At 73.8% G+C, this 46,881-nt stretch carries 34 protein-coding genes, 5 tRNA genes and 1 riboswitch (1 of these 40 cut by a window edge); of the genes, 17 read left to right on the forward strand and 22 right to left on the reverse strand.

Going from position 1 to position 46,881, the window contains the following annotated elements; all coding sequences use genetic code 11:
* Both purF and purM read left to right on the forward strand, forming a co-directional pair.
* A protein-coding gene (purF, locus tag B073_RS0117685; RefSeq protein ID WP_018539419.1) for an amidophosphoribosyltransferase crosses the window boundary here: on the forward strand, positions 1-567 show its 3' end. It extends 993 nt beyond the left edge of the window; the window shows 567 of its 1,560 coding nt (coding positions 994-1,560); its start codon lies off the left edge, out of view; its stop codon occupies positions 565-567.
* Positions 568-600: 33 nt separating this feature from the next.
* Positions 601-1,671, forward strand: a complete 1,071-nt coding sequence (gene purM, locus B073_RS0117690; protein ID WP_018539420.1) for a phosphoribosylformylglycinamidine cyclo-ligase — start codon at positions 601-603, stop codon at positions 1,669-1,671.
* 116 nt (positions 1,672-1,787) lie between these two features.
* Here the strand turns inward: purM and B073_RS0117695 are convergent, their stop codons facing one another.
* Both B073_RS0117695 and B073_RS0117700 read right to left on the reverse strand, forming a co-directional pair.
* Positions 1,788-2,033, reverse strand: coding sequence for a DUF3073 domain-containing protein (locus B073_RS0117695; RefSeq protein ID WP_018539421.1), 246 nt, complete (start codon positions 2,031-2,033; stop codon positions 1,788-1,790).
* 313 nt (positions 2,034-2,346) lie between these two features.
* Positions 2,347-3,450 carry a Glu/Leu/Phe/Val dehydrogenase dimerization domain-containing protein gene (locus B073_RS0117700; protein WP_026247491.1) on the reverse strand — a complete coding sequence of 368 codons (1,104 nt, stop codon included), beginning with the start codon at positions 3,448-3,450 and terminating at the stop codon, positions 2,347-2,349.
* A 206-nt stretch (positions 3,451-3,656) separates the two neighbouring features.
* On the opposite strand from B073_RS0117700, the gene B073_RS0117705 reads away from it, so the two are divergent.
* Positions 3,657-4,493: a hypothetical protein gene (locus tag B073_RS0117705; protein WP_018539423.1), complete on the forward strand. Its 837-nt coding sequence runs from the start codon at positions 3,657-3,659 to the stop codon at positions 4,491-4,493.
* A gap of 500 nt (positions 4,494-4,993) precedes the next feature.
* Positions 4,994-5,200 (forward strand): developmental transcriptional regulator BldC, encoded by a 207-nt coding sequence (bldC, locus tag B073_RS0117710; protein WP_003980577.1) that lies wholly within the window; start codon positions 4,994-4,996, stop codon positions 5,198-5,200.
* A 533-nt stretch (positions 5,201-5,733) separates the two neighbouring features.
* Here bldC and B073_RS0117715 read toward each other — a convergent pair.
* From B073_RS0117715 to hrpA, 3 genes are all read right to left on the reverse strand, one after another.
* A complete protein-coding gene (locus B073_RS0117715; protein ID WP_018539424.1) occupies positions 5,734-5,970 on the reverse strand; it encodes a DUF6274 family protein in 237 nt (78 codons plus the stop codon).
* Positions 5,971-6,188: 218 nt separating this feature from the next.
* Positions 6,189-6,263 (reverse strand) — tRNA-Asp (locus B073_RS0117720).
* Between the two features lie 107 nt (positions 6,264-6,370).
* The gene (gene hrpA, locus B073_RS0117725) at positions 6,371-10,465 is read right to left on the reverse strand and encodes an ATP-dependent RNA helicase HrpA (RefSeq protein WP_018539425.1); all 4,095 of its coding nucleotides are present in this window, start codon (positions 10,463-10,465) and stop codon (positions 6,371-6,373) included.
* A 133-nt stretch (positions 10,466-10,598) separates the two neighbouring features.
* Here hrpA and B073_RS0117730 point away from each other — a divergent pair, with 133 nt between their 5' ends.
* Positions 10,599-11,678, forward strand: coding sequence for a hypothetical protein (locus B073_RS0117730; RefSeq protein ID WP_018539426.1), 1,080 nt, complete (start codon positions 10,599-10,601; stop codon positions 11,676-11,678).
* Between the two features lie 221 nt (positions 11,679-11,899).
* Here B073_RS0117730 and B073_RS0117735 read toward each other — a convergent pair.
* From B073_RS0117735 to B073_RS0117755, 5 genes are all read right to left on the reverse strand, one after another.
* Positions 11,900-11,973 (reverse strand) — tRNA-Phe (locus tag B073_RS0117735).
* A 4-nt stretch (positions 11,974-11,977) separates the two neighbouring features.
* Positions 11,978-12,052 (reverse strand) — tRNA-Asp (locus B073_RS0117740).
* A gap of 46 nt (positions 12,053-12,098) precedes the next feature.
* Positions 12,099-12,171, reverse strand: a tRNA-Glu gene (locus B073_RS0117745).
* A gap of 83 nt (positions 12,172-12,254) precedes the next feature.
* A complete protein-coding gene (locus B073_RS0117750) occupies positions 12,255-13,922 on the reverse strand; it encodes a metallophosphoesterase (RefSeq protein WP_018539427.1) in 1,668 nt (555 codons plus the stop codon).
* 111 nt (positions 13,923-14,033) lie between these two features.
* Positions 14,034-14,384 carry a metallopeptidase family protein gene (locus B073_RS0117755; protein WP_018539428.1) on the reverse strand — a complete coding sequence of 117 codons (351 nt, stop codon included), beginning with the start codon at positions 14,382-14,384 and terminating at the stop codon, positions 14,034-14,036.
* A 518-nt stretch (positions 14,385-14,902) separates the two neighbouring features.
* Here B073_RS0117755 and B073_RS40270 point away from each other — a divergent pair.
* The 3 genes from B073_RS40270 (at position 14,903) to B073_RS0117770 (ending at position 18,466) form a co-directional block, all read left to right on the forward strand.
* On the forward strand, positions 14,903-15,562 hold the full coding sequence (locus B073_RS40270; protein ID WP_199788164.1) for a hypothetical protein: 660 nt from the start codon (positions 14,903-14,905) through the stop codon (positions 15,560-15,562).
* A gap of 221 nt (positions 15,563-15,783) precedes the next feature.
* A complete protein-coding gene (locus B073_RS0117765; protein ID WP_018539430.1) occupies positions 15,784-18,063 on the forward strand; it encodes a DEAD/DEAH box helicase in 2,280 nt (759 codons plus the stop codon).
* Positions 18,064-18,393: 330 nt separating this feature from the next.
* Positions 18,394-18,466: transfer RNA gene (locus tag B073_RS0117770), tRNA-Lys, on the forward strand.
* Positions 18,467-18,580: 114 nt separating this feature from the next.
* Here B073_RS0117770 and B073_RS0117775 read toward each other — a convergent pair.
* The 3 genes from B073_RS0117775 to B073_RS44135 form a co-directional block, all read right to left on the reverse strand.
* Complete coding sequence (locus B073_RS0117775) at positions 18,581-19,117, reverse strand: DUF4232 domain-containing protein (RefSeq protein ID WP_018539431.1); 537 nt, start codon at positions 19,115-19,117, stop codon at positions 18,581-18,583.
* A gap of 265 nt (positions 19,118-19,382) precedes the next feature.
* Positions 19,383-19,541 carry a hypothetical protein gene (locus B073_RS46455; RefSeq protein ID WP_018539432.1) on the reverse strand — a complete coding sequence of 53 codons (159 nt, stop codon included), beginning with the start codon at positions 19,539-19,541 and terminating at the stop codon, positions 19,383-19,385.
* Entirely contained in the window at positions 19,522-19,770 is a 249-nt protein-coding gene (locus B073_RS44135) for a DUF4436 family protein (protein ID WP_078508057.1), read from the reverse strand. The genes B073_RS46455 and B073_RS44135 overlap by 20 nt, the downstream gene beginning before the upstream one ends.
* Positions 19,771-20,023: 253 nt before the next feature.
* Between B073_RS44135 and B073_RS0117790 the strand changes: the two genes are divergently transcribed.
* The 3 genes from B073_RS0117790 (at position 20,024) to B073_RS0117800 (ending at position 24,047) form a co-directional block, all read left to right on the forward strand.
* The gene (locus B073_RS0117790; protein ID WP_018539434.1) at positions 20,024-21,544 is read left to right on the forward strand and encodes an MFS transporter; all 1,521 of its coding nucleotides are present in this window, start codon (positions 20,024-20,026) and stop codon (positions 21,542-21,544) included.
* 235 nt (positions 21,545-21,779) lie between these two features.
* Positions 21,780-22,700 (forward strand): LysR family transcriptional regulator, encoded by a 921-nt coding sequence (locus tag B073_RS40275; RefSeq protein WP_018539435.1) that lies wholly within the window; start codon positions 21,780-21,782, stop codon positions 22,698-22,700.
* A gap of 207 nt (positions 22,701-22,907) precedes the next feature.
* On the forward strand, positions 22,908-24,047 hold the full coding sequence (locus B073_RS0117800) for a PP2C family protein-serine/threonine phosphatase (RefSeq protein WP_018539436.1): 1,140 nt from the start codon (positions 22,908-22,910) through the stop codon (positions 24,045-24,047).
* A 41-nt stretch (positions 24,048-24,088) separates the two neighbouring features.
* On the opposite strand, the gene B073_RS0117805 is transcribed toward B073_RS0117800, so the two are convergent.
* Complete coding sequence (locus tag B073_RS0117805; protein WP_018539437.1) at positions 24,089-25,249, reverse strand: DUF2332 domain-containing protein; 1,161 nt, start codon at positions 25,247-25,249, stop codon at positions 24,089-24,091.
* 422 nt (positions 25,250-25,671) lie between these two features.
* Positions 25,672-25,818: riboswitch (cyclic di-AMP (ydaO/yuaA leader) on the forward strand.
* Between the two features lie 11 nt (positions 25,819-25,829).
* On the opposite strand from B073_RS0117805, the gene B073_RS0117810 reads away from it, so the two are divergent.
* Positions 25,830-27,107, forward strand: a complete 1,278-nt coding sequence (locus tag B073_RS0117810) for a M23 family metallopeptidase (RefSeq protein ID WP_018539438.1) — start codon at positions 25,830-25,832, stop codon at positions 27,105-27,107.
* 121 nt (positions 27,108-27,228) lie between these two features.
* Positions 27,229-28,194 (forward strand): aldo/keto reductase, encoded by a 966-nt coding sequence (locus B073_RS0117815; protein WP_018539439.1) that lies wholly within the window; start codon positions 27,229-27,231, stop codon positions 28,192-28,194.
* A gap of 124 nt (positions 28,195-28,318) precedes the next feature.
* Here B073_RS0117815 and B073_RS0117820 read toward each other — a convergent pair whose 3' ends face one another.
* The 5 genes from B073_RS0117820 to B073_RS0117840 form a co-directional block, all read right to left on the reverse strand.
* Positions 28,319-28,621 (reverse strand): hypothetical protein, encoded by a 303-nt coding sequence (locus B073_RS0117820; RefSeq protein WP_026247493.1) that lies wholly within the window; start codon positions 28,619-28,621, stop codon positions 28,319-28,321.
* 81 nt (positions 28,622-28,702) lie between these two features.
* Positions 28,703-30,004: a PrsW family intramembrane metalloprotease gene (locus B073_RS0117825; RefSeq protein ID WP_018539440.1), complete on the reverse strand. Its 1,302-nt coding sequence runs from the start codon at positions 30,002-30,004 to the stop codon at positions 28,703-28,705.
* Between the two features lie 95 nt (positions 30,005-30,099).
* Positions 30,100-30,954, reverse strand: a complete 855-nt coding sequence (gene trmB / locus B073_RS0117830) for a tRNA (guanosine(46)-N7)-methyltransferase TrmB (protein WP_018539441.1) — start codon at positions 30,952-30,954, stop codon at positions 30,100-30,102.
* 189 nt (positions 30,955-31,143) lie between these two features.
* A complete protein-coding gene (gene lhgO / locus B073_RS0117835) occupies positions 31,144-32,391 on the reverse strand; it encodes an L-2-hydroxyglutarate oxidase (protein ID WP_018539442.1) in 1,248 nt (415 codons plus the stop codon).
* A gap of 216 nt (positions 32,392-32,607) precedes the next feature.
* Entirely contained in the window at positions 32,608-34,056 is a 1,449-nt protein-coding gene (locus B073_RS0117840; protein ID WP_018539443.1) for a hypothetical protein, read from the reverse strand.
* 689 nt (positions 34,057-34,745) lie between these two features.
* Here B073_RS0117840 and B073_RS0117845 point away from each other — a divergent pair.
* Positions 34,746-36,818, forward strand: a complete 2,073-nt coding sequence (locus B073_RS0117845; RefSeq protein WP_018539444.1) for an asparagine synthase-related protein — start codon at positions 34,746-34,748, stop codon at positions 36,816-36,818.
* A 600-nt stretch (positions 36,819-37,418) separates the two neighbouring features.
* Here B073_RS0117845 and B073_RS0117850 read toward each other — a convergent pair.
* Positions 37,419-39,368 (reverse strand): sigma-70 family RNA polymerase sigma factor, encoded by a 1,950-nt coding sequence (locus tag B073_RS0117850; protein ID WP_018539445.1) that lies wholly within the window; start codon positions 39,366-39,368, stop codon positions 37,419-37,421.
* Between the two features lie 266 nt (positions 39,369-39,634).
* Complete coding sequence (locus B073_RS0117855; protein WP_026247495.1) at positions 39,635-40,435, reverse strand: TetR/AcrR family transcriptional regulator; 801 nt, start codon at positions 40,433-40,435, stop codon at positions 39,635-39,637.
* A 436-nt stretch (positions 40,436-40,871) separates the two neighbouring features.
* On the opposite strand from B073_RS0117855, the gene B073_RS0117860 reads away from it, so the two are divergent.
* Together B073_RS0117860 and B073_RS0117865 are read left to right on the forward strand one after the other, a co-directional pair.
* The gene (locus B073_RS0117860; protein WP_018539447.1) at positions 40,872-42,269 is read left to right on the forward strand and encodes an NAD(P)/FAD-dependent oxidoreductase; all 1,398 of its coding nucleotides are present in this window, start codon (positions 40,872-40,874) and stop codon (positions 42,267-42,269) included.
* Between the two features lie 295 nt (positions 42,270-42,564).
* Complete coding sequence (locus B073_RS0117865; RefSeq protein ID WP_018539448.1) at positions 42,565-44,322, forward strand: SpoIIE family protein phosphatase; 1,758 nt, start codon at positions 42,565-42,567, stop codon at positions 44,320-44,322.
* A gap of 118 nt (positions 44,323-44,440) precedes the next feature.
* Here the strand turns inward: B073_RS0117865 and B073_RS0117870 are convergent, their stop codons facing one another.
* Positions 44,441-45,730: an MFS transporter gene (locus B073_RS0117870; RefSeq protein ID WP_018539449.1), complete on the reverse strand. Its 1,290-nt coding sequence runs from the start codon at positions 45,728-45,730 to the stop codon at positions 44,441-44,443.
* Positions 45,731-45,924: 194 nt separating this feature from the next.
* Here B073_RS0117870 and B073_RS0117875 point away from each other — a divergent pair, with 194 nt between their 5' ends.
* On the forward strand, positions 45,925-46,485 hold the full coding sequence (locus tag B073_RS0117875) for a MarR family winged helix-turn-helix transcriptional regulator (protein ID WP_018539450.1): 561 nt from the start codon (positions 45,925-45,927) through the stop codon (positions 46,483-46,485).
* Positions 46,486-46,881 lie beyond the last annotated feature (396 nt).

Here is a 46,881-nt window from a genome sequence, read left to right on the forward strand (position 1 = left end):
GGCTCCGGCCTGGTCAAGAACTCCTACGTCGGCCGGACCTTCATCCAGCCCTCGCAGACCATCCGCCAGCTCGGCATCCGCCTCAAGCTCAACCCGCTCAAGGAAGTCATCCGCGGCAAGCGGCTGGTGGTCGTCGACGACTCGATCGTCCGCGGCAACACCCAGCGCGCCCTGGTCCGGATGCTGCGCGAGGCCGGCGCCGCCGAGGTCCACATCCGGATCTCCTCGCCGCCGATCAAGTGGCCGTGCTTCTTCGGCATCGACTTCGCCACCCGCGCGGAGCTGATCGCCAACGGGCTGAGCGTCGAGGAGATCGGCAAGTCGCTGGGCGCCGACTCGCTGGCGTACATCTCCATCGACGGCATGATCGAGGCGACCACGATCGCCAAGCCGAACCTCTGCCGCGCCTGCTTCGACGGCGAGTACCCGATGGAGCTGCCGGACCCGGAGCTGCTCGGCAAGCACCTCCTGGAGTCCGAGACCAAGGCCCCGGCCGCCTCGGACGTGGACGGCGTCCGGACGCTCACCGCGGGGATCGGCGGCGCCGACGCGCTGCGTCGCCCGTAGAGCTCGTACCCACCCAAACGAAAGTTCTCAGCCATGTCCGCTGAATCAACCGGTGCCAGCTACGCGAGCGCGGGTGTCGACATCGAGGCCGGCGACCGTGCCGTGGACCTCATGAAGAAGTGGGTGGCCAAGGCCACCCGTCCCGAGGTCGTCGGTGGGCTCGGCGGCTTCGCCGGCCTCTTCGACGCCTCCGCGCTCAAGCGCTACGAGCGTCCCCTGCTGGCCTCGGCCACCGACGGCGTCGGCACCAAGGTCGACATCGCCCGCAAGATGGGCGTCTACGACACCATCGGCCACGACCTGGTCGCCATGGTCGTCGACGACCTGGTCGTCTGCGGCGCCGAGCCGCTGTTCATGACCGACTACATCTGCGTGGGCAAGGTCCACCCGGAGCGGGTCGCCGCGATCGTCAAGGGCATCGCCGAGGGCTGTGTGCTGGCCGGCTGCGCGCTGGTCGGCGGAGAGACCGCCGAGCACCCGGGCCTGCTGGGCGAGGACGAGTTCGACGTCGCCGGCGCCGGCACCGGCGTGGTCGAGGCCGACCGGGTGCTGGGCGCGGATCGTATCCGTACGGGCGACGCGGTGATCGCGATGGCGTCCTCCGGACTTCACTCGAACGGGTACTCCCTCGTCCGCCACGTCCTCTTCGACCGGGCCGGCCTCTCCCTGGACCAGGAGGTCCCGGAGCTCGGCCGCACCCTCGGCGAGGAGCTGCTGGAGCCCACCAAGATCTACTCGCTGGACTGCCTGGCCCTGGCCCGCACCTGCGACGTGCACGCCTTCTCGCACATCACCGGCGGCGGCCTGGCCAACAACCTGGCCCGGGTGATCCCGGACGGCCTGCACGCCACCGTGGACCGCACCACCTGGGCGCCGGGCGCGATCTTCGACCTGGTCGGCCGCGCCGGCTCGGTGGAGCGCTTGGAGCTGGAGAAGACCCTGAACATGGGCGTCGGCATGATCGCCGTCGTCCCGCAGGAGTCGGTGGACGTCGCCCTGACCACCCTCGCCGACCGCGGCGTGGACGCCTGGGTCGCCGGCGAGATCGTCGAGCGCGGCGCGCATGCCGAGGCAGTGACCCTCACCGGTGACTACGCGGGCTGACACCGCCGCCCCGCGGGGCCGCCGGCCGGGCGGCTCCGCGCAGCAGAGAACCCGGTCCGGGGGTTCCCTGGACCGGGTCCGTGATGGTGTTGTGAGCCCCGCGAGCGCGCAGAGTGTCAGGCGCGACGACGCTGGTGCGAGGTGTGGCCCTCGTCCTCGTCGTCCTCGCCGTTGTAGCGTTCTGCGTACCGCGCGTACGGGTCGTCGTCCTCGTCATCCTCGAACGGCTCGCGGTTCGGAGGTTGCTGGTTCGACTGCGATGCAAGCTCGTCGGCCAGTCGCGAGAGATCCGTCCCACCGCTGCTGTACTTCAGCTGGCGGGCGACCTTTGTCTGCTTGGCCTTGGCCCGGCCGCGCCCCATGGGTCGACCCCCTCAGTGACGGGGCTCGTCGGCCCCAGAGTCTTGACACGCGTTCATGATTCAGAGCGGACTCTCAAGAGAGAGACCGGCCCCTAGAGCTTTAACGGTACCTGCTTCCGCGGCCATACGGTACGTCGCCCGCATCACCCACCGCTCGGCATGACCGGCACGGCGCCCCGTCCACGCTGGTCAACTGCGATTTTAACCTGTCCTGTACGGCGACCCGCCGACGGGTGGTGAGGGATGTCTCCCCGACCACCCGCCAGGGGTCGCACAAGGGTGTGTTTCCGGCCACACCCGCCGGGCGTTCTGCTCAGGGGCGGCGCGCCTCCGCCATGCGCGCCTCCGCGATCCGGTCGGCCGCGGCGGCCGGCGGGATGCCGTCGGCCTTCGCACGAGCGAATATCGACAGCGTGGTGTCGAAGATCTTCGCCGCCTTGGCCTTGCACCGGTCGAAGTCGAAGCCGTGCAGCTCGTCGGCGACCTGGATCACGCCGCCGGCGTTCACGACGTAGTCGGGGGCGTAGAGGATGCCGCGGTCCGACAGGTCCTTCTCCACCCCGGGGTGTGCGAGCTGGTTGTTGGCCGCGCCGCACACCACCTTCGCGGTCAGCGCCGGCACCGAGGCGTCGTTGAGCGCGCCGCCCAGCGCGCACGGTGCGTAGACGTCCAGGCCCTCGGTGCGGATCAGCGCGTCGGTGTCGGCGACGGCGGCCACCTGGGGGTGCCGGGCGAGGACCCGGTCCACCGACTCGGCGCGGACGTCGGTGATCACGACCTCGGCGCCGTCCTTGAGCAGGTGCTCGACGAGGTGGTGGCCCACCTTGCCGACGCCCGCGATGCCGACCCTGCGGCCGCGCAGCGTGGGGTCGCCCCACAGGTGCTGGGCGGCGGCCCGCATGCCCTGGAAGACGCCGTAGGCGGTCAGCACGGAGGAGTCGCCGGCGCCGCCGTTCTCGGGCGAACGGCCGGTGGTCCAGCGGTTCGTCCGGGCGATCACGTCCATGTCGGCGACATAGGTGCCGACATCGCAGGCGGTGACGTAGCGGCCGCCGAGGGAGGCCACGAACCGGCCGTAGGCGAGCAGCAGTTCCTCGGTCTTGATCAGCTCGGGGTCGCCGATGATCACCGCCTTGCCGCCGCCGTGGTCCAGCCCGGCCAGGGCGTTCTTGTACGACATGCCGCGCGAGAGGTTCAGGGCGTCCAGCACGGCCTCGTCCTCGGAGGCGTAGGGGTGGAAGCGCGTACCGCCCAGGGCGGGGCCCAGGGCGGTGCTGTGGAGGGCGATCACGGCCTTGAGGCCGCTGGCCCGGTCCTGGCAGAGAACGACTTGCTCGTGGCCGCCCTGCTCCGTGCGGAACAGGGTCTGCAGCACGCCGCCGGAGGCGTCTGCAGGGGCAGGACGTACGTCGGTCACTGTGGTGACTCCCATAGTCGCGGAGGACGCCCTCCTAAAGGGTGGGGAGGGCCGGTTGGGACGAGCGTAAGACCTGGAGGCGGGTTGATCGGTCAGGTCGGGAGGATCACCCCCTCCCGGGGGACGGGCGTGGCACGATCTGCCGTGACCGGACCGGGCGGGGGCAGGCAACTCCGGGCGGTGGACTTTCCTTTGGAGGAGCGGGCGTGGCCTTGGCGTCGTCGGTGCGGGTCCCGTATGTGGCGTATCTGCGGGTCTACGAGCCGCTGGCAGCGTTCCCCGAGCCGGAGCGCTCCTACTGGGCGCGCTACGCCGCCCGCGAGGACACCCCCACGGCCGTTGACGAGCAGCGCCGGGCGCTGGCCGACCTGCTGCCGACCCCGCCGGTGCCGGTGCCGGTCCACGAGAGCGGTGACGCCTTCGTCGCCGTCGTGGACGAGGTGACCTGCGTCTGCCCCTGGCGGACCCGGCTGCGCGGCTGGCAGGCGCTGCAGGGCCTGGAGGAGCTGCTGCCGGCGTCGGTGCTGGACGCCGCGCTGCCCCCGGTGGTGCGCCGGCAGGCGGCCACCGACTACGAGCGCTGGCGCGAGCGCAACCCCGACGCCCGGCCGTGGATCCGCGCGGCCACCTGGCACGTCCCGGTGCGCTGGTTCGTCCTCTTCGACGATGCCGAGCGGGAGTACACCAAGGGTGACCCGGCGGCTCTGTTGCGTTATCGCACGCCGATGGCGCAGGCGCGCCGCAGGGTTGCGCGCGGACTGCGTACGCTTCGGGATGCCCTGGAAGAGGGACCGCTGATCGACGGCCTGGTAGATGTGGGGCGCTGGCTCGAGGAATTCCACCCGCGTTCGCTCGTGGAGCTGGACTACGGAGGGCTGGTGCACGCGGTGCCCGAGGGGCAGCTCGCCGAGGACCGTTCCGTCGCGGACGTGGCGGAGGGCCTGACGGCGCTGCGCGCGGGGGACGGCGAGCGGGCCGGCGCCGCGTACGAGAAGCTTTCCCGGCGGTGGCGCGGAGTGCGCGAACGCCAGTTCTCCAGCTGAACCCCAAAGGCCCGGGGCGGAGTTGCCGGCAGGAGCGTCCGCTGACGGGACGTACGGGACGTAGGTCCCGATCCGGGCTATTGCCCCAAGCGTGACCTAAAGCACTGACTTCGGGTCTTGCTCCCAAGGTGCACCCTCGTGCCAAAATAGGACAAGGAGCCTGTCTTGGGCTCCTTCCGTCCAACTAAGGGCGGATAGATCGGTATTGCGCTCCTTGAGGGGTCTCGTGGCGGCTGGACACGTTGTGACTGATCGTCACGGGTGCGTGACTGTCCGCTATGGCACGGTCCATCGGCTTCCGCCGAGGTTGAACACCTGAGAGGGCAATTCCATCGGTTTGGCCGACGTGGCTGGACAGATGGTGTAGTTGTAGTGCCGAGGACAAGCCGTTCGTCCTATAACCGACTCGGCCCGCGTCTGCCATTTCGGGCAACGTGGGTCAAGGTGCAGAATTTAGAGGAAAGAACCGTGATGGTTCGGTTCTCCCGAGGAGGCCGCTCATGACCGCTCGCACCCCTGACGCCGAGCCGCTGCTTACCCCCGCTGAGGTCGCCACGATGTTCCGTGTGGACCCGAAGACGGTGACCCGCTGGGCCAAGGCAGGCAAGCTCACGTCCATCCGCACGCTCGGAGGGCACCGGCGTTACCGCGAGGCTGAGGTCCGCGCACTGCTCGCGGGTATTCCGCAGCAGCGCAGCGAGTCCTGAATAACCGCATAACCAGGCTGTTTTCGGGCCCCCCAACCCGGAAACGCCCGTTTTTGCGCCACAGCTCCACCTGCTTCACCACGCTCCAACAGAGCTCATACGACGCGGTGCCTGCCCCAACAGGCCCCACATCCGCTCCACCGGGTACGTCGTCGATCGCGCTGGACTCCGCCGGGTCCGGCGCGATCTCTTTTTTGTGTGCGGCCGCTCCCGGGCCGCTCGCGGCGCTCGGGCCGCCCCGGCGCCTGCCGACCCCGGGAGGCGCGCCAGGACCCCTTCAGGGGCTTTGAGGAGGCCCGTCAGACCGGACCTGGCGGTTTCGTTCGGGAGAGCTGGGACGGTAGTGCAATTGCACATATTAAATTGACGGGGTGTAGGGGGGTGGGAAGTTCCCCATCCCGCGAAACATGTTCGGTGACTCCCGTCACGTCGCGGGCTTCTTGAACGGCGCACGGCGCTGGGGTATAGCGCCTTCCCGTCGTTCCGCTGTCAACAGCCTCCCACCACGCGGACGGTGGCGCAGGCGTCGTTGGTCACCGGCCGGCGGGACTTTCGTCCTCCGCCGGTGGCTCGGAGGCGGCCTGGGAGGGGGCCGGGGTGGCCGGAGGGGCGTCGGGCCCCGAACGGGCGCCGTGCGGCTCCATGGCGAGCCGCAGCAACTGGTGGCAGACGGGGCACTGCCGGGTGCGGTGGCGGTAGCCGTAGCGCAGGGCCGCCGACAGGTGGGCGCGCAGCAGCGCCCTCGTCTCGTGCCGTACCGCGGTCGTCATCGCACGCCACCTCCCGGCCCCACGCCTTCTGATGAGTTGAGTACCGGCGGCAGGTGCCGCCGTCAAGATGGCCGCCCGCTTCCGTCCGCGCCTTCGGGCCGCCGTCCGCGGGTGCGTGCCCCGTCCCGGACAGCGCGACGGCCCGCACCGGGGAAGACCTGGTGCGGGCCGGAAGAACAGAACGGCCCGCACCGGAGAACGGTGCGGGCCGTGAGAGGCGGTCCTGACGGGATTTGAACCCGCGGCCTCCACCTTGACAGGGTGGCGAGCACTCCAAACTGCTCCACAGGACCTTGCGTTTCGCTTTCCGCTTGCGGCGGGCTGCGAAGCAAGACTGTACAGCAGGTCAGGGGGTGCGGTCGAACTCGGTCCCGGCCGCCGCTCCCGCGCTCGGGCCGCCCTACGGCGCCGCGGCGTCCACCGCCTTCATGATCCGCTTGTCGGAGACCGGGTAGGCCGTTCCCAGGGCGTGCGCGAAGTAGCTCACCCGGAGCTCCTCGATCATCCAGCGGACCTCCCGGGCCGCGGCCGGCACCGGCTGCCCCTGGGGGAACTGCTCCAGCAGCCAGGCGTATTCGTCCTGCATCTCCTTGATCTTCGCCATCCGGCTGCGGTCCCGTTCGGCGTTGGCGGGCAGCTGCGTCAGGCGGCGGTCGGCGGCCACGAGATAGCGCATCAGGTCCGGCAGCCGCCGGGCGCCGTGCGCGGTGACGAAGCCGGGCCTGATCAGCTCCGCCAGCTGCTCCTTGACGTCCGCCAGCGACGGCAGCAGCGACGGGAAGGCGGTCGCCTTCAGCCGGCGCTCGCACGCCTGCCAGGCCGCCAGCACCTCCTGCACCTGCTGGATGGTCTTCAGCGTCGCGTCGACGAGGTCGGCCCGCACCGCGTCGAACAGCTTGCGGAAGGACTCCTCGTCCCACACCGGGCCGCCCCGGGCCGCGATCAGCCGGTCCGCGGCGGCCGTCACACAGTCCTCGAAGAGCGCCGCGATGGAGCCGTGCGGATTGCGGGAGAGCGCCAGCTTCTGCTGGTTGCTCAGCTTGTCCTGGGCGAACTTGGCGGGGTTGGCGGGGACGTTGAGCAGGATCAGGCGGCGGGTGCCGGCCCACATGGCGGCCTGCTGCTCGGCCTCGGTGTCGAAGAGCCGCACCGCGACGGTGCTGCCCTCGTCGACCAGCGCCGGGTACGCCTTCACCGGCTGGCCGCCGCGGCGGGTCTCGAAGGTGCGCGGCAGCGTGCCGACCGTCCAGGACGTCAGGCCGGTGCGCTGCTCCGGGCCGGCCGGTGCGGCCTCGCCTCCGCCGCCCCTGCGGTCCTTGCCGGGCCGCTTCTCGGCCTGCTCGAAGGCGCGGGAGATGGCGGCCCGGGTCTTCGGCTTGAGCTGGAGCCGGAGCGCCTCCAGGTCCTTGGCCTCGGCGAGCTTGCGGCGGCCCGCGGCGGAGCCGTTGCCGGACGCAGCGTCGAACACCCGGAAGGTGATCTTCAGGTGGTCGGGGACCTTGGCGAGGTCGAAGTCCGCGGCCTCCACCGGCACCCCCACCATCCGCTGCAGGCCGGCGGCCAGCGAGGCCGTCAGCGCGCCCTGGAGGGGCACGGCGGTGTCCAGGAAGCGGGCGGCGAAGTTCGGCGCCGGGACGTAGTTGCGGCGGATCGGCTTGGGCAGCGAGCGGATCAGCTCGGTCACCAACTGCTCGCGCAGGCCCGGGATCTGCCAGTCGAAGCCCTCGGACGAGACCTGGTTGAGGACCTGCAGCGGGATGTGGACGGTCACGCCGTCCGCGTCCGCGCCCGGCTCGAACTGGTAGGTGACCTTGAACTTCAGCTTCCCCTGCCGCCAGGAGTCCGGGTAGTCGTCCTTGGTGACGGCCTCGGCGGACTCGTTGATCAGCATCGAGTGCTCGAAGTTGAGCAGGTCCGGCTCGTCCCGGTGCTTCTGCTTCCACCAGGAGTCGAAGTGCGCCCCGGAGACCACGTGCGCCGGGATCCGCTGGTCGTAGAAGTCGAAGAGCGTCTCGTCGTCGACGAGGATGTCGCGGCGCCGGGCGCGGTGCTCCAACTCCTCGACCTCGCCGAGGAGTTTGCGGTTGTCATGGAAGAACTGGTGGTGGGTGCGCCAGTCGCCCTCCACCAGGGCGTTCCGGATGAACAGGTCGCGGGAGACCTCGGGGTCGATCCGGCCGTAGTTGACCTTGCGCTGGGCGACGATCGGGACGCCGTAGAGCGTCACCCGCTCGTGCGCCATCACCGCGGCCATCTTCTGTTCCCAGTGCGGCTCGCTGTAGGTCCGCTTCACCAAGTGCTGGGCCAGCGGTTCGATCCACTCGGGCTCGATCCGGGCGTTCACCCGCGCCCACAGCCGGGAGGTCTCGACCAGCTCGGCGGACATCACCCAGCGCGGCGGCTTCTTGAAGAGCGCGGAGCCGGGGAAGACCGCGAACTTCGCGCTGCGGGCGCCGAGGTACTCGTTCTTGGCCTCGGTGTCCTTGAGTCCGATGTGCGAAAGCAAACCGGAGAGCAATGACGTGTGGATGTGCTCGGGCGCTGCGTCCGTCTCGTTCAGGTGGACGCCCATGCCCTTGGCGACCGTGCGCAGCTGGGAGTAGATGTCCTGCCACTCGCGTATCCGCAGATAGTTCAGGAACTCCGTACGGCACATCCGGCGGAACGCGGACGAGGACAGCGCCTTCTGCTGTTCGCGCACGTACTGCCAGAGGTTGAGGTACGCCAGGAAGTCCGACGTCTCGTCCTTGAAGCGGGCGTGCTGCTGGTCGGCCTGCTGCTGCTTGTCCGACGGGCGCTCCCGCGGGTCCTGGATGGACAGCGCCGCGGCGATCACCATGACCTCGCGGACGCAGCCGTTGCGGTCCGCCTCCAGCACCATCCGCGCCAGCCGGGGGTCCACCGGCAGCTGGGAGAGCTTGCGGCCCAGCGGGGTCAGCCGCTTGCGGGCGTCCTTCTGCGTGGTGTCCAGCGCGCCCAGCTCGCGCAGCAGGTCGACGCCGTCCTTGATGTTGCGGCGGTCCGGCGGGTCGATGAACGGGAACTTCTCGATGTCGCCGAGGCCGGCCGCGGTCATCTGCAGGATGACGGAGGCGAGGTTGGTGCGCAGGATCTCCGCGTCGGTGAACTCCGGGCGGGAGAGGAAGTCCTCCTCGGAGTACAGCCGGATGCAGATGCCGTCGCTGGTCCGGCCGCAACGGCCCTTGCGCTGGTTGGCGCTGGCCTGCGACACCGGCTCGATGGGCAGCCGCTGCACCTTCGTGCGGAAGCTGTAGCGGGAGACCCGGGCCATGCCCGGGTCGATCACGTACTTGATGCCGGGGACGGTCAGCGACGTCTCGGCCACGTTGGTGGCCAGCACGATCCGCCGGCCCGTATGGCGCTGGAAGACCCGGTGCTGCTCGGCGTGCGACAGCCGGGCGTACAGCGGCAGGACCTCGGTGGCGGGGAGGTTCTTCTTGTTGAGCGCGTCCGCGGTGTCGCGGATCTCCCGTTCACCGGAGAGGAAGACGAGGATGTCGCCGGGGCCCTCGGCCCGCAGCTCGTCCACCGCGTCGCAGATCGCGGTGATCTGGTCGCGGTCGCTGTCCTGGCCGCCCTCCTCCAGGAGGGGGCGGTAGCGCACCTCCACCGGATACGTCCGGCCGGAGACCTCGACGATCGGCGCACTCGGCCGCTCGCCGGCGCCGTTCCCGTCCTGCTCGCCGTCCCCGCTGACCGCTCGCCCGCCGACGGCGGCGAAGTCCCCGAAGTGCCGGGCGAACCGCTCCGGGTCGATCGTCGCGGAGGTGATGACCACCTTGAGGTCGGGGCGCCTGGGCAGCAGCTGGGCGAGATAGCCCAGGATGAAGTCGATGTTGAGGCTGCGCTCGTGTGCCTCGTCGATGATGAGCGTGTCGTACTGGCGCAGCTCGCGGTCCGTCTGGATCTCGGCCAGCAGGATGCCGTCCGTCATCAGCTTGACGAGGGTGTCGTCGCCGACCTGGTCGGTGAAGCGGACCTTCCAGCCGACCGCCTCGCCCAGCGGGGTCTTCAGCTCCTCGGCCACCCGCTCGGCGACCGTGCGGGCGGCGATCCGCCGCGGCTGGGTGTGTCCGATCAGCCCGCGGACGCCGCGCCCCAGCTCCAGGCAGATCTTGGGGATCTGGGTGGTCTTGCCGGAGCCGGTCTCGCCCGCGACGATCACCACCTGGTGGTCGCGGATGGCTGCCAGGATGTCGTCCTTCTTCTGGCTGACCGGGAGCTCTTGCGGATACGTCACCTCCGGCACCGCGGCGCGCCGCTGCGCCACGCGCAGCTCCGCCTCGTCGAGGCCGTCGGCGATCTCGGCGAGCACCGCCGCCCGGGCCTCGGGCTTGCGGATCCGGCGCGCGCCGTCGAGGCGGCGCCCCAGCCGCTGCTGGTCGCGCAGCATCAGCTCGGGAAGTCGCTTCAGCAGGGAGGGCAGCGTGGGGGCGGCGCCGTCGGACGGGGCGGAGGCAGGCTGACTGGACATACGCTCCCCAGGATCTCACCTCGCGGAAAAGACTGGCGAACCATTTCCCGGCGGCCCCCCGCGCCGGGCCCCGGCGGCCGGGACCGAAGACCCCGGGCGGTATGTCCGACATCAGTGCCTTAGCGTGTTTGTCATGCATGATCATGAAGGCGACACCGTCCCGCACGGCGCACACGGCCGGCCCCGGACCTGGCCCGAACACTGGGCGGCCTTCAAGAGATCGCCGTTCCTCCCGGCCGTCGTCCTGATGTTCATCCTCGCCGCGGCGGCCGGCCTCTTCGCCGGCTCCTACACCTACGCCATGGCCAACCCGGCCCCCCGGCACATCCCCACCGCCGTGGTCACCACCCCCGCCGCCCCCGAGCAGAAGGCGTTCGTCGTCGGCATGGAGAAGGCCCTCGACGCCTCCCTCCGGCTCACCGGGTACGCCACCTACGACGCCGCCCGCAACGCCGTCGACGACCAGCGCGAGTACGCGGTGCTGCGCGCCCGCGGCGCCGGCGTCGAACTGGACGTCGCCGGCGCCTCGGGCGCGTCCGTCGCCCAGCTGCTCTCCGAGGCCGCCGCCAAGGTCGGCCCGGCCACCGGCGTGCACGTCACCGTCCGCGACATCAAGCCGCTGCAGCAGGGCGACCCGCGCGGTCTGGCGCTCTTCTACATCTCCCTGGCGGCCGTGATCATCGGCTTCGTCGGCGCGATCCAGCTCAGCGTGCACGCCCGCGGCCTCAACCCGCCCGAGCGGATCGCGTTCATCCTCGCCTACGCCCTGCTCGGCGGCTTCGCCATCGCCGCGGTGGCCGACTGGTGGCTGGGCGCGCTCCGGCTGCCGTTCGTCGAGTCCTGGATGATCCTCGCGCTGACGATGTTCACGTCCGGCATGGTCTTCACGATGTTCAACACCCTGATGGGCCGCTGGGCGATGATCCCCACCTGGGGCCTGATGGTCCTCCTGGGCAACCCCTCGTCCGGCGGCGCGGTCTCCTGGCCGCTGCTCCCGTCCGTCCTCGGCGCCATCGGCCGCTGGCTGCCGCCCGGCGCCTCGGTCAACGCCCAGCACACCGCGGTCTACTTCGGCGGCCACCAGCACGCCTTCCCGTTCCTGGTGCTGGCCGGCTGGTCGGCGGTCTCCTGCACGGTCTTCTGGGTCTGGCGGCACCGCCACCCGGGCGGCCGCGAGCCGTCCCCCGCGCCCGCGCACGCCGCCGACGCCTGACCCGGCGGGCCCCGCGCGGGCCCGCCCCCGGCGAAAGCCCCGGCAGCGGCACCCGATCGGAGGACGTCCGGACGACTCGGAGACGTCCGGACGACGAACCCGGGCGGCGAAGCCGGCCAGTGAATCCGGGCGGTGAATCCGGGCGGTGATCCCGGGCGATGAATCCGGGCAACGAAGAAGGTCCCGGTTCGAAGTGAACCGGGACCTTCTCCCAATGGGTGTGGCTGGGGCCGGGGTCGAACCGGCGACCTTCCGCTTTTCAGGCGGACGCTCGTACCAACTGAGCTACCCAGCCGCAGCGGTCCTGACGGGATTTGAACCCGCGGCCTCCACCTTGACAGGGTGGCGAGCACTCCAAACTGCTCCACAGGACCTTGCATTGTGCGAGTGGCGTGAACCAGTCTCGCACACGGTGGTGCGTGCCCCCAACGGGATTCGAACCCGTGCTACCGCCTTGAAAGGGCGGCGTCCTGGGCCACTAGACGATGAGGGCTGATGGCCCGCCTTGGCGCCGTTACCGGCCCCGTCGGGGACGTGAGAAGCATATGGGATGGGAGGACCGTTCGCCAAAACGGTTTACCCGGACCGGCCGGAGGGCGTCGCCGACGGGCTCGGGGAGGGGGGCGCGCCCGGTGTCCCGGGCTGGTTCTCGCGGGCCAGATGGCGGCTGACCTCGGCACGGGTCAGCCCCAGACCGCCCAGCGTGATCTCGTCCCACGCCTGGAGCCGCTTGGTGGTGCGGTCCAGGTAGAGCACCGACGCCTCGACGGGCGCGGGCTTCTGGTCCTGGACCGCGCGCAGCCCGCCGCCGCCCGTGGTGCCCTCGACCATCAGCCGGGTGCCCCGGGAAAGGGTGCTGATCTCGCGCTGATGGAGGTGGCCCGCCAGGGCCAGCGGTACCAGGCCGTCCGTCTGTGCCGCCGCGACCGGGTTGTGAGCCAGCGCGATGTCCACCGGGGTGCCCGCCAGCCGCTGGGTGCGCAGCGCGTCGGCGAGCCGGCCGCCGGCGGTGCGCTCGGCCGCGTCGCCGGCGGGTGCCACCGAACGGTCCGGGGTGAACTGCGGGTCGCCGACGCCCGCGATCCGCAGCCCCGCCACCTGGGTGACCCGGCCGTCGTCGAGGACCGTGACGTGCCGGCGGCCGGCCAGATAGCGCTGGGTGGTGCGCGAGTCGTGGTTGCCGCGGACCCAGACGTACGGGGCGCCGAGGGTGGCGACCGGGTCCAGGAAGTGGTTCTCGGCGGCCGAGCCGTGGTCCATGGTGTCGCCGGTGTCGATGATCACGTCGATCCGGTACTGCTTCACCAGGGAGGCGATGAGGTGCCAGCCGGCCGGGTTGAGGTGGATGTCGGAGACGTGCAGGACGCGGAGGGTGGTCGGGTCCGGCCGGTAGGCGGGCAGCGTCGAGGCGGCGTCGTAGAGCTTGCTGACGTTGGTGACCAGGCGCGCCAACTCCTTTTGGTAGACGTCGAATTCGCTGACGATGCTGCGTGCCGTGCCGACCACGGACGGGGCGGAGGAGAGCAGCCCGGAGAACCGCGGCTCCAGGACGGACCTGGGGTTCCAGGTGGCGTACGCGGCGGCTCCGGAGGCGGTCAGCAGGGCCAGGGCGAGGCCGCCGGCGGCCAGCGCGCGGCGCGGCCGGCGGTAGACGACCAGGCCCAGTGCGGTGGCGCCGCCGGCCACCGCGGCGCAGGAGGTCACCACCAGGCCGGCGGCGCCGTGCAGCACGTCGCGGGTGACCTCTCGCTGGAGCCCGGCGAACCGCTCCGGGTGGTCGACCAGCGCGGCGGAGCGGACCGGGTCCAGCCGGTCGACGGCGACGTCGAGGCGGACCGGCCCGGCGTGGCTGTCCAGCTCCAGGTCGCCCAGGGGCGGGACGGTGATCCGGGTGCCGCCGGTCAGCGCGGGACGCAGCGCCATGCTGGTGTCCATCGGGCCGACCGGCGCCCGGACGCCGCCGAGCAGCAGCAGCCCCAGCCAGGCACCGAGCAGGCTGATCGCCACCAGCCCGAGGGCCCGGGTGTACGGGCGCGCGGGCGGCGCGAGCCAGGTGCCCGGGGCCGTGCGGCGGGGCGGGCGGGACCGGCGGCGGAGGGCGGTGAGCAGTTTCCCCGGCGCGCCGGACCGGGCGCGGGCGGCGGGACGGCGGCGGTGGCCGGGGCGGCGGGGGCCCGGCAGGCGGAAACGGTGGCGGCCTGGCGGGTCGGGTCGTGGTGTACGGGAGCGCGCGACGCGGGCCATTGGCCCCGTATGCCCGCCGTGCCCGTCCGTCATGCGGGACGGAGCGGCTCCGCTTCGGCGGCGGACGGGGCCCGCGGACGGCCGCCGGGAACCGCCGGGGCCCCGGCCGGATCAGCCCCAGCCCAGCTCATGGAGGCGGGCGTCCTCGATTCCGAAGTGGTGGGCCACCTCGTGGATCACGGTCACGGTGACCTCGTGCACCACGTCCTCCGGCGTCGCGCAGTACCGCAGCGTGGGGCCCATGTAGAGCGTCACGCGGTCCGGCAGGACCGCCGCGTACCACTCGCCGCGCTCCGTGAGGGGGGTGCCCTCGTACAGGCCCAGGAGTTCCGGGTCGGCCGGATCCGGTTCGTCCTCCACGAACACGGCCACGTTGTCCATCAGCCGCGTCAGCTCCGGCGGAATCCGGTCCAGCGCGTCGCTGACCAGACCTTCGAACTCCTCGCGCGTCATCTCCAGCACGGGGCCATTGTCCGGCAACGTCTGGTTTCCTGTCGCGCATGGCGGAGCCCCGCTGACACGCCTGTGTGCGGTGCGCGGACGGGGTCGGGGCGGGAACGGGGCAGCTTCCTCGATTTCCTCGGTGAGCTGCGTGACAACCTCGCCCGCCGAGCGGCGAGTTGGCCTCCCGTTCGGGGGCCGAGGTTTTCACGCTCCCGCCATCCGTGCGTGTTCGGCAGCGAACTCGACAGCAAAAAGGGCCGGCACCTCGGCATCGCCGGCGCGTGGTTGCGTGCGCTCGGCTGCGGCCGAGGAGTGGCGGGCCGCGGTGTACGGGAGCCCCGGCGGGCGGATGCGGTGCGGGTGTCCGGCGCCGCGTGTCCTCAAGTGGGGGGCGGGAGTTGGGCAGGGCGTCCGACGCCGTCCCTGCGCCCCGGATCCCGGAGGTCCCGCCCGTGTGCCCGATGCCCCCTCGCCCGTCGTCCGCCGCCGACCCGTCCACCGCCAGGGTGCCCGCGCGGTGGCCGGGCGCGCGCTCGATGGCACGGGTCGCGGCCGCGGCGGTGACCGTCTCCGCGTGCGCCGCCGCGCTGGCCGGCTGCATGAGCGTCAGCGATCCCGGGCACCCCGCGCCGTCGGGCAGCGCCGCCCGGCCCGGCGACGGGAAGGCGGGGGCGCCCGGCCACGGTGGGCCGGCCACCGACGGGCGGGGCGACGGGCACCGGCGGACGGGCCACGGCCCCGGCCGTCCGGCGGGCGGCGACGCCGTGAAGGGCCGCGAGGACGACGCCGGGGCGTCGCCGAGCGCGGTGCCGTCCGCCTCGCCGGCGGTGCCGGCCACGCCCGCCCGCCCGGCCCGGCCGTCCGGCCCGGAGCCGGGCCCCGGGCACGGCGCGACCCCCGGCCCGGGCGGCTCCTCGGGACCCGCGCGGCCCTCGCCGTCCCGCCCCGGCCCGCCGCCCTCGCCCAGCGCGCCGGCCCCCGGCTCGCCGAGCGCGCCGCCCAGCCGGCCGTCGGGCGGTTCCGCGTCGCCGGGCGGTGGCGCCCAGGCGTCCGGGCCGTCGCCCCTCGCCCCGAAGTACTCCCCGAAGTCGTCGGCCGCCGCGTCCGCCTCGGCCCCTGCGCGCGGGTCCGAGCCGGGCGGCGGCATGGCCTCGCTGTCCTCGCCGATGTCGCCCCAGATGGAGTGGGACGCCTGAGGAACGGGGGAGGAACGCGGCCGGACAAGGCCATTTGCATTGTGGGGGCCTGGGTGCGTATGGTGGTAGATCGTTTGATCCCATTTGCCCGGCGCCTTGAAAAGAGCGCGCCGTGTGGCGCGTTCTCTCCCTTACCGTGGCTGACCGCATAGAGGCGGTCTTGGTGAAATCACACGGAGTTGTGGGCGCGTGCCGAGACTCCGGAAGGTTTCGCATTTCGCATGTCCGTTTCCATTGATCAGTCCGTCCTGCCCGCGCACGACGAGCAGCCCGAGCAGCCGGCGTCCGAGACGGTCGAGGCCACCGCGCCCGAGCCCGTCGAGACCGTAGAGACCGCCGAGCCCGTCGTGGCCGAGGACGCCGCCGGTGCCACCGAGGACGGCGACACCGACACCGTGACCTTCGCCGACCTCGGCCTGCCCGAGGGCGTCGTCCGCAAGCTCGCCCAGAACGGCGTCACCACCCCCTTCCCGATCCAGGCCGCGACCATCCCGGACGCGCTGGCCGGGAAGGACATCCTGGGCCGCGGCCGCACCGGCTCCGGCAAGACGCTCTCCTTCGGTCTGCCGACCCTGGCCCGCCTGGCCGACGGCCGCACCGAGAAGAAGAAGCCGCGCGCGGTCATCCTCACCCCGACCCGCGAGCTCGCGATGCAGGTCGCGGACGCCCTCCAGCCCTACGGCGACGTGCTCGGCCTGAAGATGAAGGTCGTCTGCGGCGGTACGTCCATGGGCAACCAGATCTACGCCCTGGAGCGCGGTGTCGACATCCTCGTCGCCACCCCGGGCCGGCTGCGCGACATCATCAACCGCGGCGCCTGCTCCCTGGAGGACGTCCAGGTAGCCGTCCTCGACGAGGCCGACCAGATGTCCGACCTGGGCTTCCTGCCCGAGGTCACCGAACTGCTGGACCAGGTGCCCGACGGCGGCCAGCGGATGCTGTTCTCGGCCACGATGGAGAACGAGATCTCCACCCTGGTCAAGCGCTACCTGACCAACCCGGTCAGCCACGAGGTCGACAGCGCCCAGGGCAACGTCACGACCATGACCCACCACGTCCTCGTCGTGAAGCCGAAGGACAAGGCGCCGGTCACCGCCGCGATCGCCGCCCGCAAGGGCCGCACCATCATCTTCGTCCGCACCCAGCTGGGCGCCGAGCGCGTCGCCGAGCAGCTGATCGAGGCGGGCGTGACGGCGGACGCGCTGCACGGCGGCATGACGCAGGGCGCCCGTACCCGGGTGCTCGCGGACTTCAAGGACGGCTACCTCAACGCGCTGGTCGCCACCGACGTCGCCGCCCGCGGCATCCACGTCGACGGCATCGACCTGGTCCTCAACGTCGACCCGGCCGGTGACCACAAGGACTACCTGCACCGCTCGGGCCGTACCGCCCGCGCCGGCCAGTCCGGCACCGTCGTCTCCCTCTCCCTCCCGCACCAGCGCCGGCAGATCTTCCGCCTGATGGAGGACGCGGGCGTGGACGCCTCGCGGCACATCGTCGGCGGCGCCGGTGCCTTCGACGAGGACCTGGCCCGGATCACCGGTGCGCGCTCGCTCACCGAGGTCCAGGCCGAGTCGGCGAACAACACCGCCAAGCAGGCGGAGCGCGAGGTCGGCGTCCTCACCAAGGAGCTGGAGCGGGTCCAGCGCCGCGCCACCGAGCTGCGCGAGGAGGCCGACCGGCTGACCGCGCGGGCCGCCCGCGAGCGCGGCGAGGACCCGGCGGAGGCGCTGGCGGAGTCCGCCAAGGCCGCCGCGGAGACGGTGGCCGAGGCCGCCGCGGCCTCCGTGCCGGCCCAGCCGGGCCCGGGCGACCGCCGGCCGTACGAGCGCCGGGACGACCGCCGGGACGAGCGGCGCGGTGAGCGTCGGGACGAGCGGGGCGGCTTCGGCCGGGACCGTGACCGGGATCGTCGGGACGACCGTGGTGGGCGTTCCTTCGAGCGTCGCGACGACCGGCGTGACGAGCGTCGGGACGAGCGCGGTGGCTTCGGCCGGGACCGTCGGGACGACCGCGGTGCACGTTCCTTCGACCGCCGTGACGACCGCCGGGACGAGCGGGGCGGCTTCGGCCGGGACCGTGACCGGGATCGTCGGGACGACCGTGGTGGGCGTTCCTTCGAGCGTCGCGACGACCGGCGTGACGAGCGTCGGGACGAGCGCGGTGGCTTCGGCCGGGACCGTCGGGACGACCGCGGTGCGCGTTCCTTCGACCGCCGTGACGACCGGCGCGACGACCGCGGCGGCTTCCACCGCGACCGCGGCGAGCGCCCGGCCCGTTCGTTCGGCCGCGACGACCGCGGCAGCCGCCCCTCCGGTGGCTACCGCTCCGGCGGCGACCGCCCGTTCAACCGTGACGACCGCTCCGGCGGCCGGCCGACCTCCGGCTACCGTTCCGGCGGCGACCGCCCGTACGGCCGGCGGGACGACCACCGCGGCTCCGGCAGCGCGTCCGGCTTCGGCCGCCGCGAGGACAAGCCGCGCTGGAAGCGCAACGGCTGACCCGGCCTCTGCCGGCCGCCCGGCTGATGGCCGGTGCCGGTAGCCTTCACGGCTCTCCAGGGCCCGTACCGCACGGAAGTGCCGTACGGGCCCTGTGTGTTGAGGCGCCGCGGGGGACGTGGAGCCGGGCCGGTGGCATACGAGTTGGCGCGTTGCGGGGCGCGTGCCGTACCGGGTGCGCGGTGCTGCGGGGCGCCTTCCGGGAGCGCGGCGTACGGCCCGTAGCTGCGGAATCGCGGGCGGCGGGACGTGGCCACGGCACGCCGGGGATCGGCCAGATCCACCATGCCTTCGGGCTGCGGCGCGTCCTCGGGCTATGCTGCTCGGTGCGGGCCATTAGCTCAATTGGCAGAGCAGTGGACTTTTAATCCATTGGTTCAGGGTTCGAGCCCCTGATGGCCCACCGAACCACTCGCAGGGCAGGCCGCCTGACCTGCGGTTCAGCGCCTCGACCGGTAATCACCGGCCGGGGCGCTTCGCATTTCCCGGCTACCGGCACTGCGGGGGACCGGTGGTTTCACGGTTTGAGGGGGCTGCCGAGGGCGCCGACGTAGTTGCCGGGATGCGTCGCGCCTTCTTGTCGGGTGACCGGTCCCCATGGCCAGTCGAGACTGGTCGAACGGCTGTTGCCGGGCAGGGTGATGTCGACCCTGTTGGGCTTGATGGCCTGTGCGGGTTCGTTGAGTTCGCTGAGGAAGACGAGGGTGAACGTCGTGTGGGTGCCCGGCGCGATGGTGACCGTCCGGGGCTTGGTCCTGGGGGTGTGCCGCAGGGTCTCGGTGTCGTGTGCCGCCTTGGCTTTGAGGGTGACGTTCGGATAGCCGTGGAGCGTGCACGACTTGTCGCCCTTGTTGTGCACGCGGACGATGGCGGTGTCCTGGTTGCCGGTACCGCCGTGCTTCGCAGTGCCGCCGGCCCAGGACAGGGCCAGCTGCTGAACGGAGCAGGTGTGCGGTGCGGCAGCCGGGGTTCCGGCGGGCGCCGTGCCGGCCACGGGCAGGGTGAGTACCGCCGCGAGGGTCACGGCACCGAGGTGACGGGGTTGGCAGAGCATGGCTCACCTCCGATGGCCGGCCTGCCGCCCGCCCGGGCCCGGGCAGTTACGAACCCGGGGACGCGAATGCGGGGAGGCGCACAAGGACGGCCTGCGGGCCTTCGATGGATGCGCGAAAGGGGATATCGGGATGTCCACCAGGGAGCCTTTCCTGGAGGTCCCGGCGGGCGGCTCCGGCGCAACTCCGGTGCCTCACGGGCGAACCGTACGGCCTTCCCCCAGCCTCCCCCGATCCCCGCGACTTCGCATCCCGGCCGGCGCGCGGTCACTTCGCGCCGGTCCCCGGGCCCCGGCGCTCCACACGGACGTCCAGGGTGACCGGCACCTGGTGGCCGCCGGCCGCCGCACTGCGGGCCCCGGTCTCCGCGCTGGACTCGATGTAGGGGGCGTAGTGGTCGAGCGCCCTAGTCGGCGATGTTGCCACCGGCCAGGTCGAAGGAGACCTCCTGGAGCGCGATGGGCACCCCCGCCTCGTGATGCAGCACACCGGTGTGGCGTGTCGAGGTGTAGAGGTCGAGGTCGTCCTTCGGCACCAGTCCCGATTCGTCCTCCGCCAGGGACCCCAGCGGGGACGGCAGCACGTCGAGGGTGATCTCGCCGGATGCGGGATCGATCCTGTGCAGGGTGACGTCGAGGCCGATGCGGTCGCGCAGCTCGGCTCACCAGCTCACCTGCACCGTGGATTCATGTGCCGGGTGAATGAGTCGGACGGGGCGGCTATTTGTCCGGGCGGGCTGCCCTGCCTAGCGTCGTCGGGGAAAGACGGGGGAGTGGGGTGGACATTGTCCGCCGGTCCGAGGGTGGGAAATCGTGGCGACCGAGTGCGTGAATTCTGCTGAGTGTGCGAGGGACGGGGATGAGGACGGGGGCGGATGGGATTCGCGGCCGGCCGGTAAAAGGGGCGGGGTGGCCCGAAGGTGGCGGGCGTTCGCCGGGCTGAGCGTCATCAGTTTCCTCGGATGTATCGATCTCACCATCGTCAATACCGCGGCGCCGGCCATTCAGCGGGACATGGGGGCCACGGTCACCGAACTCCAGCTGATCGTCAACATCTTCATCGTCGCGCTGTCGATGTTCATGGTGACGATGGGGCGGCTCGCGGACCACCATGGCCGGCGGCGGGTCCTGTACACCGGGACCGCGGTGTTCGGCGTCGCCTCGTTGGCGGCCGGGTTCGCCGGGGACGTACGGGTGCTGATCCTCTGCCGCTTCGTCCAGGGGGCGGCCTGTGCCGTGCTCTACACCAGTACCGGCGCCCTGGTCTCCGACACCTTCCCGCCGGAGCAGCGCGGCCGGGCCATCGGGGCGCTCTACGGCGTCAACGGCCTCGGTCTGGCGATCGGGCCGATGCTGGGCGGGTTCGTGGTCGGCTGGCTGGACTGGCGGTGGGTGTTCTGGCTGAACGTGCCGCTGACCGCCGTCGGGCTGGCGGTGTGCCTTTCCGCGGTACGGGAATCGCGGGGACGGAATGCGGAGGCCGGAAAGCCGGACTGGCCGGGGCTGATGCTGATCAGCCTCGCCCTGCCCGCAGTTGTCCTCGCTCTCACGCTCGGCGATTCGTGGGGATGGGCGTCCGGCCGCATTCTCGGTCTGCTGGCCCTGGGAATCGCCGGTGTCGCGGCGTTCTGCGTCGTGGAGCGGAAAGTCGCGGCGCCGATTATCGATTTCCGACTGTTCGCGAACCGTACTTTCCTCGGTGCGCTCACCGCCGATTTCTCCCTGGCGTTCTTCTATTGCCTGGCGTTCTTTCTGATGCCGCTGTACCTGGTGTCCGTACGCCACTACGGGGGCACCGCGAGCGGTCTGATGCTGCTGCCGTGCACGGCGGTGATGGCGGTGCTGTCGCCCCTGGTGGGGCGGCTGGTGGACCGCTGCCCGCCGCGGCTGCTGCTCTGCGGGGGGTTCGTGGCGTTCGCACTGTCGGCGGCGCTGCAGACGCGGTTCGACCGGGACAGCGGGGTCGCACTCGTGGTGGTCGCGTTCGCGTTGATGGGCGTCGGCTGGGCCCTCGTCCTCGGGCCGGCCACCGTGGCCGCGCTGTCGGCCGTACCGGAGCGGCTGGCCGGGACGGCGGTCGGCTCGTCGTGGACCTTCCACAACCTGGGCGGGGCGATCGGGCTGGCGGTGGGGATGGCCGTCTACCGCTGGTCGGCGCGGGACGCGCTGGACGCCGCGCTCGCCGCGCACCATCTGCCGGGCGGGGCGTGGACGGCGCGGGCGGTCGCCGATCCCGGTGCGGGCGCGGGGCTGTTGCGGGCCCACACCGGGTGGGACGGGCGTGCTGTGGAGGCGCTCGCCGGCGACCTCTTCCTCCGGGGCAACCAGGCGGCGATGTGGCTGTTGTGCGGGGTGGCCGGGGCGGCGTTCCTGGTGATCGGGGTGGGGATGCGGGCGCGGCGGGGGACGGCCGGGGGGCAGGGGCGCTGAACGGCGGGAGCGTGGGAGCGCGGGGAAGCGGGAGCGCGGGGGAGGTGAACGGCGGTGTCGCTGAACGGCGATGGCGCGGGGACGGTGAACGACGGTGACGCGGCGGCCGGTTGAGACGCGGAGGCGGGGCGTGACGGCCCGGGAAGGGGGCGTAGGCGCCCTGCCCGGCGCGTCGGGCGCCCGGGTTCATCCGGCCCCCGCCCGGGCCGTCACGCGGCCGCCTAGGATTTCGGTCATGGCGATACCGGGGATCGAGCTGCACCACCTCCGCTGCTACCTGGCCCTCGCCGAGGAGCGCCACTTCACCCGCGCCGCCGACCGCCTGGGCCTGTCGCAGCCGACGGTGAGCCGCACCATCCGCCGCCTGGAGGAGCTGCTCGGCCGGCGCCTGCTGGAGCGCACCACCCGCCAGGTCACGCTCACCGCGGCCGGCGAGCGGCTGTACGGCGAACTCCGCGAGCTGCTGCCCCGTTTGGAGGCGGCGCTCCTCCCGGACCTGGATGCGCCCCTCTTCCGTATCGGCTTCGCCTGGGGATTTCCGGCCACTTGGCCGCAGGCGGCCATCGAGCGGTTCGAGGCGGAGACCGGGGTCGGGGCGCGGGTCTACCGGCGCGACGCGGCCCTGGCCGGAGTGGACCGCGGCGACGTCGATGTCGCGATCCTGCGCGGGGACATCGCCGTACCGGGCCTGGCCGCCGAGACGCTGCTGCACGAGCGGCGGATCGCGGCGGTCTCGGTGCGCTCCCCGCTCGCGGCGCGGGACGAGGTCGGCTGGCGGGAGCTGGCCCGTATGCCGCTGGTGCTGAACGAGGCCGGCGGGACGACGGAGGCGTCGGAGTGGCCGCCCGGCGAGCAGCCGGAAATCGCCGTCCGCTGCGGGAACTTCGACGAGTGGCTGGAAGCGGTCGCCGGGAACCGGGGCGTCGGGGTCGTCCCGGAGTCGATCGGGCGGCAGCGGGTGCACCCGTTCGTCTCCTTCGTGCCGATCCCCGACGCGCCCCTGATGCCGCTGCAGATCGTCTTCCCGCGGCACAACGGGCACCCGCTGACCCGGCGTTTCCTCGCCCATGCGCGCGCCACGGTCCGTCAGTGCGAAGGCGGGGCCGGGGGCGGGGCGGTGGACGGGAGCGGGGCGGTCCCGGTCCGTAAGGGGTGAGGGGGGCGGGCCCGTAGGGGGTGGGGTGGCCCCAGCCTGTTGCTACCCCGTTCGGCGCAGGAGGACTCGCCGGGTGGTGCGGCGTTGGCAAGGCTTGGAGCGGCACGGTCCGTGGAAAGGCCGTACGGCGGCGGCGACCGGCAGCGGCGCGCGGCGGTGCCGGGACCGCGCGGGCGTCACCGGGCGGCGGAGTGGAGGCCGGTGCGGATGCTTCGAGGCGGCGGGAACCGCACGGGCGCGGTGGAGCGGCGGGTGCGCCGCGACCGGACGGCCCCGCTCGGCCGACGGCTCACACTCCGGCTCCCCGTCGCCCTGATCGTCATCGGTCTGGTCTTCGACCTCGCCACGCCGGCCCGGTACACCGCGGCCCCGTTCTTCGCGGCCGCCCCCTTGGTCGCGGCCCCGCTGTACTCCCTGTGGGCCACCGCCGGCACGGCCCTGGCCGCCGTCGTCAGCGACCTCCTGCTCGCCGTCTACCACGGCGTCGAGGACTACCAGCAGTCGGCGACCGAGGTCAGCACCGTCGTCGTGGTGGCCTTGCTCGCGCTCGTCATCAACCGGGTCGTCCGGACCGGCGAGGCCCGGCTGGCCTCCGAACGGGACGTCTCGGAGGCCGCCCAACGGGCCGTCCTGCCCGCGCCGCCCGCCCGTCTGGCCGGTCTCGCGATCGCCGCGCGCTACGTCGGCGCCCGGGCCGGCGCCCGTATCGGCGGCGATCTGTACGCGGTCCAGGACACCCCGCACGGCGTGCGGATGCTCGTCGGCGACGTCCGGGGCAAGGGCCTGGAGGCGGTGGAGGCCGCGGTGGTCGTGGTCGGCGCCTTCCGGGAGGCGGCGGAGCAGGAGGCCACCCTGGAGGCGGTCGCGTACCGGCTGGAACGGGCCCTCCAACGGGAGGGCGGGCGCCGCGCCGGCCTCGAAGAGCAGGAGGGCTTCGCCACGGCCGTACTGGCGGAGATCCCCGCCGGCGACCGGTCCCTGCTCCGCGTCCTCAACCGCGGCCACCCGCCCCCGCTGCTGCTCACCCCCGAAGGCGGCCTGCGGGAGCTGGTCCCATCCACCGCCGCGCTGCCGCTCGGCCTGGGCGACCTGGGCGGCCGGCCGGACCGTTCGGACGAGACGTTCCTCCCGGCCGGGGCGCTGCTGTTCCTGTTCACCGACGGGGTGACCGAGGCCCGCGACCGGGACGGCCGGTTCTACGACCCGTGCGCCCGGTTGCGCGGCAGCTGGTTCAGCGGGCCCGACGACCTGCTGGACGTGGTGGTCGAGGACGTCGCCCGGCACACCCGCGGGGGCCCCGCCGACGACATGGCCCTGGTGGCGGTCCAGCGGCCCCTGGGAACCTAGGTCGGCCGTTGCGGGCGGCGAGCCCGGCGGCGCCCGGGCGGCTACGGCAGTGCGGGGCCGAGCCAGCGCACGTGCTGACCGTGCGGGCCCGTCAGGGCGACCGGGCGCTCGTCCAGGGCGAGGGTCAGCAGCAGGGCGTCGTCCGGCTCCGGGGAGCGGTGCTCCGGCGCGCTGATCCACGGGAGCACGCTGTGGTGCTCCTGGGAGATCCAGTGGCCCCCGCCGTCCCGTTCGGCGAGCAGCGACCGCACGAGGCGGGCGAACTCCTCGCGCCGGGCGGGCGGAAGGTAGTTCAGCACCGAGCTGTGGAACACCACGAGGGTCGCCTCGGGCGGCGCCTGAGCGGCCAGCGCCGGCAGCTCGTCGATCAGGTCGCCGCGCACGAGGACCGGGCGCGGCGCGCCCCGCACCGCCTCGACGGCCGCCGAGAGCCGCGCCGTACGGGCCTCGTCACCGGGCCAGACGAGGGCGCGCAGCCAGCGCAGGTCGTCCGGCTCGCCGACCGGGTCGAGCGGGTCCAAGTCGATGCCGCCGCGCCAGACGATCTCGGGCAGCGCGCCGGGCAGTGCCGCCGCGCCACCGTCGCTGCCGGGCGCGGGGCCGCTGGTCCGGCAGGTGAAGGTGACCGGGCTGTCCGGGGCACCGCCCGTGAGGACCGTGCCGCCTTCCCCGCCGTCGCTCCCGTAAGGGCCGTACTCCCCGGGCCGCCCCTCCTGGACGTAGCGGTAGCGATAGCGGTCCGGGTGCAGGCACAACCCCGCCGAGGTGCCGACCTCCAGGAGGGCCAGCGGCTGCGGCAGACGGGCCAGCAGGGGCAGCAGTGTGGCGCAGCGGGCCGGTTCGTTGGTCTGGGTGGCGCGGCTCATGATCACCGCGCGGACCTCGTCCCAGTGCCGGATGGTCCACTCGCGCCAGCGCCCGTATGCCGACTCCCCGCGCGGCCCCGACTCCGCGTGCGGGCCGTCGAGATGGCGCACCGCGGCGAGCAGGAGGTTGGGCTGCTGCTTGTTGCCGGCCGGCAGCGACGCCGCGAGCAGCTCGCACAGCTCGTCGTCCCCACCGATCCGGGCGGTCAGCTCCTCGTGGGCGTCGGACCGGCCGCGCGCCTGCCGCCGGGAGAACTCCCGGTACCTGGCCGCCACTTCCTGCGGGCTGCTGACGGAGTTCCCGGCGTTTCCGGTGTTCGCGACGTTGACGACCATGAGGTGACGTTATCGTCCTCACGCTCCGTGATCGCGAGGCGTCCCTCCGCATAACGACTGGCGCACAATCGTCGTGAGATCGTTTGGCCGGGCGGCGTCAACTCGCCCCGTTTGTGGCCGAGATGGCGGTAAAAGTCCCCACCAGGGTTCCTGTGGGTGGCTTGCGGAACGCCCGCGGATTCGTGGGAACGCTTGGATTTCCCTCGCCGTCTCTATTACTGTCCGATAACGGAGCGCGGTCGTCCCAGCCGTCGCCAGTGGCGGCACCGTGCGCCGACGCCGAATCCTGTACGCGCTGTTCCCGCACGTCCAGAACGCCCCTCATGTCACCCGCCCGAGCCAGTGGTTCGAACGGTGCGACCCGTGCCCTCGACCCGTGTCGACTCGCCCGGATCAGCCGGTTTCGCGGGCGCTGTCGGGTCCGCCTGGAATTGCCGGGAATTGAGTCGAGGGAACCGGGGAACCACCATCTTGGGGTGAATCGGACGCCTCTCGCCAGGGGGTGCCCGTAGGAGACCTTCCTGCTCCGAACCCGTCAGCTAACCCGGTAGGCGAGAAGGAAGGAAAGGAGAACGCCCCCGTGGCGTCCAACAGGCCCGCCCCGCACGGCCCGTCCACCTATGGCCTCGGCGGCCCCGCCGACTTCGGTGGCGCGGTCGGTCCCGGTGTCCCCGCCGGGCTCGGCGTCCCCGCCGGTGCCGGCTCTCCCGTCGTGCCGGCCCAAGCCCCGTCGGCCCAAGTCCCGTCCGCTCACGTCGCGTCGGCCCAAGTCCCGTCGTCCTACGAGGAATTGGTGGACGGCCTGCCGCCTCAGGAGCCGGTCTTCCACGGCCAGTCCTCCCAGGCGGCCCAGGTGTCTCAGGGCGAGCCGGCCCTCGGCCTCGACGGCGACGGTGACGCGGACGACCGGCTCCCGGGCGACGAGGCGGGCGACGGCGAAGCCGGCCGCTCGATCCGCGGCAAGCACCGGGTGGCCAGACCGCGCACCGGCGGCCTGGCGCGCGGCGGTACGGCGCTGGGCGTCGGCGTGATCGCGGCGGTCGGTGCGAGCGGGGTGGCCGCGGCCGAGGGCCGGCCGCCGGTGCCGATATCGATGCCCGACCCCGGCGGGGCGGTCGACGACACCGCCGCCGGGACGCACCAGGACGCGCCCGCGACGCCCTCCGCCGCGGCCGCCGGCAGCACCGCGGCGCCCTCCCGGGCCGGTGCCGCCCCCGAGGCCGCCGGGGACACCCGGACCGCGGGCCCGGCCGAGGCGCTGCGCCACCGCATCCTCCAGCAGGCCGACACCCGGCAGGGGGCCGCGGAGCAGGACACCGTCCCGCAGGCGGCCGAGGACGCGCCCGGCCCTCAGCAGGAGGCCGCGGAGCCGACCGCGGCGGAGGCGGCGCAGCCGCAGGGCGCGGCGGCCGCGGAGACCGGGCACCCGTCGGTGGAGGCCGGGCACCCCGGCCACCAGGCGACCACGGCCGTCGCCCCGATCTCCTCGTACACCCTCGGCACCGGCTTCGGGCAGGCCGGTGACCGCTGGGCCGCGGAGCACACCGGGCAGGACTTCACCGCCCCGACGGGCACGCTGGTCAAGGCGGTTCAGGACGGGACCCTCACCCAGGCGGGCTGGGCCGGCGCGTACGGCTACCGCATCGTCCTCACCCTCGACGACGGCACCGAGCTGTGGTTCTGCCACCTGTCCTCGATGGTCAGAACGGCGGGCCGGGTCCACACGGGCGACGTGATCGGCCGCGTCGGCGCCACCGGGAACGCCACCGGTCCGCACCTCCATCTGGAGGTCCGCCCGGGCGCCGGCGCCCCGGCGGACCCGCTGCCCTGGCTGCGCGACCGCGGGGCCGCCGTCTGACGGACCGGCCGGCTGCCCATCGCCCGGTGGGCAGCCGACGCGCGCGCCGGGCCGGGCACTTGGGACGCCCCGGCGGGCCCGCGCGGGGAACATCCTCCGGCGCCCCGGCGTTCTACGGATCATGAACGTGACGCACGCCCAGAGCTCCACCCCCGCCCCGAAGCCGCTCGGTTCGCTGTCCGTCTCCACGCTCTGCCTCGGCGGCAACGTCTTCGGCTGGACCGCCGACGAGGCCGAGTCCTTCGCCGTGCTGGACGCCTACGTCGCCGGCGGCGGCAACTTCATCGACACCGCCGACGTGTACTCGGCATGGGTCCCCGGCAACAAGGGCGGTGAGTCCGAGACCGTCCTCGGCAACTGGCTCGCCTCCCGCGGCAACCGCGACGACATCGTCATCGCCACCAAGGTCGGCGCCCACCCCGACTACAAGGGCCTGTCCGCCGCCACCATCAAGGCCGCCGTCGACCGCTCCCTGAGCCGCCTCCGCACGGACCACATCGACCTCTACTACACCCACTACGACGACGAGTCCGTCGAGGTGGGCGAGTTCCTCACCGCCCTCGACGACCTCGTCACGGCGGGCAAGGTCCGGGAGATCGCCGCCTCCAACATCTCCGCCCGGCGCCTCCAGGAGTCGCTGGACTTCTCCGACCGCGAGGGCGTGGCCCGTTACGTCGCCCTCCAGCCCGAGTACAACCTCGTCGCCCGCGACCGCTACGAGGGCGAACTCGCCGACGTGGCCGCCCGCAACGGCCTCGCCGCCGTCCCGTACTACGCGCTCGCCTCCGGCTTCCTGACCGGCAAGTACCGCCCGGGCGCCGACGTCGACAGCGCCCGCTCCGAGAAGGCCGCGCACCATCTGGCCACCGACCGCGGCCGCCGCGTCCTGGCGGCCCTCGACACGGTCGCCGCGGCCCACGGCGCCGAGCACGCCACCGTCGCCCTGGCCTGGCTCGCCGCGCAGCCCACCGTGGCGTCCCCCATCGCCAGCGCCCGCACGGTCTCCCAGCTCCCGGCCCTCCTGGCCGTCCAGCAGCTCGTCCTCACCGACGCCGACCTCGCCCTCCTCACGGAGGCGTCGGCCTGACGCGGCACGGCGGCCGTCCCGGGCCCGGCCGTACGGGCCCGGGACGGCCGCCGTACACGCGGCGCGCGCGGTGCGGGGCTGTGCGGGGCACGGTGCTGCGCCCCGCACGGCCGCCGGCCCGGCTTCAGCCGCGCCGGTCCGCCACCGCCCACGAGGCCAGGGCGACCCCGCCCGCCACCGCGAACACCGACGGCCACGCCCCGATCTTCTTGGCCAGCGGGTGCGAGCCCGCGAACGCCGCCACATAGGCGCCGCTCAGCGCCGCGGCCGCCTTCGTACCGGCCTTCTGCTGCCAGCCCCGGGCCGCCACCGCCCCGGCCGCCGCCAGCGCGACCCCGCCCAGCGGCCGCTTCTTGGTCCACCGGGCCACGCCGTAGCCGCCCACCAGCCCCGTGGCCGCCACCACGCTCGTCGGTATCCCAGCCATCGCAGAATCCTCCCTTGTACGGACAACTCCCCTGAGCCTACGCGCGGTCCGCGGCCCGCGGCCCCGAGGGAGCACGGTCGCTCACGGTTCCCGGTCGGGCTCCTGGGACGGTGCCGCGGCGGGCCCCGGCATCCCCGCCCCGCCCGCCCACGCCTGGAGCAGCGCCGGGCCCGCCCACGCCCGGTGGCGCCACAGCCCCTCCAGCAGCTCGCGCTCCCGGGCGGCGAAGTCCGGCGGCGGCCCCGTCAGACGGGCGCGGCGGCGGTGGAAGGAGAGCGCGGTGGCCAGGGCCACGTAGCCGGTGACGGCGCGGGCGGCGGCCGGGCCGTGGGCGCGGCGGGCGATGTCGCGGGCCAGCGCACGCGTACGGAGGGAGGAGAGCGCGGTGGGCTCCGGCGCGGCCAGCCAGCCGGTGGCGACATACGGGGCGAGATGCTCGCGGACGGAGAGCAGCTCCTGCCGGCGGGCCCACAGCGCCAGCCAGGTCAGGGCCAGCAGGACCGGGACCATGAACAGGCCGTAGACGCTGAGGAAGCCGGCGTCGCCCAGGTCGGAGGCGGCGTTCCAGATGCCGTGCAGCAGGACGGCGGTGGCCAGGCCGAGGAGGACGAGCCCGGCGCGGGCCCGGCGGCGCCGCGGATAGCGGGCCGCCGCCGCCCCGACCGCCAGGCCGGTGAGGATCGTGAAGAGCGGATGCGCGAACGGGGAGACCACGATCCGCACGAAGAAGGTGCCGGCGGTGAGGGAGTCCAGGCCGGTGTGGCCCATGGACTGGTCCTCGCCGAAGGCGCTGCCCAGATAGAGGACGTTCTCGGTGAAGGCGAAGCCGGTGGCGGTGATCCCGGCGATCACGATGCCGTCGGTGATGCCGTCGAAGTCCCGGCGGCGGAAGCGGTAGAGCAGCAGGACGGCGGCGGCCTTCATCACCTCCTCGACGATCGGGGCGATCACCGTCGAGCCCCACGCCTGGGCCTCGGTCGGCGACGCCGAGGCGATGTTGTTGGCCAGCCAGTCGGTGGCGAAGCCGTTGGCCAGGACCGCGACCAGGGTGGCCGCGCACGCCCCCCAGGCGAAGGCGAACGCGAGGTTCCGCCAGGGCTCGGGCTCGATCCGGTCCAGCCAGCAGAAGGCCGCGATCAGCAGCGGCACCGGGAAGACGGCCAGCCCGACACCGACCAGAAACCCCTCGGTACCGGTCTGCCGCCGCACTATCCCGAGGATGAGCACCCCGGAGAGCGTGAGCAGCGCGGCCAGTGCGACGGCCCGGACGGTCCTGCTCTGCCAGGGCGCGGACCAGCGCCGATGCCCCCGGTGGGCGTCGGCGGACGTGTACGGCGACGGGCCGGCGGCGTGCTCGGGGAACGGCGGCGGGGACGGGTACACCCGTCGACCCTAGCGAGGGCGGCGGACTGCGGGCATTCGGGTTTGCCGGGCCCGGACCGTGATCTTCCGCGGGCCGGGGCCCCGGGCGGCGGCCGTCAGCCCCGCCGGCGGAAGAGCAGGTCGTGCACGACGTGCCCCTTGTCCAGCCCCTGGCCCTCGAACTTGGTGAGCGGCCGGAAGTCGGGCCGGGGCGCGTAGCCGGAGTGCACGTTCTCCAGCGTCGGCTCGGCGGAGAGGACCTCCAGCATCTGCTCGGCGTAGGGCTCCCAGTCGGTGGCGCAGTGCACCAGGGCGCCGGGCGCGAGCCGGGTGGCCGCCAGCGCCACGAACTCGGGCTGGATCAGCCGGCGCTTGTGGTGGCGCTTCTTCGGCCAGGGGTCCGGGAAGTAGACGCGCAGGCCGGCGAGGGAGCCCGGGGCGAGCATCTCGCGCAGCAGGATGATCGCGTCGCCGTTGGCCACCCGGATGTTGGACAGGCCGTTCCGCTCCGCGAGACCGAGCAGATTGCCCTGGCCGGGGGTGTGCACATCGCAGCCGAGGATGCCGGTGCCCGGATCGGCGGCCGCCATCTGCGCGGTGGCCTCGCCCATCCCGAAGCCGATCTCCAGGACGACCGGCAGCCCGCCGAAGAACGCGTCGAGATCGAGGCGGGAGAGCCCGTCGACGTCCACGCCCCACGTCGGCCACAGCCGGCGCAGGGCCCCCGCCTGGGAGGCGGTGACGCGGCTGCGGCGCGGCTGGAAGGACCGGATCCGCCGCTCGTGGTGCGAGCCCGCGGGGTCGGCCGCCGGGCCCGTCCCGTCGGGGAACATCGGGGCGCCGCGCCGGGGCACGGCGGCCGAGGCGGCGGTGGCGCCGAGCGGGCGCGCGGCGGCGGGCACCACGGCGTCCGCGCCCGTGGCGGCGGCGTCGGGGGCGGTGGTCTCGGGGGAGGCGGGATTCTCGGACACAGTGGTGTCGATTCTACGGACGCCGCCGCGGCGGACGGGAACGCCGCCGGCCGTCCCACGGCCCGGCACCCTGGCCGACGCCCGTACCCGCACCACGGCACCGCCCCGAACGCGCAGGTCGGCGCCCCACCGCCGGACCCACCACCGGCCCCCGCCGGCAGCCGCACCGGGGCCCGCCCCGGCGGCCGCTCACCCCGCGAGGCCCCCGTCCATCGCCGCCCCCTCCGGTATCCCCAGCAGTCGCATCACCCGCCGGGCCACCTCCCGCCCGATCGGCAGGGAGGCCGTCGCCGCCGGGGACGGGGCGTTGAGGACGTGGATCATGCCGGGGGACTCGGCGAAGAGGAAGTCGTCGACAAGGGTGCCGTCGGGCAGCACCGCCTGCGCACGCACCCCGGCCGGCGCCGGGCGGAGATCCTCCTCGCGGGCGGCCGGCAGCAGCCGGCGGACCGCGTCCGTGAAGGCGCGGCGGGACAGCGAGCGGTGCAGCTCGCCCGCGCCGTAGCGCCAGTGGCGGCGGGCTATCCGCCAGGAGCCGGGGTAGCCGAGCGTCCCGGCGAGCTCGGCGGGACGGACGGTGCGCCAGTCGTAGCCCTCGCGGGCCAGCGCGGGCACGGCGTTCGGCCCGATGTGGACGGAGCCGTCGACGCCGCGGGTGAGGTGGACGCCCAGGAACGGGAAGGCCGGGTCGGGGACCGGGTAGACCAGGCCGCGGACCAGGCCGGCGCGCTCCGGTGCCAGGGTGAAGTACTCGCCCCGGAACGGGACGATCCGCATGCCCGGGGCGTCGCCCGCCAGCCGCGCCACCCGGTCGCAGTGCAGCCCGGCGCAGTTCACCAGGGCGCGGGCGCGGTAGACCGTGCCGCCGGCGGTGCGGACCGCGACCCGCCCCGGCCGCCGGGCGATCGTGGTGACCTCCTCGCCGAGCACGACCCGGGCGCCGTCCTCCTGCGCGAGACGGCCCAGCTGCCGGGCCACCGCACCGAAGTCGCAGATGCCGGTCGTGCCCACATGGATGGCGGCCAGGCCGCGCACCTCGGGCTCGTACTCGGCGATCTGCGCCGGCCCCAGCTCCCGCACCGGCAGGCCGTGCTCCCGGCCACGCTGGATGAGGCCGTGCAGCCGGGGCAGCTCGGCGCGCTCCGTGGCGACGATCAGCTTGCCGGTGACCTCGTGCGGGATGTCGTGCTCGGCGCAGAACTTCACCATCTCCGCCGACCCCCGCAGGGCGAAGCGGGCCTTCAGCGAGCCCGGCGGGTAGTAGATCCCGCTGTGGATCACACCGCTGTTGCGCCCCGTCTGGTGGCGGGCCGCGCCGTCCTCCTTCTCCAGCACCACGACGCGTATGCCCGGCGCCGCGCGCGTAAGGGCACGGGCCGTGGAAAGCCCCACGATCCCGGCACCGATCACCAGCACATCGCAGTCGTACGCCGCCACTGCACCTCCCCAACCGCATGACCGCCGGTCCGCCCCTCGCCGCGGGCCCGCGCGTCAACGCCGACGACGTAGTCCATCATGACGGGCCCCACCGACAATCCGCAGTGACCTGCCTGACCTGCGGCGACAGACCGCCCGACGACGCCCCCGGCGACCGCCGCCCAGCCCCCTGCCCGTGGGCCCCGCCGACCGCTCCCTGCCCGGCCCGCGCCGCCGCTATGCCGGCGCCGCCAGCAACGGCCGCGCCCGCTCGCGGAGTTCGACCACCCGGGGCTCGTCCCCGTACGGCTCCAGGCGGTGCAGCAGATCGCGGACGTACTCCGTGGTGCGGGCCGACGAGATCCGCCCGGCGACCTCGACGGCCCGCGCACCGGCCGCGCAGGCCGCGTCCAGATTGCCGGACTCCAGTTCGGCGACGGCGGACACGACGAGGCGCAGCCCGTGCGACCGGACGAACTCCTCCGTCGGCCGGGACAGCGCCTGCTCGGTGAAGCGCCGCACCTGACGGGGCAGCCGCAGATCCCGATAGCACTCGGCGGCGTCGGCCGCGAAGCGCTCGTAGGAGTAGAAGTCGAGCCAGGACGGATCCGGGTCGCCGCTGCGGGACCGCTCCAGCCAGCCCTCGGACGCCTTCAGCGCCACCTCGCAGGCCCGCGCCTCGCCGGCCTTGGCCTGTGCCCGCGCCTCCACCAGGCGGAAGAAGCTCATGGTGCGCGCGGTGGCCAGCCCGCGGTTGCGCTCCAGGGCCGCCTGGGCCAGATCCACGCCCTCGTCCGCGAACCCGCGGTAGGTCGCCTGCAGGGACATCGACGCCAGCACGTACCCGCCCAGCGGGACGTCGGCGGCCGCCCGGGCCAGCCGCAGCGCCTGGATGTAGTACCGCTGGGCGGCCTCCTGCTGGCCGGTGTCGAAGGCCATCCAGCCTGCCAGGCGGGTGAGTTCGGACGTCGCCCCGAAGAGCGCCCGCCCCACCTCGTCGCTGTACGAGGCGAGCAGCAGCGGCGCCGCGTCCACCCGGAGGCACTCCGGCACCATGGACGAACGCCAGTCCCCGCCCCCGTACTTGGAGTCCCAGCGCCGGGCGTCCTCGGCCGCCTCGCGCAGTTTGGTGACGTCACTGTGGCCGACGTGCTGCGGGACGCCCGCGTCACCGGCGGCCGCGGCGTCCTTCTCCCGCGCCTCGGCCGCCTCCCGCGCCACCGAACTGTCGGTCGGCGATATCAGCCAGCGGGACGTGGGGGTGGCGTACGCGCTGACGGCGAAGGATCCGGCCAGGCTCTGCCAGATGCCGCCGCCGCTGCCCCGCCGCCCGGCGAGATCGAGACGGTACAGCTCGGTCGCCGAACGCACCGCCGCGCCGACGTCGCGAGGGAAGGCCAGCCCCACTTCGGGCGCCGGATCGGCGTCGGCCAGCCCGATCTCGTGCAGCGGTACCGGGCGCCCGAGCTTGCTGCCGATCGCCGACGCGATCAGATGGGGCGCGGCGCCCTGGGGCACCATGCCCTTGGAGACCCATCGGGCCACCGACGTCTTGTCGTAGCGAAGCGTCAGGCCGCGCTGCGCGCCGAGGTCGTTGACCCGGCGCGCCAGTCCGGCGTTGCTGATCCCCGCGAGGGCGAGAACGGTGCCGAGCTTTTCGTTCGGCCCGCGTGTATTGCTGGACATGCGCACCCCTCGACACAGCGACAGCCGCCCCGTACCCCGGGGCATGCGTCCACCCAGAGTAGTTCGCCGGATCCCTACCGTTAAGAGTCGGTGTCTTGTATGGCGAGATTCGTGTTCAAACGGGGGTGCGGGAATTGGCATGTGCTCCGGGTACGTGTGCCCATGCGCCCGTGCGTGCGCGCTGGCCGCTCAACATCCCCCGCGCTTCGATGAGTTCTGCGTGGGTCGGCCCGCTGCACTGGATCCAGTGGGCTGGGGGACACCGCCACCTCATTCCCCGCGGGTGGCGGTCCGGTCCGGGAGGCGCAGCCCGCTTCCCGGACCGTCGCGGGACCGGGCCGGACCCGGTCGCCGCGACGCACGGCGCCGTGGCCCCTCGCGGCGTCCGCGCGCCAACTCGTCGGCCGCGTACGGAGTTTGGCCGAAAAGCGACGGGTGGTGCTTTCACGCCGTCGGCCGCCCCGGGGGCCACACGGGGGGCCACCCGGGGCCGCCGGCGCGCGCCCCGCCCACCTCCGGGGCACCGCACCACCCTTGTGCGCCGCCCGCCGCCCACCTGTGTCCGGGCCTCCGCCGCCACTTCCCACCGGCCACCGCCATGGCAGCATGGTCCGCACGACAGCTGGGGAATCCGCTGTGCGGGGCGGTCCTGGCCGCCCCGGCGGACGGGGAATCGGGTGGAGGCGGCGATGCGCTGGCTGGTGGGATGGAGCAGTGCCGCGACCACCGGCAAGGAGAGCCGGACGCTGCTGCCGGTGGGCGCCCAGCTCCTGTGGGGCGACCCCGATCCCCTCTGGGCGGTGGGCGATTGGCGGCCCCACGAGGTGCGCGTCGTCCAGTCCGACCCGGAGACCCGGCTCGCCGTCCTCGGGGTCTGCGGCGCCACCGACGACCAGCTGAAGGTGGGCCTGCTCGCCGCCCGCGGGGGCGCGCTGCGGCACCTCACCGCCTGGCCGGGCAGCTACACCGCCGTCGCCCGGGTGGGACGCCGGATCACCGTCACAGGGGACCTGGCCGGCGCCCGCCCCGTCTTCCACACCCGGTGGGCCGGCGGAACCGCCTTCGCCACCGCCGCCCTGCCGCTCGCCGACCTCGTAGGCGCCGGCCTCGACGTCGGCCACCTCGCCGCCCGGCTGGCCTGCCCCGACGCCCCCGAGGCGCTGGGCACCGGCACCCCCTACGACGGCGTCCGCCGGATCCCGCCCGGCCACGCCCTGGTGCTGCGCACCGGCAGCAGCGAGACCGCCTCCTACGAGCCGCCCGCCTCCCTGGCCGTCGCCGCCCCCCAACTCGCCCCGGAACAGGCCGTGAACGGCGTCCGCGAAGCCCTCGTGGAGGCCGTCCGCGCCCGCCTGGCGGCCCCCCGCTTCGCCCCCGACCCGGACGGGCCCGACCGGCTCGACCCCGGCCCGGTGCCCGGCATGGGCCCCGCGGAGCGGCGCGCGGCGCGCGGCGGCCCCGCCCCCGGCATCGGCGCCGACCTCTCCGGGGGCAGCGCCTCCGGCACGCTCGCCCTCCTGGCCGCCGGCCTCCCCGGACAGCCCGGCCGGATCAACGGCCACGGCGAGCGCCTGCTGGCCGTCACCTTCAACGACCGCGCCGCGCACGGCGACCGGGCCCAGCACGAGGCCGAACTGGAGCGCGCCCGCGGCCTCGCCGCCGACCCCCGGCTGCACCACGTCGTCGTCGCGGCCGGCGAGGAGGCCCTCCCGTACACCGGCCTGGACGCCCTCCCGCTCACGGACGAGCCGGGCCCCTCGCTGACCCTCGCCGCCCGGCACCGCAGACGCCTGCTGTCCGGCGGCGCCGACCACTTCGTCGGCAACGGCGCCCGCCAGGTCCTCGACGCCCACCCGGCCCGCCTCGCCGACCTCCTCATGGACCGCCGCCGCCGCCATCTGCTGCGCCCGGTCACCGCACTGGCCAGGGCCGACGGCCCGTCCGCGCACTCGGTCCTGGTCCCGTTCACCGTCTACCGCGCCGCCCGGAAGCTCGCCCGCACCCCCTACGCCACCGGGATCGCGGAGGCCGCGCGCCTCCTGTTGGAGCGGCGGTTCGCCGACGAGCCGGTGGCCGCCGGCGCGGTGGACGCCTCACTGGCCGCGCTCACCTGGTGCCGCCCCGGGCCCGCGGCCCGCTGGCTCACCGGCGAGGCCCTGGCCGAAGTGTCGGTCCGCCTCGGGGACGCCGCGCACCGCTCGCCCGCCGCCGGCCGCCCCGGCGAACGGCGGGCCCGCGCCGCCCTGGCCCGCCAGGCCGCCGACCACCGGGTCTTCGAGCAGGCCGCCGAGGTCCGCAGCCAGCGGCTGCACGCCCCCTTCCTGGACAACCAGGTGGTGCTCGCCTGCCGCGCCCTGCCCGACACCCTCCGGGTCCAGCCCGACGCCCGGGCATCCGTCCTGCGCTCGGTCCTGGCCGGCGCCGGCGTACGCGACCTGCCGCCCGGCTGGGGCGCCGCCGCCCAGCACACCCACAGCACCGCCGCCCGCGCCGGCCTGCGCGCCGCGGTCGGCGAACTGCTCCGGCTCTTCGACGCACCGCTGCTCGCGGACGCCGGGCTGATCGAGGCACGGGTGGTCCGCAGCGCGCTCCGGGCGGCGGCCGACGGCGCCCCGCTCCCCCTGGACGGCCTGGCCGAACTCGCCGCCACAGAACTGTGGTTGCGCCGTCTGCTGGCCCGCCGCGGCTCGTGCTGGACCGGCGCCGAGGCACCGCGCCAACGGGCGCTCGCCGGGGGCGTCCCCCGCGCACGGCTCACCTGAACCGCCCACCACCCGTCCCCACCGCCCCGGAACGCCCCTCCCCACTGCCCGCCCCTCCCGCCGCCCTCCCCGAGGGCGGACATCCGGCGCACCCCCACCCCCCGGTGCGCCCGGCAGAACAGCGCCGACCTCCGGCGCACGACGGGCCTGCACACGCCGGCATTCCCTGGAGGTTGCGCCATGGGCGCTCTACCGGATGCCTCTTGAGGGCATACTGCGACCCGGTTGGCTCCGCCCGCCTCGTCCCAGCGGCCGGCCACGTCCCCGGTGGGCTGCTACGGCCGGGGGCTCACCAGGCCCCAGTGGGCTCACTGCGTCCCGGCGGGCTTACTACGTCCTGGCGGGCTCACTACGTCCCAGTGGACAGCTAACGGGAGGGGCCGGGGGCGGAGGGGGTTGTTGCCGGACGTAAAGCGCAGCAGTCCGGCAACAACCCCCGGAGCCCCCGGCCCCGGCACCACAGACGAACAGGGGCCCCGAGGAACAGGGGCCGAGGAACAGGCCCCGAGGAACAAGGGTCGACGAGCAGGGGCCCCGAGGAGGGGCCCGGACGAGGGCCTCAGAGGCAGAGCCCGCCCCACACCAACAGACCCCCACCCCTCACCGACAACTGATCCGCGCCCGCGCCCAGTCCCCCAGCGCCACCAGATCGCCCGCCCCCCACGGCTCGACCACCAGGCGCAGCGTCTTCCGCCCCACCAACGGGACATGCACCGGCACCGCCGCCGCCCCGCCGCGCACGACCGCCGACCGCCACAGCCGCACCCCGTCCGCGTACACCGAGAAGCGCAGCGCACCCAGCCCCAGGCCGAGGTCGTCCACGCCGGCCACCGCGTCGTACGCCGTGCACTGCCGGTTGAGGTCGATGACCACCGAGGACGAGGCGTGCACGCTCACCCCGTAGGGGTAGACCGTCCCGCCGATGCTCGGATGGTGCCGCCGCCACAGCCAGCTGCTGTCGAGCGTCCGGACCTCCGGCCCCGTGCCGTCCCCCGCGAAGTCGTAGTCCAGCGCGTCGACTTGATAGGTCGTCGTCGGCGGCGTGGGGACAGGAGTCGGCGTGGCTGTCGGCGTCGACGTAGGCGTCGGCGTCGGCGTGGGCATCGGCCCAGGCGTGGCCGAAGGAGCCGGCTTCGGCACCACCGGAGTGGGCGTCGGGGCGGCCGGTGCACGGACCGCCTCGGACGCCGCCGGGGTGGGCGTCTGCGTGGGCGTCGGCGTCGGCTCGGGCACCGGCTTGGCCCCCGGGGCGCCGCCCGGCGCCCGCGGGGTGTGCGACGGCGCCGGGGCGGGCACGGCCGACGGCCGCGGCTGCGCCCGCGGGTGCGGCGCCGGCTCCGGCGACCCGGCCAGCGCGATCGCCAGCGCCGCGCCCGCCGCGACCACCAGCCCGGCCCCGATGCCGATCTTCACCGGCGCGGCCAGCCCCTCGCCCGCGGCCGCCCCGCCGGCGCCGCCCGACGCCCCGGAACCGGACCCCGACGCGGCCGCAGCCGCCCCGGCCCCGGCGACTCCGGCCACCGCGGCGGCGCCCTTGACGGCGTACCCCGCCGCGAACCAGCCGACGACCGCGACCGGCAGCAGCGCCCCGATCCGCTCGTTGACGTCCGCGACCTCCAGCGCCGCGCTCCGGCACCGCGCGCACTCCTCCAGATGCTTGCGCAGCCCCCGCTCGGCCCGCATCCGGAGCCCGCCCCGGGCATACGCGCCGAGCCGGTCGGCGTACCGCGCGCAGGCGCCGCCCGCGGTCAGCGACTGGCTCACATGCGCCTGCAGATACGCCTGCTTGAGCCCTTCCCGGGCGCGGTGCGCCAGCACGGCGGTGGCGTTGGCGGTCAGCCCGAGCAGCGGCGCGACCTCGCTCGGCGACTCGTCCTCGACGGTGGTGTGCCACAGCACCGTCTGATAGCGCTCCGGCAGGCTGCGGAACGCCTGCACCGCCAGGGTCTGCTCGGCCTCGTGCATCGCCCGCACGTCCGCGCCCGGATCCAGGGTGTCGTCGTCCAGCGCCGCACCGGCCGCCGACACCGCGAACACCGCGAAGTCCTCGACCAGTTGCTCCCGCCGGGCGGTTTTCGCCCAGTGCGCAGCGACCCGCCGGACGGTCGTCAGCAGATAGGCGCGGACCGCCGTATCCGGCCCCGCCCCGCCGCGCACCGCCTGGAGGGTCCGCGCGAAGACCTCGCCGGTCAGGTCCTCGGCGGTGTGGGCGTCCCGGCAGCAGCCGCGCGCGTACCGGCGCACCGCCTCGGCATGCCGGCGGTACAGCTCCTCGTAGGCGCTGTCGTCCCCGGTCCGCAACGCGGCGACCAGCGCGGCGTCGGACGGCGGCAGCCCCGCCCCCCGCTCCTCGGCCGCCCCGTCCGCCGGCTCGTCGGAGGGCCGCTCCGGCCGCCGGGAGCGGCTGCGCTGCGCCGGCACACTGGGCCCGGTCTCCTCCGTGCCGTCGCCCGGGGGCGCCGCGGCCGGCGGCCCGGCCTGGCCCGGCACTTGGTCCGACGGCCGTTCCGCGCTCTCGTCGCGCCGCTCGTCCCGCCCGTCAACACCCATCGCCCAGGCCCCCGAAGCCGCCGTCGCACCGCACCACGGCGCAAGCGTGCCACACCCGCCGCCCGGGCTTCAGGGCTCGGGCGGGCAACCACTCCTCCGGGGCGGCCGCACTGGCGTTCACCCATACGGGACGGCCGTCCACGGCCGGCGCACCCGGGGACCGCCGCCCCACCGGGAGGCCCCGCACCCGGGACCCCCCGACGCGCACACCGGCTCCACGGGAGCGCGCCGTGCGGCACCCCCACCGTGGAGCCGGCCGCCGCACCTCACCGGGCGGGACGCGACCGCAGCCCTTCCAGCAGGATCTCCAGCAGCCGCGCGGACGCCGCCTGCTGCTGCCCCGGATCGGGCAGCGCGGGCGCGCCCGTGGCGATGACCAGCAGCACATCGGAGACCGTGACATCGGCCCGCAGCGCACCCGCCGCCCGGGCCCGCTCCACCAGCCGCCCGACGACGTCCAGCAGCGCCTGCCCGCCGGCCGTCGCCTCGGACTCGGCGCCCGCCCGCGGCGCATCCGCCTCACCGGGCGCCACCCGCTGCAACGGCACCCGGGCCTCGGTGCCGCCCTCCGGCAGCCGCGGCTCGCCCGCACCTCCCGGCGCCCGCTCCTCGCCCGCGTCCACCCGCAGGATGCCCGGCGGCAGCAGCCGCCCGGCCCCCGAGGCGACCGACGTCCGCAGGAAGCGCGCCAGCGCCGACCACGGGTCGTCCTCCTGGCCCAGTGCGGCCCTCGCCTGCTCGGTCAGCCGGGCGGTCTCCTCCTCGGCTATCCGCCGGACCAGCACGTCCTTGCTCGGGAAGCGGCGGTAGACCGTCCCCACTCCGACCCGGGCGCGGCGCGCCACGTCCTCCATCGGCGCGCCGTACCCCAGCTCGCCGAAGACCTCGCGGGCCGCCCGGAGCACATGCTCCAGATTGCGCTGGGCGTCCACCCGCAGCGGTGTGCTCCGGCCGTTGGCGCCGGTCGCCGCGCCCGTTCCGTTGCCGTTGCCGCCGGTGCCGTTCGCACCGTCGGAGGCGGCGGTCACCGTGAGCGCCGCCGACCATTGAGAGCCCTGAATGTGCATAAGTGATCCCCCGGTAATGACGTCTCCCCCCGGAGACTCCCCGCCCTGACGGTCGGGGCCACCCGACGAGAGGGTGCACCCCAACGACATACGAACATAGTTGAGCCCGCGTCAAGATTGAAGGGGGCGCTCCGCACCCCGTGCCCCCCGATCGGCCCAATGGCCCCGATCCGCCCCGCTCGCCCGTCCTTCCACTCCGCGCCAATCTCCGCCTGACCAGCGTACTTCGCACCGCTCGGCCGGAATGTCCGACTCCGCACCGCCGCCCGCCGCGGACATACTTTTCGCCCCGCCTGTGGACAAAGGCGTTCCGGCAGTGCGTCATGGAACAGTGCTGTGCGCGCCGGGGGCACAGCGCCCGACGGTGGCCGCGCCGCCCGCCCGGCCGCCCGCTCGGTGGCGCCCCGGCCTGGTCGACACCGTGAGGAGAACCTCTGTGAAGACTGCGTCCTCGGAGCATGCGGATGCCGTGGCGCGCATCCTGGTGGTCGGCGGCGGCTACGTGGGGATGTACACCGCCCTGCGGCTGCAGCGGACGCTCCGGCAGGAGCTGCGACAGGGCACGGTCGAGATCGTCGTCGTCGACCCCGAGCCGTACATGACGTACCAGCCGTTCCTGCCGGAGGCCGCCGCCGGCGCCATCTCCCCGCGCCATGTCGTCGTCCCGCTGCGCCGCGTCCTGCCGCACTGCACCGTCGTCATCGGCGAGGTCACCGCCCTCGACCACGACGCGCGCACGGCCACCATCTCCACCCTGGCCGCCGAGCAGGCCGGCGCCGCCGCCCTCACCTTCGCCTACGACGAACTGGTCCTCGCGCCCGGATCGGTCTCCCGCACCCTCCCCGTCCCCGGCCTGGCCGACGTCGGCATCGGCTTCAAGACCGTCGAGGAGGCCATCGGACTGCGCAACCACGTCCTCGAACAGCTCGACATCGCCTCCTCCACCCGCGACCCCGAGATCCGCGACGCGGCGCTGACCTTCGTCTTCGTCGGCGGCGGCTTCGCCGGCGTGGAGGCCCTGGCCGAGCTGGAGGACATGGCCCGCTACGCCGCCCGCTACTACCACAACGTCCGCCCCGAGGACATGAAGTGGATGCTGGTCGAGGCGACCGGCCGGATCCTGCCCGAGGTCGGCCCCGACATGGGCCGCTACACCGTCCGCGAGCTGCGCGCCCGCAACATCGACGTCCGGCTGGAGACCCGCCTGGAGTCCTGCGAGAAGCGCGTCGTCCGGCTCAGCGACGGCTCCCGCTTCCCCACCAGGACGGTGGTGTGGACCGCCGGCGTCAAACCGCACCCCCTCGTGGCCGCGAGCGGGCTCCCCCTGACCGACCGGGGCCGCCTCAAGTGCACCGCCGCGCTCCAGGTGGACGGCGTGGCACACGCGTGGTCGGCCGGCGACGCCGCCGCCGTCCCCGACCTCACGGCCCCGCCGCCCGCCACCCCCGACGCCCCCCGCGCCACCTGCGCCCCCAACGCCCAGCACGCCGTCCGCCAGGCCAGGGTGCTCGCCGAGAACCTCACCGCCGCCCTGCGCGGCGGCGAGCTCCGCAACTACGAGCACGCCTACGTCGGTTCGGTGGCCTCGCTCGGCCTGCACAAGGGCGTCGCCCACGTCTACGGCCGCAAACTCAAGGGCTACCCGGCGTGGTTCATGCACCGCGCCTACCACCTCAGCCGGGTGCCCACCTTCAACCGCAAGGCCCGGATTCTCGCCGAATGGACCCTCGCCGGACTCTTCAAGCGCGAGATCGTCTCCCTCGGCTCGCTGGAGAACCCGCGCGCCGAATTCGAACTCGCCGCGGGCACCGGCCGGCACAACGAAACCAGCTGACCGGCCGCCCCACCAGGGACGTTGACCACCCGCCCGGCTGCCGCACGCCGGCCGCCCCGGCACCGTGAACTACGCCCCGGCGCCCGGCGTCTGACGGAAGACCGTCCGGTCGGCCACACTGGACGTGTGACCATGGGTGGGCTCGTATCTGCGAAGAGTGACAATCACGAGGATTCAGGACGTTTGCTGCATTCCGCCAGAGGGTGCCGATCGTGCTCCCCGCCCCGCCCCGGGGCCTGCTCCCACACCGACGGCCCGACCCCGCGCGACGACGCGAAGTAAGAGGTACCCCTCCGTGATCTTCACGCGCTGGAGCGCCAAGTTCCCCGGCACACAGCGGCGCACCGCCGCCCGGTCCGACCGCGCCGCCACCCCGCCCGCAGGACCCACGGCGCACCCCGCCGCGCCCGCCGGCACCGACGACGCGCCCGCCGCCGTCCCCGCCGCCCGCGCCGAGGACCTCACCGGCGAGGACACCCCGCCGCCCGCCGCGCCGCCGACCGTCGACGCGCTCTCCGTCCACGACATCCTCGGCACCATCCCCGCCCTGGTCGCCGTCGTCTACGGCCCCGAGCACCGCATCGCCTACGTCAACAGCGCCTACGCCGGCGTCTTCGGCCCCCGCCCGGCCGGCCGCACCGCCCGCGAGGCCCTCCCCGAGCTCGGCGAACTGGGCCTGCTGCCCCTGATGGACCAGGTCCTGCGCAGCGGAAAACCACGCACCGTCAAGTCCCGCAAGGTCCCGGCCGGCGCCGGCGGCGACCGCGCCCGCGACGGCTACTACACCTTCACCTGCACCCCCATCGAGGTCGCCGCCAGCGGCCCGGCACCCGACCCCGAGGTCGCCTGCGTCGCCCCGCACAAGGGCGTCCTGGTCTTCGGCGCCGAGGTCACCGACCAGATCGAGTCCGCCGAACGGCTGCGCGCCAGCGAGGCCCGCCAGCGCGCCGCCGCGGTCACCCTCCAGCGCTCCCTCCTGCCCCAGGAACTGGAGCAGCCCGACGACCTGCGCGTCGCCGCCACCTACCAGCCCGGCGGCACCGACGCCGCGGTCGGCGGCGACTGGTACGACGTCATCACCCTCGGCGCCGGCCGCACCGCCCTGGTCATCGGCGACGTCATGGGCCGCGGGGTGCGCGCCGCCGCCGTCATGGGCCAGCTCCGCACCGCCGTCCGCGCCTACGCCCGCCTCGACCTCCCGCCCCACGAGGTCCTCCAGCTCCTGGACGGCCTGGCCGCCGAGATCGACGCCAGCCAGATCGCCACCTGCGTCTACGCCGTCCACGACCCCAACGAGGGCCGCCTGGTCTACGCCTCGGCCGGCCACCTGCCGCTGCTCGTCCGCGACGCCGACGGCACCGTCCGCCGGGCCGCCGAACCCACCGGCCCGCCGCTCGGCACCGGCGGCTGGCTGCACACCTCCGGCTCCATCCCGCTCAGCCCCGGCAGCAGCGCCGTCCTCTACACCGACGGCCTCGTCGAACGCCGCGACAAGGACATCGACGACGGCGTCGCCGCCCTGGAGCGCGCCTTCGCCGGCGCCACCGGCACCCCCGACATCGTCTGCGACCGGCTGCTGCGCTCCCTGGGCATCACCGCCGCCCACGACGACGACGTCGCCATCCTCGTCGTCCAGAACCCGGTCCGCACCGGGCACGACGCCGAGCTGTTCCACAACGCCGCCCTCGAACTCCACGGCGGCACCGAGGCGGCACCCCGCGCCCGCGCCTTCGCCTCCGGCGTCCTCGCCTCCTGGCGCTTCTCCCCGGAACTCCACGACCTCGGCGTCCTGGCCGCCAGCGAACTCGTCGCCAACTCCCTCCAGCACGGCACACCGCCGATGCGCCTGCGGCTGCGCCGCACCGACCGCCGCCTGATCATCGAGGTCACCGACGGCGACGACCACCTGCCCCGCCGCCGGCGGGCCGAGCCCGTCGACGAGACCGGCCGCGGCATCTCGATCGTCGCCACCATCGCCTCCGCCTGGGGCTCCCGCCGCACCCCCGGCGGCGGCAAGGCCGTCTGGTGCGAATTCGCCCTGCCCAGGGGCTGACCCGGGACCGCAAGCCGAGGCCCGGCCACGGACCGAGCCCGCCCGCCGTCCCACGACCTTTACGGCGCCCGGCCGGTGCGGCGCCGCGTCACCGGCTAGCACCGCACCGGCCCGCACCTCACACGGCCGCGGCCACCGGATCGGCCTCCGCCCGCTGCGCGGGCACCGCGACCGCCCGGTGCGGCTGGTCCTGGGCCGGGCTGAGCATCCGCCCCAGCTGCAGCGCCAGCACCGTGATCCCCACCGCGCACGCCACGAGCATCGCGATGTACGCGACATACATCCCGTGCCCGACCATCAGCGCCCCCACGGCCGGCCCGACCGCCAGCGCCAACTGCTTGACCAGCGCGAACGCCGAGTTGTACTGGCCTATCAGCGAGGCCGGCGCCAGATCCGCCACCAGCGGCGCCACCGTCGGCGACAGCAGCGACTCCCCGATGCCGAACAGCGCGTACGTGGAGATCAGCAGCACGGTCGCCACCACCTGGCTCCCGTGCACCAGCCCGGACAGCCCGGCGGCTATCCAGGCCACCGTCCAGACCATGCCCACCAGCGCCATCACCCGGCTCCGGCGCCGCCGCTCGACCAGCTTCAGCACCACGAACTGCGCCGCCACGATCGCCGCCGTGTTGGCCGCCAGCGCGATCCCCAGCGTGGCCGGCTCGATCCGGGTGACCTCCGTGGCATACGCCGCCAGCCCCGACTCGAACTGCCCGTAGCAGGCGAAGAACAGCACGAAGCCCAGCACGCACAGCCACATCATCCGCCGGTCGCCGAACAGCGCCCGCCAGGCACCCCTGGCCCGCTCCTCGGTCGGCACCGCGTCCTCGACCTTCGGCGCCCGCGGCAGCCGCACGGTCGCGATCGCCGCCCCCAGCACCAGGAACATCACGGCTTCTATGGCGAACAGCCGCACAAAGCTCGACGCATGCGCCTCGTCGACCAGCTGACCACCGACCAGGCCGCCTATGCCCAGCCCCAGGTTGTTCAGGAAGAACTGCGTGGCGAACGCCCGCGACCGGGTCACCGTCGTCGAGCACCACACGATCATCGTGGCCAGCGCCGGCTGGATCACCGCGATACCGGCCCCCAGCGCCACCGCCGACGCGACGACCATCGGCTCGGACTCCGACAGCCCTATCCCCAGGGACCCGACGGCGGCCGCGACCGTACCGGCGACGGCCACCGGCAGCGGACCCCGCCGATCGATGGCCCGCCCGGTCAGCGGCAGCACGACCAGCGCGGAGATCGCCAGCATCGCCAGCACCACACCAGCCGTACTCGCACCGAGATGCCGCACGTTCGCCACGTAGACGTACAGATACGGCACGGTGAAGCCGTTGCCGAACGCGCTCAGCGCGTTCCCCAGCTGGATCCGGCGCAGCGCGGCGCCCATCGCGGTGGTCACACTCACCTACCTAGGTCAGGTCATGAAGACGGATACGAGCCGGAACCCCGAGCCGAGCAGAGAAGGCGCCCGCGACGCCCGGACGTCCAAGGCCGGACAGTCACACCCTCAAGACTTCAACTCTAAAGTTCGAAGCTAAAGACTACACGACGAAGAACTTCAACGCCAATGACTTTCGTGTCATACTGCGCCGCATGTCAGAGCCCTCAGATGCGGCCACCGGCGGCACCGAGCCGAGCCTCGAGGAACAGATCGCGGCCTACCAACGCGAGTTCCAGGACCTCGACCCCCAGGTGGAGCAGGTCGTCTCCGCACTCCAGCGCCTCAACCGGCGGATGAACGTCGCTTACGGACGGCAGACCGCCACCCTCGGCATCAGCAACGCCGAATGGGAGGTCCTCAAGGCCCTCGTCGTCTCCGGCGCGCCCTACCGCATGGGCCCCGGCGAACTCGCCAAGCGCCTCGGCCTCACCCCGGCCGCCATGACCCACCGCATCGACCGACTGGCGAACGAGGGCCTGGTGACCCGCGAGCGCGACGAGACCAACCGCGTCCGCGTCATCGTCGAGCTGACCCACGAGGGCCGCGAGAAGTGGACAGAGGCGATGCGCATGGCGACGGTCTTCGAGGAGGACCTCCTCCAGGACCTCTCCGGCGAGGAACGCCGCGTCCTCGGTGACGCGTTGACCCGCCTGCTGCGCCGCGTCGAGGACACCCAGCCGGACGCCGACGGCCGCCTGAGCGACCTCGACTGACCCCGGTTTGACACGCCCCTGGTCGATCCGTAGTGTTCTCCGAGTTGCCAACGAGCCGGAACGGTTCTGTGGCAGCCATTCCGCCGCTTCGCGGCAACTCACTACTGCACGGCCCCTCAACGGGACTGAATTCCGCATGCCGAAATTCGTTCCGGGCGTCTGATTAGGCGTCACCGAGGAATTCCGCTAAAGTAGTGAACACCCCGCCGACAGGGGAATCGGATCGAAATTCGAACCGCCCGCAACTCACCGAGAAGCGGACCGGAACGGAAAGAAGATCTGATAAAGTCGGAAAGGCCGAAAAGCGAAAGCGAAACGGCCGACCCCGCTCCAGCAGGGGGCCAGAGACGGAAACGGATCTGGTAAGGTTGGAACCGCGAGAAAGCCGAAAGGCCG

It is taken from the genome of Streptomyces sp. MspMP-M5 (assembly GCF_000373585.1).
Lineage (GTDB): Bacteria > Actinomycetota > Actinomycetes > Streptomycetales > Streptomycetaceae > Streptomyces.

Excerpts from the sequence above, each read along its gene's own strand:
- B073_RS0117850 (WP_018539445.1), bottom strand. The coding sequence starts at position 39,368 with ATGGGTGTTGACGGGCGGGACGAGCGGCGCGACGAGAGCGCGGAACGG.
- B073_RS0117815 (WP_018539439.1), top strand. The coding sequence starts at position 27,229 with ATGAACGTGACGCACGCCCAGAGCTCCACCCCCGCCCCGAAGCCGCTC.
- B073_RS0117875 (WP_018539450.1), top strand. The coding sequence starts at position 45,925 with ATGTCAGAGCCCTCAGATGCGGCCACCGGCGGCACCGAGCCGAGCCTC.
- purM (WP_018539420.1), top strand. The coding sequence starts at position 601 with ATGTCCGCTGAATCAACCGGTGCCAGCTACGCGAGCGCGGGTGTCGAC.
- bldC (WP_003980577.1), top strand. The coding sequence starts at position 4,994 with ATGACCGCTCGCACCCCTGACGCCGAGCCGCTGCTTACCCCCGCTGAG.
- B073_RS0117750 (WP_018539427.1), bottom strand. The coding sequence starts at position 13,922 with ATGGCCCGCGTCGCGCGCTCCCGTACACCACGACCCGACCCGCCAGGC.
- B073_RS0117695 (WP_018539421.1), bottom strand. The coding sequence starts at position 2,033 with ATGGGGCGCGGCCGGGCCAAGGCCAAGCAGACAAAGGTCGCCCGCCAG.
- B073_RS0117820 (WP_026247493.1), bottom strand. The coding sequence starts at position 28,621 with ATGGCTGGGATACCGACGAGCGTGGTGGCGGCCACGGGGCTGGTGGGC.
- hrpA (WP_018539425.1), bottom strand. The coding sequence starts at position 10,465 with ATGTCCAGTCAGCCTGCCTCCGCCCCGTCCGACGGCGCCGCCCCCACG.
- B073_RS0117765 (WP_018539430.1), top strand. The coding sequence starts at position 15,784 with ATGTCCGTTTCCATTGATCAGTCCGTCCTGCCCGCGCACGACGAGCAG.
- B073_RS0117805 (WP_018539437.1), bottom strand. The coding sequence starts at position 25,249 with ATGGTCGTCAACGTCGCGAACACCGGAAACGCCGGGAACTCCGTCAGC.
- B073_RS0117715 (WP_018539424.1), bottom strand. The coding sequence starts at position 5,970 with ATGACGACCGCGGTACGGCACGAGACGAGGGCGCTGCTGCGCGCCCAC.
- B073_RS0117845 (WP_018539444.1), top strand. The coding sequence starts at position 34,746 with ATGCGCTGGCTGGTGGGATGGAGCAGTGCCGCGACCACCGGCAAGGAG.
- B073_RS0117840 (WP_018539443.1), bottom strand. The coding sequence starts at position 34,056 with ATGTCCAGCAATACACGCGGGCCGAACGAAAAGCTCGGCACCGTTCTC.
- B073_RS0117730 (WP_018539426.1), top strand. The coding sequence starts at position 10,599 with ATGCATGATCATGAAGGCGACACCGTCCCGCACGGCGCACACGGCCGG.
- B073_RS0117855 (WP_026247495.1), bottom strand. The coding sequence starts at position 40,435 with ATGCACATTCAGGGCTCTCAATGGTCGGCGGCGCTCACGGTGACCGCC.
- B073_RS0117800 (WP_018539436.1), top strand. The coding sequence starts at position 22,908 with ATGCTTCGAGGCGGCGGGAACCGCACGGGCGCGGTGGAGCGGCGGGTG.
- B073_RS40275 (WP_018539435.1), top strand. The coding sequence starts at position 21,780 with ATGGCGATACCGGGGATCGAGCTGCACCACCTCCGCTGCTACCTGGCC.
- B073_RS0117775 (WP_018539431.1), bottom strand. The coding sequence starts at position 19,117 with ATGCTCTGCCAACCCCGTCACCTCGGTGCCGTGACCCTCGCGGCGGTA.
- B073_RS40270 (WP_199788164.1), top strand. The coding sequence starts at position 14,903 with ATGGCACGGGTCGCGGCCGCGGCGGTGACCGTCTCCGCGTGCGCCGCC.